General features: G+C 60.8%; 57 protein-coding genes, 1 tRNA gene and 1 pseudogene (2 of these 59 running past the window's edge). 42 read left to right on the top strand and 17 right to left on the bottom strand.

Features of this window, described 5'->3' with window-relative positions; all coding sequences use genetic code 11:
- The 3 genes in view from ACUJB0_RS15070 to tsaE are tightly spaced (at most 18 nt apart) and all read right to left on the bottom strand, a layout consistent with a single transcriptional unit that may run on beyond the window.
- On the bottom strand, nt 1-694 hold the 5' portion of the coding sequence (locus ACUJB0_RS15070) for a D-hexose-6-phosphate mutarotase (protein WP_444845932.1). Its footprint begins 149 nt before the window's first position; the window shows 694 of its 843 coding nt (coding positions 1-694); its start codon is at nt 692-694; its stop codon lies beyond the left edge, outside the window.
- Between the two features lie 18 nt (nt 695-712).
- Nucleotides 713-2,152 (bottom strand): N-acetylmuramoyl-L-alanine amidase, encoded by a 1,440-nt coding sequence (locus ACUJB0_RS15065; protein WP_444845931.1) that lies wholly within the window; start codon nt 2,150-2,152, stop codon nt 713-715.
- Complete coding sequence (gene tsaE / locus ACUJB0_RS15060; protein WP_117011982.1) at nt 2,116-2,601, bottom strand: tRNA (adenosine(37)-N6)-threonylcarbamoyltransferase complex ATPase subunit type 1 TsaE; 486 nt, start codon at nt 2,599-2,601, stop codon at nt 2,116-2,118. Before tsaE ends, ACUJB0_RS15065 begins: the two co-directional genes overlap by 37 nt.
- Before the next feature lie 57 nt (nt 2,602-2,658).
- Here tsaE and queG point away from each other — a divergent pair, with 57 nt between their 5' ends.
- Together queG and ACUJB0_RS15050 are read left to right on the top strand one after the other, a co-directional pair.
- Nucleotides 2,659-3,747 carry a tRNA epoxyqueuosine(34) reductase QueG gene (gene queG / locus ACUJB0_RS15055; protein ID WP_444845930.1) on the top strand — a complete coding sequence of 363 codons (1,089 nt, stop codon included), beginning with the start codon at nt 2,659-2,661 and terminating at the stop codon, nt 3,745-3,747.
- Nucleotides 3,748-3,789: 42 nt separating this feature from the next.
- Nucleotides 3,790-5,541, top strand: coding sequence for a DUF885 domain-containing protein (locus ACUJB0_RS15050; RefSeq protein ID WP_444845929.1), 1,752 nt, complete (start codon nt 3,790-3,792; stop codon nt 5,539-5,541).
- Between the two features lie 126 nt (nt 5,542-5,667).
- Here ACUJB0_RS15050 and ACUJB0_RS15045 read toward each other — a convergent pair whose 3' ends face one another.
- Nucleotides 5,668-6,255 carry a response regulator transcription factor gene (locus tag ACUJB0_RS15045; protein ID WP_444845928.1) on the bottom strand — a complete coding sequence of 196 codons (588 nt, stop codon included), beginning with the start codon at nt 6,253-6,255 and terminating at the stop codon, nt 5,668-5,670.
- 3 nt (nt 6,256-6,258) lie between these two features.
- Entirely contained in the window at nt 6,259-8,283 is a 2,025-nt protein-coding gene (locus ACUJB0_RS15040; RefSeq protein ID WP_444845927.1) for a two-component system sensor histidine kinase NtrB, read from the bottom strand.
- A gap of 129 nt (nt 8,284-8,412) precedes the next feature.
- Between ACUJB0_RS15040 and ACUJB0_RS15035 the strand changes: the two genes are divergently transcribed.
- Nucleotides 8,413-9,399: a TRAP transporter substrate-binding protein gene (locus tag ACUJB0_RS15035; RefSeq protein ID WP_444845926.1), complete on the top strand. Its 987-nt coding sequence runs from the start codon at nt 8,413-8,415 to the stop codon at nt 9,397-9,399.
- Nucleotides 9,400-9,447: 48 nt separating this feature from the next.
- On the opposite strand, the gene ACUJB0_RS15030 is transcribed toward ACUJB0_RS15035, so the two are convergent.
- Complete coding sequence (locus tag ACUJB0_RS15030) at nt 9,448-10,839, bottom strand: TRAP transporter large permease (RefSeq protein WP_371875032.1); 1,392 nt, start codon at nt 10,837-10,839, stop codon at nt 9,448-9,450.
- Nucleotides 10,836-11,489: a TRAP transporter small permease gene (locus tag ACUJB0_RS15025; protein ID WP_444845925.1), complete on the bottom strand. Its 654-nt coding sequence runs from the start codon at nt 11,487-11,489 to the stop codon at nt 10,836-10,838. Before ACUJB0_RS15025 ends, ACUJB0_RS15030 begins: the two co-directional genes overlap by 4 nt.
- Before the next feature lie 583 nt (nt 11,490-12,072).
- On the opposite strand from ACUJB0_RS15025, the gene ACUJB0_RS15020 reads away from it, so the two are divergent.
- The 3 genes from ACUJB0_RS15020 (at nt 12,073) to ACUJB0_RS15010 (ending at nt 13,726) form a co-directional block, all read left to right on the top strand.
- On the top strand, nt 12,073-12,594 hold the full coding sequence (locus ACUJB0_RS15020) for a methylated-DNA--[protein]-cysteine S-methyltransferase (RefSeq protein ID WP_444845924.1): 522 nt from the start codon (nt 12,073-12,075) through the stop codon (nt 12,592-12,594).
- The gene (gene xerD / locus ACUJB0_RS15015; protein WP_444845923.1) at nt 12,570-13,475 is read left to right on the top strand and encodes a site-specific tyrosine recombinase XerD; all 906 of its coding nucleotides are present in this window, start codon (nt 12,570-12,572) and stop codon (nt 13,473-13,475) included. Before ACUJB0_RS15020 ends, xerD begins: the two co-directional genes overlap by 25 nt.
- A gap of 71 nt (nt 13,476-13,546) precedes the next feature.
- Nucleotides 13,547-13,726 (top strand): hypothetical protein, encoded by a 180-nt coding sequence (locus ACUJB0_RS15010; protein WP_161082975.1) that lies wholly within the window; start codon nt 13,547-13,549, stop codon nt 13,724-13,726.
- A gap of 51 nt (nt 13,727-13,777) precedes the next feature.
- Here the strand turns inward: ACUJB0_RS15010 and ACUJB0_RS15005 are convergent, their stop codons facing one another.
- Both ACUJB0_RS15005 and ACUJB0_RS15000 read right to left on the bottom strand, forming a co-directional pair.
- A complete protein-coding gene (locus ACUJB0_RS15005) occupies nt 13,778-16,924 on the bottom strand; it encodes an efflux RND transporter permease subunit (protein ID WP_444845922.1) in 3,147 nt (1,048 codons plus the stop codon).
- A gap of 2 nt (nt 16,925-16,926) precedes the next feature.
- Nucleotides 16,927-18,153 carry an efflux RND transporter periplasmic adaptor subunit gene (locus ACUJB0_RS15000; protein ID WP_444845921.1) on the bottom strand — a complete coding sequence of 409 codons (1,227 nt, stop codon included), beginning with the start codon at nt 18,151-18,153 and terminating at the stop codon, nt 16,927-16,929.
- A 213-nt stretch (nt 18,154-18,366) separates the two neighbouring features.
- On the opposite strand from ACUJB0_RS15000, the gene ACUJB0_RS14995 reads away from it, so the two are divergent.
- Nucleotides 18,367-20,106 (top strand): putative bifunctional diguanylate cyclase/phosphodiesterase, encoded by a 1,740-nt coding sequence (locus ACUJB0_RS14995; protein ID WP_444845920.1) that lies wholly within the window; start codon nt 18,367-18,369, stop codon nt 20,104-20,106.
- A 27-nt stretch (nt 20,107-20,133) separates the two neighbouring features.
- Here the strand turns inward: ACUJB0_RS14995 and ACUJB0_RS14990 are convergent, their stop codons facing one another.
- On the bottom strand, nt 20,134-21,129 hold the full coding sequence (locus tag ACUJB0_RS14990) for an endonuclease/exonuclease/phosphatase family protein (protein WP_444845919.1): 996 nt from the start codon (nt 21,127-21,129) through the stop codon (nt 20,134-20,136).
- A gap of 48 nt (nt 21,130-21,177) precedes the next feature.
- Between ACUJB0_RS14990 and ybaK the strand changes: the two genes are divergently transcribed.
- From ybaK to ACUJB0_RS14960, 6 genes are all read left to right on the top strand, one after another.
- Nucleotides 21,178-21,669, top strand: a complete 492-nt coding sequence (gene ybaK / locus ACUJB0_RS14985) for a Cys-tRNA(Pro) deacylase (protein WP_444845918.1) — start codon at nt 21,178-21,180, stop codon at nt 21,667-21,669.
- Nucleotides 21,670-21,728: 59 nt separating this feature from the next.
- Nucleotides 21,729-22,358, top strand: coding sequence for a glycerol-3-phosphate 1-O-acyltransferase PlsY (gene plsY / locus ACUJB0_RS14980; protein ID WP_444845917.1), 630 nt, complete (start codon nt 21,729-21,731; stop codon nt 22,356-22,358).
- 78 nt (nt 22,359-22,436) lie between these two features.
- Complete coding sequence (locus ACUJB0_RS14975) at nt 22,437-23,087, top strand: DsbA family oxidoreductase (RefSeq protein WP_444845916.1); 651 nt, start codon at nt 22,437-22,439, stop codon at nt 23,085-23,087.
- 132 nt (nt 23,088-23,219) lie between these two features.
- Nucleotides 23,220-24,272 (top strand): GGDEF domain-containing protein, encoded by a 1,053-nt coding sequence (locus tag ACUJB0_RS14970; protein ID WP_444845915.1) that lies wholly within the window; start codon nt 23,220-23,222, stop codon nt 24,270-24,272.
- Nucleotides 24,273-24,296: 24 nt separating this feature from the next.
- Nucleotides 24,297-24,587 (top strand): DUF427 domain-containing protein, encoded by a 291-nt coding sequence (locus ACUJB0_RS14965; protein WP_161085732.1) that lies wholly within the window; start codon nt 24,297-24,299, stop codon nt 24,585-24,587.
- Between the two features lie 7 nt (nt 24,588-24,594).
- Nucleotides 24,595-25,845 carry a metal-dependent hydrolase gene (locus ACUJB0_RS14960; protein ID WP_444845914.1) on the top strand — a complete coding sequence of 417 codons (1,251 nt, stop codon included), beginning with the start codon at nt 24,595-24,597 and terminating at the stop codon, nt 25,843-25,845.
- Here the strand turns inward: ACUJB0_RS14960 and ACUJB0_RS14955 are convergent.
- Complete coding sequence (locus ACUJB0_RS14955; RefSeq protein WP_444845913.1) at nt 25,842-26,702, bottom strand: oxidoreductase; 861 nt, start codon at nt 26,700-26,702, stop codon at nt 25,842-25,844. The genes ACUJB0_RS14960 and ACUJB0_RS14955 overlap by 4 nt on opposite strands.
- A 107-nt stretch (nt 26,703-26,809) precedes the next feature.
- Between ACUJB0_RS14955 and ACUJB0_RS14950 the strand changes: the two genes are divergently transcribed.
- On the top strand, nt 26,810-27,736 hold the full coding sequence (locus ACUJB0_RS14950; RefSeq protein WP_161085729.1) for a LysR family transcriptional regulator: 927 nt from the start codon (nt 26,810-26,812) through the stop codon (nt 27,734-27,736).
- 149 nt (nt 27,737-27,885) lie between these two features.
- Nucleotides 27,886-28,065 carry a hypothetical protein gene (locus ACUJB0_RS14945; protein ID WP_117011958.1) on the top strand — a complete coding sequence of 60 codons (180 nt, stop codon included), beginning with the start codon at nt 27,886-27,888 and terminating at the stop codon, nt 28,063-28,065.
- Here ACUJB0_RS14945 and tsaD read toward each other — a convergent pair.
- On the bottom strand, nt 28,062-29,102 hold the full coding sequence (gene tsaD / locus ACUJB0_RS14940) for a tRNA (adenosine(37)-N6)-threonylcarbamoyltransferase complex transferase subunit TsaD (RefSeq protein ID WP_161085728.1): 1,041 nt from the start codon (nt 29,100-29,102) through the stop codon (nt 28,062-28,064). The genes ACUJB0_RS14945 and tsaD overlap by 4 nt on opposite strands.
- 186 nt (nt 29,103-29,288) lie before the next feature.
- On the opposite strand from tsaD, the gene ACUJB0_RS14935 reads away from it, so the two are divergent.
- Entirely contained in the window at nt 29,289-29,588 is a 300-nt protein-coding gene (locus ACUJB0_RS14935) for a Rieske (2Fe-2S) protein (protein ID WP_444845912.1), read from the top strand.
- A 1-nt stretch (nt 29,589) separates the two neighbouring features.
- Here the strand turns inward: ACUJB0_RS14935 and ACUJB0_RS14930 are convergent, their stop codons facing one another.
- On the bottom strand, nt 29,590-30,648 hold the full coding sequence (locus ACUJB0_RS14930; RefSeq protein WP_161085726.1) for a 3-deoxy-7-phosphoheptulonate synthase: 1,059 nt from the start codon (nt 30,646-30,648) through the stop codon (nt 29,590-29,592).
- A gap of 74 nt (nt 30,649-30,722) precedes the next feature.
- On the opposite strand from ACUJB0_RS14930, the gene ybiB reads away from it, so the two are divergent.
- From ybiB to ACUJB0_RS14825, 21 genes are all read left to right on the top strand, one after another.
- The gene (gene ybiB, locus ACUJB0_RS14925; RefSeq protein WP_444845911.1) at nt 30,723-31,715 is read left to right on the top strand and encodes a DNA-binding protein YbiB; all 993 of its coding nucleotides are present in this window, start codon (nt 30,723-30,725) and stop codon (nt 31,713-31,715) included.
- Between the two features lie 61 nt (nt 31,716-31,776).
- Nucleotides 31,777-32,985 (top strand): BaiN/RdsA family NAD(P)/FAD-dependent oxidoreductase, encoded by a 1,209-nt coding sequence (locus ACUJB0_RS14920; RefSeq protein WP_444845910.1) that lies wholly within the window; start codon nt 31,777-31,779, stop codon nt 32,983-32,985.
- A 194-nt stretch (nt 32,986-33,179) separates the two neighbouring features.
- On the top strand, nt 33,180-33,392 hold the full coding sequence (rpsU, locus tag ACUJB0_RS14915) for a 30S ribosomal protein S21 (protein WP_008451879.1): 213 nt from the start codon (nt 33,180-33,182) through the stop codon (nt 33,390-33,392).
- Between the two features lie 139 nt (nt 33,393-33,531).
- Complete coding sequence (locus ACUJB0_RS14910; RefSeq protein ID WP_161092076.1) at nt 33,532-33,981, top strand: GatB/YqeY domain-containing protein; 450 nt, start codon at nt 33,532-33,534, stop codon at nt 33,979-33,981.
- Between the two features lie 92 nt (nt 33,982-34,073).
- The gene (dnaG, locus tag ACUJB0_RS14905) at nt 34,074-35,870 is read left to right on the top strand and encodes a DNA primase (RefSeq protein WP_161085722.1); all 1,797 of its coding nucleotides are present in this window, start codon (nt 34,074-34,076) and stop codon (nt 35,868-35,870) included.
- Between the two features lie 443 nt (nt 35,871-36,313).
- Entirely contained in the window at nt 36,314-38,557 is a 2,244-nt protein-coding gene (gene rpoD / locus ACUJB0_RS14900) for an RNA polymerase sigma factor RpoD (protein WP_444845909.1), read from the top strand.
- Nucleotides 38,558-38,661: 104 nt separating this feature from the next.
- Nucleotides 38,662-38,740 (top strand) — tRNA-Ile (locus ACUJB0_RS14895).
- A gap of 382 nt (nt 38,741-39,122) precedes the next feature.
- Nucleotides 39,123-39,332: a hypothetical protein gene (locus tag ACUJB0_RS14890; protein WP_444845908.1), complete on the top strand. Its 210-nt coding sequence runs from the start codon at nt 39,123-39,125 to the stop codon at nt 39,330-39,332.
- Nucleotides 39,325-39,528 carry a hypothetical protein gene (locus ACUJB0_RS14885; protein ID WP_444845907.1) on the top strand — a complete coding sequence of 68 codons (204 nt, stop codon included), beginning with the start codon at nt 39,325-39,327 and terminating at the stop codon, nt 39,526-39,528. Before ACUJB0_RS14890 ends, ACUJB0_RS14885 begins: the two co-directional genes overlap by 8 nt.
- A gap of 56 nt (nt 39,529-39,584) precedes the next feature.
- On the top strand, nt 39,585-40,268 hold the full coding sequence (locus ACUJB0_RS14880; RefSeq protein WP_444845906.1) for a hypothetical protein: 684 nt from the start codon (nt 39,585-39,587) through the stop codon (nt 40,266-40,268).
- 2 nt (nt 40,269-40,270) lie between these two features.
- Nucleotides 40,271-40,609, top strand: coding sequence for a hypothetical protein (locus ACUJB0_RS14875; protein WP_444845905.1), 339 nt, complete (start codon nt 40,271-40,273; stop codon nt 40,607-40,609).
- On the top strand, nt 40,602-40,799 hold the full coding sequence (locus tag ACUJB0_RS14870) for a major capsid protein (RefSeq protein WP_444845904.1): 198 nt from the start codon (nt 40,602-40,604) through the stop codon (nt 40,797-40,799). The genes ACUJB0_RS14875 and ACUJB0_RS14870 overlap by 8 nt, the downstream gene beginning before the upstream one ends.
- Nucleotides 40,800-40,917: 118 nt before the next feature.
- Complete coding sequence (locus ACUJB0_RS14865; RefSeq protein ID WP_444845903.1) at nt 40,918-42,150, top strand: virulence factor TspB C-terminal domain-related protein; 1,233 nt, start codon at nt 40,918-40,920, stop codon at nt 42,148-42,150.
- Nucleotides 42,151-42,153: 3 nt separating this feature from the next.
- Nucleotides 42,154-42,474, top strand: coding sequence for a DUF2523 family protein (locus ACUJB0_RS14860; RefSeq protein ID WP_444845902.1), 321 nt, complete (start codon nt 42,154-42,156; stop codon nt 42,472-42,474).
- Nucleotides 42,471-43,589, top strand: coding sequence for a zonular occludens toxin domain-containing protein (locus ACUJB0_RS14855; protein ID WP_444845901.1), 1,119 nt, complete (start codon nt 42,471-42,473; stop codon nt 43,587-43,589). Before ACUJB0_RS14860 ends, ACUJB0_RS14855 begins: the two co-directional genes overlap by 4 nt.
- A 45-nt stretch (nt 43,590-43,634) precedes the next feature.
- Entirely contained in the window at nt 43,635-43,907 is a 273-nt protein-coding gene (locus ACUJB0_RS14850) for a RepB family protein (RefSeq protein ID WP_444845900.1), read from the top strand.
- A 302-nt stretch (nt 43,908-44,209) separates the two neighbouring features.
- Nucleotides 44,210-45,109, top strand: coding sequence for a rolling circle replication-associated protein (locus tag ACUJB0_RS14845; protein WP_444845899.1), 900 nt, complete (start codon nt 44,210-44,212; stop codon nt 45,107-45,109).
- 56 nt (nt 45,110-45,165) lie between these two features.
- On the top strand, nt 45,166-46,056 hold the full coding sequence (locus ACUJB0_RS14840; RefSeq protein ID WP_444845898.1) for a tyrosine-type recombinase/integrase: 891 nt from the start codon (nt 45,166-45,168) through the stop codon (nt 46,054-46,056).
- 112 nt (nt 46,057-46,168) lie between these two features.
- A complete protein-coding gene (locus tag ACUJB0_RS14835; protein ID WP_444845897.1) occupies nt 46,169-46,936 on the top strand; it encodes a hypothetical protein in 768 nt (255 codons plus the stop codon).
- A gap of 1 nt (nt 46,937) precedes the next feature.
- Entirely contained in the window at nt 46,938-47,510 is a 573-nt protein-coding gene (locus tag ACUJB0_RS14830) for a hypothetical protein (RefSeq protein WP_444845896.1), read from the top strand.
- Nucleotides 47,511-47,625: 115 nt separating this feature from the next.
- The gene (locus ACUJB0_RS14825) at nt 47,626-47,964 is read left to right on the top strand and encodes a hypothetical protein (RefSeq protein WP_444845895.1); all 339 of its coding nucleotides are present in this window, start codon (nt 47,626-47,628) and stop codon (nt 47,962-47,964) included.
- Between the two features lie 168 nt (nt 47,965-48,132).
- On the opposite strand, the gene ACUJB0_RS14820 is transcribed toward ACUJB0_RS14825, so the two are convergent.
- A complete protein-coding gene (locus ACUJB0_RS14820) occupies nt 48,133-48,324 on the bottom strand; it encodes a hypothetical protein (RefSeq protein ID WP_444845894.1) in 192 nt (63 codons plus the stop codon).
- 347 nt (nt 48,325-48,671) lie between these two features.
- Here ACUJB0_RS14820 and ACUJB0_RS14815 point away from each other — a divergent pair.
- From ACUJB0_RS14815 to ACUJB0_RS14805, 3 genes and pseudogenes are all read left to right on the top strand, one after another.
- Nucleotides 48,672-48,851, top strand: a pseudogene (locus tag ACUJB0_RS14815) (tyrosine-type recombinase/integrase); the annotation flags it as partial.
- A gap of 132 nt (nt 48,852-48,983) precedes the next feature.
- Nucleotides 48,984-50,024: a DUF2971 domain-containing protein gene (locus tag ACUJB0_RS14810; protein ID WP_444845893.1), complete on the top strand. Its 1,041-nt coding sequence runs from the start codon at nt 48,984-48,986 to the stop codon at nt 50,022-50,024.
- 85 nt (nt 50,025-50,109) lie between these two features.
- A complete protein-coding gene (locus tag ACUJB0_RS14805; RefSeq protein WP_444845892.1) occupies nt 50,110-50,976 on the top strand; it encodes a hypothetical protein in 867 nt (288 codons plus the stop codon).
- A gap of 200 nt (nt 50,977-51,176) precedes the next feature.
- Here ACUJB0_RS14805 and ACUJB0_RS14800 read toward each other — a convergent pair whose 3' ends face one another.
- Nucleotides 51,177-52,079, bottom strand: a complete 903-nt coding sequence (locus ACUJB0_RS14800; RefSeq protein WP_444845891.1) for a LysR family transcriptional regulator — start codon at nt 52,077-52,079, stop codon at nt 51,177-51,179.
- Nucleotides 52,080-52,177: 98 nt separating this feature from the next.
- Here ACUJB0_RS14800 and ACUJB0_RS14795 point away from each other — a divergent pair, with 98 nt between their 5' ends.
- Nucleotides 52,178-53,380, top strand: coding sequence for an L-dopachrome tautomerase-related protein (locus ACUJB0_RS14795; protein ID WP_444845890.1), 1,203 nt, complete (start codon nt 52,178-52,180; stop codon nt 53,378-53,380).
- 9 nt (nt 53,381-53,389) lie between these two features.
- Here the strand turns inward: ACUJB0_RS14795 and ACUJB0_RS14790 are convergent, their stop codons facing one another.
- Together ACUJB0_RS14790 and ACUJB0_RS14785 are read right to left on the bottom strand one after the other, a co-directional pair.
- Nucleotides 53,390-54,019: a hypothetical protein gene (locus ACUJB0_RS14790; RefSeq protein ID WP_444845889.1), complete on the bottom strand. Its 630-nt coding sequence runs from the start codon at nt 54,017-54,019 to the stop codon at nt 53,390-53,392.
- A 54-nt stretch (nt 54,020-54,073) separates the two neighbouring features.
- The gene (locus ACUJB0_RS14785) at nt 54,074-54,955 is read right to left on the bottom strand and encodes a bifunctional helix-turn-helix transcriptional regulator/GNAT family N-acetyltransferase (protein WP_444845888.1); all 882 of its coding nucleotides are present in this window, start codon (nt 54,953-54,955) and stop codon (nt 54,074-54,076) included.
- A 104-nt stretch (nt 54,956-55,059) separates the two neighbouring features.
- On the opposite strand from ACUJB0_RS14785, the gene ACUJB0_RS14780 reads away from it, so the two are divergent.
- On the top strand, nt 55,060-55,136 hold the beginning of the coding sequence (locus ACUJB0_RS14780) for a DUF5710 domain-containing protein (RefSeq protein WP_161092082.1). Its footprint extends 286 nt past the window's final position; 77 of the gene's 363 nt are visible here — the first part of the coding sequence; the start codon lies at nt 55,060-55,062; its stop codon lies beyond the right edge, outside the window.

Raw genomic sequence — 55,136 nt, 5'->3', positions numbered from 1 at the left:
TCCACACCACCCAGTTGTCGAAGCCTTGCTGCTCCAGGCGCAGCGTGGCGTTGGCCGTGTTCAGCGTCAGCGTCGGCGTGGACTGGTACAGGCGGTCGAGCTTCTCGGTGAAGTGCAGCGCCGGATGCTCCTGCTTCAGCGTCTCATTGTGATGGTCGGTGCAGCGCATGTGCTGCAATCCGCTGATGCTGGTCGCCGCCAGCTGGCCGACGTCGTAGTAGGTGTGCAGCGCAAGGCCGAACGGGAACTCCTGCGCGCCGCTGTTATGCACCGTGAATTGCGCGTCGATCGCGTCGCCGTGCAGCGTGAAGCGCAGCGTCAGCTCGAAGGCGTGCGGCCAGGCCTGCGCGTGTTCGGGCGACAGGTCGTTTTGATTGAGGCCGAATTCAAGGAAGGACTGGCCGCCGTCGCCGCCGCTACCGGTCAAGCGCCAGGTGCTGACGCGTGCGAAGCCGTGGCGCAGGCCGGGGCCGCGCACATTAAACTGCGGGAAGATCACCGGCACGCCGCCGCGTATGGCCTTGCTGCCGTCGAGCGGCGTCTGCGCGCTGACGAACAGGCGCTCCTTGCCGTCGCCCGTTTTCCATGACAGCAGGTGGGCGCCGAACAGCGACACCCTCGCCTGGCTGCCATCGGCCGCTGTGATCTGTACTGCCGGCAGTGCGCCGTACTCGGTATTCGTTACTACAGCCATGTCTCGTCCGTTTTAGTTTTAAGTCAGCCGGTTCTTTGCCAGCGGTGGGTTCTTCGCAAAATAATGCCGGATGCCCTTGACGATGGCATCGGCCAATTGGTTCTGGTAGCCGTCGTCGAGCAGCTTGGCTTCCTCTTCCGGGTTGGAGATGAAGGCGGTTTCGATCAGGATCGACGGGATGTCCGGCGCCTTCAGCACCGCGAAGCCGGCCTGCTCGACCGAGCCTTTGTGCAGGCGGTTGATGCCGCCGATCTCGCCCAGCACCGACTTGCCCAGCTTGAGCGAATCGTTGATCTGCGCGGTGGTCGACAGGTCCAGCAGCACGCTGGCCAGTTGCCGGTCGTGGTTCTTGACGTTGACGCCGCCGATGGTGTCGGCCAGGTTTTCCTTGTCTGCCAGCCAGCGCGCCGCCGAGGAGCTGGCGCCTTTTTCCGACAACACGAACACCGACGAACCGCGCGCGGTGGATTGCACGAAGGCGTCGGCGTGAATGGACACGAACAGGTCGGCCTGCACCTTGCGCGCCTTGTCGACGCGGGTGCCCAGCGGGACGAAGTAGTCGGCATCGCGCGTGAGCATCACGCGCATGTTGGGGAATTCCTCGATCTTGGTCTTCAGGCGCTTGGCGATGGCCAGCACGATGTCCTTCTCGCGGCTGCCGTTCTTGCCCGAGGCGCCCGGGTCTTCGCCGCCGTGGCCGGGGTCCAGCACCACGGTCAGCATGCGTATCAGCTTACCGTTCTTGTCGGTTTTTTCGCTGGCGCGGGTTTGCGCCTCGGCGGTTTTCAGCTCGCTGCGCAGTTCCGCGCGCGGATCGGGCTTGGAGGCATCCGGCGGCGTTTGCGGTGCGTTGGCCATGGCCTCGGCTTCGGCGGGCTTCAGCGGCGGCATGTCGCCCTTGGGCGCGCTGCCGGTTGCTGCGGCGCTGGACGACGGCGTTTTGCCGTCGCCCGACCAGTCGCCTTTTTCGATCATCGCGGCGATCGGGTCGACCGGCTTGACCGGATACAGGTCGAAGATCAGGCGGTGCTTGTAGTTGCCGGCCGGGGCCAGCGTGAACACCTGCGGCGTGATTTCTTCCTTCAGGTCGAACACCAGGCGCACCACGTTGGGCCGGTTCTGGCCCACGCGCACCTGCTTGATATACGGGTCGTTGGACTGGATCTTGGCGACCAGACTTTTGAGCGTCGGGTTCAGCTCCAGGCCTTCGATGTCGACCACCATGCGTTCCGGGTCCTTGACGATGAAGTGGGTGGCCTTGAGCGCGGCGTCGTTTTCCAGCGTGACGCGGGTGTAGTCCTCCGCCGGCCAGACCCGCACCGCCAGGATCTGCGCGGCGTAGGCGCGCACCGGCGCCAGCACGGACAGCAGCAGCGTGGCGCCGGCCTTGAGGACGGTGCGGCGCGTAACAGCCTTGCTGTTTACATGTTGGGGGCGAATTTGAGGCGTTGAAGGCATGAGTTACCCAGTGCGGTGGTCGCCTGCAATTCTACATCACGGCCGTTGCCGGCCACAGTCAGAAACAGGTTGATATCGGCGGCAGGCAGCACGCGGTCGGCCTTTTCGGGCCATTCGACGATGCAGATGTTGTCGCCATTGAAGTCTTCACGGAAGCCGGCGTCGAGGAATTCCTCAGGGCTGCCCATGCGGTACAGGTCGAAATGGATCACGCTGACGCTGCGGCCGTCGAGCTGGATCGCGTACGGTTCGGACAAGGTGTAGGTCGGGCTTTTGACCGTGCCCACATGGCCGGCCGCGTGCAGCAGGGCGCGGGTGAGGGCGGTCTTGCCGGCCCCCAGGTCGCCGTGCAGGTAGATCACCAGGCCGGGCGCCAGGGCGCGCGCCAGGGCCGTGCCCAGGGCGGCGGTGCCGGCTTCGTCATGGAGATGGGCTTGGAAGTGCTGCATCAATTAGAATGTCGTGTTGGTTGGATCGCCAGCCATTGTAACCGCCACCTGCCACCGATGTCCCTGCCTGTAACCAATTTAGCCGAACTTGCCCTCAGCATCAAGCGCTGGGGTGTGGAGCTGGGCTTCGCCGAAATCCGCATCACCGACATCGACCTCAGTCACGCCGAGGCGGGCCTGCAGGCGTGGCTGGACGCCGGCATGCATGGCGAAATGGACTACATGGCCACCCACGGCATGATGCGCGCCCGTCCGGCCGAGCTGGTGCCGGGCACGGTGCGGGTGATCAGCGCCCGCATGGACTATCTGCCGAGGGACACGGAAAACGATTGGCGCGAGCGGGAAGCGGCCCGTTTGGCCGATCCCGGCGCCGCCGTGATCTCGGTCTACGCGCGCGGCAGGGACTACCACAAGGTGCTGCGCGCGCGCCTGCAGCAGCTGGCCGACAAGGTGAAGGCGGAAATCGGCGAATTCGGCTACCGCGTGTTCACCGACTCGGCGCCGGTGATGGAGCTGCCGCTGGCCGAGAAGGCCGGGCTGGGATGGCGCGGCAAGCACACCTTGCTGCTGTCGCGCACCGCCGGGTCGATGTTCTTCATGGGCGAGTTTCTGGTCGATTTGCCGCTGCCGGTCGACGAGCCGACCGGCCGGCATTGCGGCCAATGCTCGGCGTGCATCGACGTTTGCCCCACCCAGGCCATCCTCGGGCCGGGCAAGCTGGATGCGCGGCGCTGCATATCCTACCTGACCATCGAACTGAAAAGCGCGATCCCGCTGGAGATGCGGCCGCTGATCGGCAACCGCGTCTACGGTTGCGACGACTGCCAGACCGCCTGCCCATGGAACAAGTTCGCGCAGCGCGCGGTGCTGCCGGACTTCGACGAGCGCCATGGCCTGGGCAGCGCCTCGATGGTCGAGTTGTTCGCGTGGACCGAGGAAGAATTCAACCGCAAGATGGAAGGCAGCCCGATACGCCGCATCGGCCATGAGCGCTGGCTGCGCAATATCGCGGTCGGCTTGGGCAACGCGGCGGCGGCCGGCGCCAAGGGCGATGCGGCCATCATGGCCGCGCTGATGGCGCGCCGCGAGCACCCGTCGGCGCTGGTGCGCGAGCATGTCGAATGGGCGATCGCCCGCCACGCCTGAACTGCGCTACACTCGGGCGTTTTGATTATCAGGCCCGGGTCCATGCTTACTTCAACCAGATTCATCTCGCTGCTTGCCGGCGCATCCTTCACGCTGGCCGCGCATGGCGCGAGCTTCGACGACTGGGCCGACAAGGTCGCCAACGCCAAGGTGCGCAACGATCCTGAGCAGGCCACGCTGAAGCAGTACTTCAGCGGCAAGGAACAGGACCAACTGGACCGCAAGCTGACGCCCAACTCCATCGTCTACCGCGCCGGCGAAGTGGCCGCGGCCAAGACCGCGCTGGCGCAGCTGGCGAAGATCGACAAGCAGGCGCTCACGCCGCAGCAGCGCGCCAGCGCCGCCAGCATCGCCTGGAATCTGCAGGGCGCGGTGGATGCGTGGCCGTATGCCGACTATAACTTCGTGTTCAACCAGTTCGGCGGGCTGCATGTGCAGTTGGTGAACTTCCTGACGCAGGCGCACCCGATCCGTAACCAGCGCGACGTGGAGAACTATCTGGTGCGCTTGAAGGCGGTGGCCGGCAAGATGGACACCGGCATACTGCAGGCGCGCGGTTTGGGCGCGCGCGGGATTTTGATGCCGACCTTCCTGACGCAGTCCTCGATCGGGCAGCTGGACCGCTTCCTCGATGGTGGGCCGGAGAACAATGTGTTCGTCGCCACGCTGAAGCAGCGCATGAGCGGCTTGAAGGATGTGACGCCGGAACAGCAGGCCAGGTTCGCTGCGGCGGCCGAGGATACCGTCAAGCGCTCGGTCATTCCCGCGTTCCAGCGCGCCCGCGCGATGCTGCAGGAGCAGCTGCCGCGCACCACCGAGGACGCTGGCCTGTGGCGCCTGCCCAATGGCGACAAGGCCTACGCGCTGCTGCTCAAGCAGATGACCTCCACCGACTACACGCCGGAGCAGATCCACAACATCGGCCTGCGTGAAGTGGCGCGCATCGAGAAGGAGATGGATGGCTTGCTGGCGTCGCTGGGCTACACCGAAGGCACGATCAAGCAGCGCATGGCGAAGCTGGAGAAGGACTCGCAGCCGAAGGAAGCCGATCCGCGCCCAGCGCTGCTGGCCCGCTATGACAGCGTGCTGCGCGACGCCGAGGCGCGCGCGAAGGAGCTGTTCGACGTCACGCCGAAGGCGCCGGTGGTGGTCAGGCGCGAGCCGCCGTTCACCGAAAAGACGGCTGCGGCGCACTACACCGGGCCGGCCAAGGATGGCACGCGGCCGGGCATCTTCTGGGCGCCGATGCCTGGGCCTGAGTTCCGCATCGTCGGCATGCGTACGCTGGTGTATCACGAAGGCGTGCCGGGGCACCACTTCCAGGTCGCGCTGCAGCAGGAGAACGACAAGCTGCCGCGCTACCGGCGCGACCGCGTGTTCGCTGTGGGTTCGGCGTATGGCGAGGGCTGGGCGCTGTATGCGGAGCAGCTGGCGGCCGAGAACAACTGGTACGAAGGCGACGTGGTCGGCCATCTGGGGCAGCTGGACGCGGAGCTGTTCCGCGCGCGACGGCTGGTGGTGGACACCGGCCTGCACGCGATGAAGTGGACGCGCCAGCAGGGCATCGACTACGGCATCCCGGCGGCGGAAGTGGAGCGCTATGTCGCCATGCCGGGCCAGGCATGCGCCTACAAGATCGGCATGATGCGCATCCTCGGCCTGCGCGCCAAGGCGCAGAAAGCGCTGGGCGACAAGTTCTCGATCAAAGCCTTCCACAACGTGGTGCTAGAAACCGGCAACGTCCCGCTGCCGGTGCTGGAGCAAGTCGTGGACGAGTGGATCGCCAAGCAATAAAACAATGGGGTCAAGTCTGACATTCGGACACGAGCTCTGCTGTAGCGCGCCTATACAGCAGAGCTCGTGTCCGAATGTCAGACTTGACCCCAATTTTATTTGCGAATGTCAGACTCGGCCCAGATTTTATTTGAGCAGACCGGCGAGCTCGACGGCGGTTTTGACTTGCATCTTGTCGAAGATGTGGGCGCGGTGGACTTCCACCGTGCGCATGCTGATGCCCAGCTGGTCCGCCACTACCTTGTTCATCTTGCCGGCCAGGATCAGGTCCAGCACTTCGCGCTCGCGCGCCGACAGCGTGGCCAGGCGGGCGTGCACCGCCGCCATCGCGCCGGCCTGGCGCGAGTTGGCCAGCGCTTCCTGCACACGGTCCATCAGCTGGTTGTCGTTGAAGGGCTTTTCGCAGAAGTCGAAGGCGCCCCGCTTGAGCGTGTCCACCGCCATCGGCACGTCGCCGTGCCCCGTCAGGAAGATCACCGGCATGCGCTGCGTCAGCCCGCGTGCGGACAGCTGGTCGAATACCGCCACGCCGTTCATGTCCGGCATGCGCACGTCGAGCAGCACGCAGTCGCCTTCGGCGTCGAACTGCCCGGCCTCGGTGTGGGCCAGGAATTGCGCCGCGCTGTCGTACGCGCGCGAGGGAATGCCGCGCGACGTGGCCAGCCAAGTCAGGGAGTCGCGTACGACCGCTTCATCATCTACGATATGCAGCATGCTTCAAGTCTCCTGTTCCGCGGCCGCCAGCATCGCCGGCAGCACGAACGTAAATATGGTGCCACCTTGCGGGTTGGCGCTGTAGGTCAGCGAGCCGCCGTGGAATTCTATCGCGGTGCGGCAGATGTTGAGCCCCATGCCCATGCCTTCCGCCTTGGTCGAGAAGAACGGCGAGAACAATCGCTGCGCCACGTCCTCCGGTATGCCGTGCCCCTGGTCGATCACCGCCACGCTGACCTGTGCGCTGGCCGCATCATACGCCGCCACCACGTTGAGCATGCGCCGCTGCGGCGGGATATGCGCCATCGCTTCGATGGCGTTGCGGGTGAGGTTGAGCAGCACCTGTTCGATCATCACGCGGTCGGCGCGCACCGGCGGCAGGTCGGCCGGTATGCTGGTGTTGAAGGAGACGTAGGCCTGGCGCGCCTGCAGCTCGATCAGCGCGCGTATCCCTTCCAGCAGCGAGCCAATGGCGACCTCCTGCCGCTGCGGCTCGCTCTTCTTGACGAATTCGTGCACGCTGCGGATGATCTGGCCGGCCCGCTGCGCCTGCGCGCTGGCCTGCTCCAGCGCCGGCTTGAGGACGTTGCAGTCGACCGCCGTGCCGCTGTCGGCGGCGCGCCCCAGCACATTGAGCGCGCCGGTGGTGTAGCTGGAGATGGCGGCCAGCGGCTGGTTGAGCTCATGCGCCAGCATGGACGAGATCTCGCCCATCGTCGCCAGGCGCGCGCTGGCCTGCAGCTTTTCGTGCTGCTGTCTATTCAGTTCCTCGATGCGCTTGCGGTCCGAGATGTCGAGGATGGAGCCCATCCAGCCGGTCTGCTTGCCATCCTTGTCCACCAGCGGCGCCTCGAAGACCAGCACCGGCACGCGCTCGCCGTTGGGCCGCTGGAAGAAGGTCTCGAATTGCGGTGTGACGTTGCCCGCCAAAACGGAGGCGAAGCGGGTCTGGTATTCGGTCATCGCCTCCGGCGCCCAGTAGGGCATGGGCGGCAGCATGCCGACCAGATCCTCGGCCGGATAGCCGACGATCTGGCAGAACGCCGGATTGACGTAGGTGATGCGGCCTTCGAGGTCGCGCGCGCGCAGGCCGGTGACCAGCGAGTTCTCCATCGCGGTGCGGAACGACATCTGCTGGCGCAGCGCGCCTTCGGCCTCCAGCCGCCGCGAGATGTGGCCCCACAAGGCCAGCAGGCTCCATAACAAGCCAAGCGACAGCACGATCACCGAGCCGACCAGCAAATTGGGCAGCAGTTGCGGTTCGCTCTTGACGCTGTCCGTCACCAGTGTGATGGTGGCGCCGGGCAGGTCCAGCGCGCGCTTGTGCGTGTAGACGCCGTGCCCCGGGCCGGCGGCGGCGCGGCGCGCCAGCACCTTGTCGTCGCGGTCGATCAGCGAGACCTGGTTGTCCTGCGCGAACCACCACGGCACCATTTCGTCGAGCAGCGCGCTGGTTTGATAGGTGGCCACCAGGTCGCCGAGGTATTCGTCGCCGCGGTACAGCGGCACGTGGTAGTCCATCAGCACGGCGGCGGGGGCGGCCGACAGGTTGGGCGTTTGCGCCTCCGGCTGGGTGTACATCGCGTGGCGGGTCTGGCGCGATAATTCCATGGTCGCCAGCGACGCCGTCGACAGCTCCACCGGCGTGGCCTGCGGATCGCTGCTGGCGGCCAGCTTGCCGTCCGGCCGCAGCCAGATCACGCGCAGCAGTTCGTGGCCGTTCTTCAGCAGGCGGGCCAGCCGTTCGTGCAGCTGCCCCGGCGGCAGCTTGCCGGCGCTGATCTCGGCGCCCAGCCCGCGCAGGCTTTCCTCGTCGCGCCCAAGCTGGAAGCGGATGGTTTGCTCGACCCACAGTGTGTCGGCGATCAATTGCTCCTGGCGCTCGTTGCTCTCCATTTGGCGCGCCTGCCACGGTAGCCAGATCAGGATCGCCAGGAAGAACAGCACCAGCATGATGGGCAGCAGCCAGCGCAGCGAGGAGCTGTAATGTGCGCGGCGCGGCGGGGCGGTGGCGGGTGTGCTGGTCATGGACAATCAGGGTAAAGCCTCGGGTAGGCGGCGCCATTGTGGTTTTCCACAGTAGCCACCCTTGCCACGATTAGTAAGAATCAGTCAAACTAGAACAATACCGCATTTTAAATCCCCACTGGAGACTACATGAAACTGAAATCCGTTTTACTGGCGATGAGCGTGGCGCTCAGCTTCAATGCCTACGCTCAGGCGCCGATCGTCATCAAATTCAGCCACGTGGTGGCGACCGACACGCCGAAGGGCCAGGCCGCGGAGCGCTTCAAGCAGCTGGCCGAGAAGGCCACCAATGGCCGTGTCAAGGTCGAGATCTATCCAAACAGCCAACTGTATAAAGACAAGGAAGAACTGGAAGCGCTGCAGCTGGGCGCCGTGCAGATGCTGGCGCCATCGCTGGCCAAATTCGGCCCGCTGGGCGTGAAGGAGTTCGAGGCGTTCGACCTGCCTTACATCTTCCCGTCCAAGACCGCGCTGTATAACGTCACCGAAGGCGAAATCGGCAAGGGCCTGATGAAGAAGCTGGAACCGAAGGGCATCACCGGCCTGGCGTTCTGGGACAACGGCTTCAAGGTCATGTCGGCCAATAAGCCGCTGCATACGCCGGCGGATTTCAAGGGCCTGAAGATGCGTATCCAGTCGTCCAAGGTGCTGGACGCGCAGATGCGCGCATTGGGCGCGAACCCGCAGGTGCTGGCGTTCTCCGAGGTATATCAGGCGCTGCAGACCGGCGTGGTCGATGGCACCGAGAATCCGCCGTCGAACATGTACACTCAGAAGATGCACGAGGTGCAGAAGTATGTGACCGTGTCCAACCACGGCTACCTGGGTTATGCGGTCATCGTCAACAAGAAGTTCTGGGATGGCCTGCCGGCGGACATCCGCACCGCGCTGGACAAGGCGATGAAGGAAGCCACCACGTTCGAGAAAGCCATCGCCCAGCGCGACAACGACCTGGCGCTGGAAGCGATCAAGAAGGCCGGCAAGACCACCATCTATACCCTGAGCGTGAAAGAGCAGGCCGACTGGCGCAAGGCGCTGCTGCCGGTGCAGAAGGATATGGAAGGCCGTATCGGCAAGGACCTGATCGCGGCGATCAACAAGGAAGCAGCTAAATAATTTAGCTCGTTTTAAACGATAAGGGAGGCCGGCGGCCTCCCTTTTTTATTACATCAATCCCATCGCCTTGGGCAGCCACAAGGACAAGCCCGGCCAGTAGGTCACGATCACCAGGAACACCAGCATCGTCAGCAGCCACGGCATCACGGCCACGGTCAGCTCGGAGATGCTCATCTTCGAGATGCCGCTGGCCACGTACAGGTTCAGGCCGACCGGCGGATGGCACAGGCCCACTTCCATGTTGGCGTCGATCATGATGCCGAAGTGGACGGCGTCGATGCCCAGGCGGATCGCGGCGGGATGCAGGATTGGCGCCATCACCAGGATGATCGACGAAGGTTCCATCACGTTACCGGCCAACAGCAGCAGGATGTTGGTGAAGAACAGGAAGCCGGCCTGGCCCAGGTCCTTGGCTAGGATCCAGTCCGCCATCGCCTGCGGGATGTTCTCGTGCGCCATCAGGAAGGAGAACAGCACGGCGTTGGTGATGATGTACAGCAGCATCGCGCTCAGGCTGGCCGATTTCTTCAGCACTTCCGGCGTCTTCTTCAGCGGCATGTCCTTGTAGACGAACACCGAGATGATGAACGCATACACCGCGCTCATCGCCGCCGCTTCGGTCGGCGTGAAGATGCCCTTGGTGATGCCGCCGATGATGATCACCACCAGCATCAAACCCCACACGCTGTCCTTGAACGCCTTGCCGCGCTCGCCCCAGGTGGCCTTGCGCATGCGCGGATAGCCGTTCTTCTTGGCCAGCACCCAGGTGGTGGTGCACAGCATCACGGTCAGCAGGATGCCGGGGAACAGGCCGGCCAGGAACAGCGCGCCGATCGAGGTGTTGGTGGAGATCGCGTAGATCACTTTCGGGATCGACGGCAGCATCAAAATGCCCAGCGAGCCTGCGGTGATGATGACGCCGGCGCCGAAGCGCTTCGGATAACCCTGCTTGACCATGGCCGGCAGGATGATCGAGCCGATCGCCACCACCGTCGCTACCGACGAGCCGCACACCAGCGCGAACATGGCGCAGGCGATGATGCCGGCCAGGGCCAGGCCGCCGTGCCAGTGGCCGATCAGGCTGGTGGCGAATTTGATCATGCGCTTGGCCACGCCGCCGTGGGTCAGGAAGTTACCGGCCAGGATGAACAGCGGAATGGCCATGATCTCGAACTTCTCGATACCGCTGAACAGCTTGAGCGCCACCGCCTCGACCGGTACGTGGGTCAGCAGGTACATGAACATCAGCACCGTCAGGCCGAGCGCGATGGAGACCGGGATGCCGGTCAACATCAGCGCCAGCAGCAGCGCGAACACGATGCCGACCTTGCCGCCGATGACGCACACCGACAGCAAAATGGCGGCGATGCCGATCAGCCACGCCGCGGCGCGCTTCTTCGACATGACCTTGACTGAATCGAGTGCCGTTGCGCCGCTCATTTCGCACCTCCTTGGACAGGGGCTGGGTGGGCGACGGCGAACATGTCGTCGTCCTCGTCATCGTCCAGGCCCTCGACGTGCGATTCGTCGTGGTGCGGCATCTCGCCGGTGCGCCAGTAGACCAGCGACACCTGGATGAAGCGGAAGCACATCAGGTAGGAGCCCATCGGCACCACCGAGTAGATGAACCAGGTCGGCCATTCCAGGTCGGGCGTGGTCGGGCCCTCGGTCAGCGCGCTGACGTCCATGCCCAGCTTGTTGAACAGCGCGTAGTGCATGCCGTTCTCCCACACGAAGGTCAGGCCCAGCGTGCCGATGATGCCGGTGAACAGCATGCCGCAGGCCAGCGCGACGTAGGTGGCGCGGCGGCGCCAGGCCTCCGGCAGGCGGCTCACCAGCACGTCGACGCCCACGTGCACGCCCATGCGCACGCCGTACGCGGCGCCGAACTTGGCCATCCATACGAACATGTAAATGGCCAGTTCCTGCGCCCATTCGAAGTGCAGCGACAATAGGTAGTCCTGCACGCCCGGAATGGGCAGGCCGGTGCCGTAACGGTGCAGGATGGACAGGAAGATGATTAGGGTGGCCCCTGCCATCAGGAAGGTGATGATCCACTCCTCCAGGTGATCCAGTAGTTTTGTGAACATGATTGTCTCTAGTTTTATTGATGCCAGGAAATCCGGCATTTTCGCTTAAATTATATTTTTGTCGCGCACGGAGCAATGAGGGGTACTACTAGGTTTTTTGCCAACGGCGATGCCTAATACCACAACTTTCCTGATGTGCGTCAAATTTGTTTCACGTTTAAAGCAAGGGGCGCGCGGGACCGAAAAAAAAGGAGAAAAAGCCAAATAGATACGATATGATTGCGTCGCTCTCAGGGATAACTGCATATCGATATGCGACCCGGTGGCAAGAGCCCAGAATTGTAGGTGGGGAGTGTGTAGAGAAACGGTACTGAATACCGGCGAAAGATCGAGGAGACACACGTTTTACAGAATGTCGTTGTTATAGTCGCTGCAGGCCGCCACAAGCGCGCTACGGGGACAGGCAAACGACCGGGAACGTGAAGCAGGATTTGAAAACGCACCGCAAGGTGCGTTTTTTTTCGCCTGTCGTCTTCGGCGCGGAATTACAATGCAACTGTGTGGTTTTTTTAATGTAGTTTGAATGCAACAAAATGGTGCATTTCGACAACTTCAGCCGGCTTTTTTTGGTGCATAAAGTGTGATGAAAATACAACAGCAGCATGAATTGTTTTCCGCCGTTTTGGACTTGCCGCTTGGAAAACTGGGCGTGCGGACGGCCAGTGGTCTGATCACTGAGCTCTGCTATCTGCCGCCCCACTTTGATGCAAAATCGCCACAGGACGCGGTGGCGGAGCTGGCGGCGACGCAGTTGGTCCGCTACTGCGAGGACGCCGATTTCGCCTTCGACCTGCCGCTCAAGCGCGCCGGCACCGAGTTCCAGCACAAGGTCTGGGACGCCATCCGTTCCATCCCACGCGGCAGCGTGCGCACCTACGGCGAGCTGGCCAAACACATCGGCTCGGCGCCGCGCGCGGTGGGCCAGGCCTGCGGCGCCAACTGGTTCCCGGTGGTGATTCCCTGCCACCGCGTGACGTCCTCGTCCGGCCTGGGCGGCTTCGCCAACAGCGACGACCCCAACGGCTACCTGCTGGGCATCAAGCGCTGGCTGCTGGCGCACGAAGGATCGAGCGAATACGCATGGCAACAGACAACACTGCTCTGATCGACGAGTTCTGCGACAGCCTGTGGCTGGAGGACGGCCTGTCGAAGAACACGCTGGAGGCCTACCGGCGCGACATGCGCCTGTTCGCCACCTGGCTGGAGAAGAAGCGGCCGCAGGTGGCCGGCTTGGCGGCGGTGGCCGCGCACGACATCGAGGCCTATATCGCCGCCCGCCACCAGGACAGCGGCAAGGCCACCTCGTCGAACCGGCGGCTGTCGGTGCTGCGGCGCTTCTACCAGATGCTGCTGCGCCAGCGCCGCATCGCCGACGATCCCACGCTCAAGCTGGTGTCGGCCAAGCAGCCTGCCCGCTTCGTCCACACCTTGAGCGAAATTCAAGTGGAGGCCCTGCTGGCCGCGCCCGACGTCGCCACGCCGCTGGGCCTGCGCGAGCGCACCATGCTGGAGCTGATGTACGCCAGCGGGCTGCGCGTGTCCGAGCTGGTCACGCTCAAGCTGCTGGAGCTGAGCCTGAACGACGGCGTGCTGCGCATCACCGGCAAGGGCGCCAAGACGCGGCTGGTGCCGTTCGGGCAGCAGGCGCGGGTCTGGATCGAGCGCTATGTCAAGGAAGCGCGCGGCATCATCCTCAACGGCCAGGTGGACGACGCGCTGTTCGTCACCGCGCGCGGCGGGCCGATGACGCGGCAGATGTTCTGGGTCTTGATTAAAAAACATGCCTTGAAGGCCGGCATCACCGCGCCGTTGTCGCCGCACACGCTGCGCCACGCCTTTGCCACCCACCTGCTGAACCATGGCGCCGACCTGCGCGTGGTGCAGCTGTTGCTGGGCCATTCGGACATTTCGACCACACAAATCTACACCCACGTCGCTCGCGAACGCCTGAAGCACCTGCATGCGCAACATCATCCCCGAGGCTGAAAAACTTGCGTTGGCCGTAACTGCGTCATAATGTGAGCAGGTAATCGAACCGTATAAAGAAGAGGTGGCACATGGCAAAGACAAATTTCGCGTATGAGAAGCGGCAGCGTGAGCTGGAAAAGAAGAAAAAAGCGGATGAAAAAGCCCGGCGCAAGGCCGAGCTGAAGAACAATCCCGGCCTGGCCCAGGAAGGCGAGCTGGACGAGGCCGACGGCGACGAGGCCGCCGACGGCGAAGCCGCCGCCGAGTAAGCACGAAAAAAAACCGGGCATGCAGCCCGGTTTTGCGTTTCTGAAGCCTGGTCAAGCCACTTCGTTGCGCGCCTTGATGTCGTGCATCGGCTCGATGGCGTCGTGCAGCGCGGCTTCCTCGTCGTGGGCGCGGCCCTTGAAGAAGCGCACGCAGCGTTTGCCCAGGCTGTCCAGGTAGGTGTAGGCCACCGGCACCACCACCAAGGTCAGCAGGGTGGAGGTGATCACGCCGCCGATCACCGCGCGGCCCATCGGCGCCTGCGTCTCGCCGCCGTCGCCCATGCCGATCGCCATCGGCAGCATGCCGAACACCATCGCCAGCGTGGTCATCACGATCGGCCGCAGCCGCACCTGGCCGGCCGACATGATGGCTTCGCGCTGGCCCATGCCGCCTTGCTGCGCGTGGTTGGTGAAGTCCACCAGCAAAATCGCGTTCTTGGTCACCAGGCCCATCAGCATGATGAAGCCGATCACCGAGAAGATGTTCAAGGTGCTGCCGGTGATCAAGAGCGCCACCAGCACGCCGATCAGCGACAGCGGCAGCGACATCATGATCGCCACCGGCTGCAGGAAGCTGCCGAACTGCGAGGCCAGCACCAGGTAGATGAAGATCACCGCGATGCCCAGCGCGATGATGGCCGAGGACATGCTCTCTTCCATGTCCTGCGCGTTGCCGCCGACGTCGAAGCGCACGCCTGCCGGCAGGTCGATTTCCTTCATGGCCTTCTTGACGTCGCTGTCGACGTCGCCGCCGGGACGGCCCTCGACCGACGCGTACACCGCCACCCGGCGCTGCAGCGCCTGGCGCTTGAGCACCTGCGGGCTGAACGAGGGCACGAAGTCCACCACCTGGCGCAGCGGCACCATCACCGGACGGCCGTCCGGACCCAGCTTGCTCGACGCCAGCGACAGGTCGGCCAGGTCGGCGATCTTCTGGCGGCCCGACTTGGGCAGCTGCACGTTGACGTCGTAGTTCTGGCCATCGTCGGCCAGGAAGTGGCTGGTGGTGTCGCCCGCCACGAACGGCCGCAGCGCGCTGCCGATCTGCTGCACCGACAGGCCCAGGTCGCTGGCCAGCTCGTTGTTGATCTTGACCGTGGTGGACGGGTTGGCGCCTTCCTGGCTGTACTCCAGGTCGGCCACGCCCTTAATCTTGCGCATCTTGTCCATCAGGTGGTGGGCCACCGTGTCGAGCTTGCCTTCGTCGGTGCCGAGGATGGCGATGAAGATCGGCTTCCAGCCCACCGACATGGTGATGCCGGCGATCTTGCTCAGGCGCGCGCGCACCACGCCCTCCAGCTCCTTCTGCGAGCGGCGCTTGAAGGTCTTGCGGTCCTGCAGCTTCATGTCGATCTGGGCGTTGTTGCGGCCTTCCTGCGTGCCCACCACCGAGATCACGCTGGCGATTTCAGGGAAGGCCTTGAGCGCCTCCTCGACCTGGTGCACCTTGTTGTCGGTGTACTCCAGGCTGGAGCCGACCGGGGTTTTCAGGTGCAGGTTGATCCAGCCGTTGTCCTGGTCGGGGAACATCTCGCCGCCGATCATCGGCACCAGCATCAGGCTGGCGACGAACAGCGCGCCGGCCGAGGCCAGCGTCAGCTTGCGCCAGCGCAGCGCCAGGCCCAGCACCTTGCCGTACACCACGTGCAGCTTCTCGACGCCGCCCTCCAGCCAGTGCATGAAGTTGCCCAGCCACGGCACGTACTTGAAGCGGTCCTTGACCGGGTCCGGCCACACCGACGACAGCATTGGATCCAGCGTGAAGCTGACGAACAGCGACACCAGCACGGCCACCGCGACGGTGATGCCGAACTGCAGGAAGAAGCGGCCGATGATGCCCTGCATGAAGGCCACCGGGATGAACACGGCGACGATGGCGAAGGTGGTAGCCATCACGGCCAGGCCGATTTCGTTGGTGCCGTCCTCGGCCGCGCGGCGGTGGTTCTTGCCCATGCCGAGGTGGCGCACGATGTTTTCGCGCACCACGATGGCGTCGTCGATCAGCAGGCCGATGCACAGGGACAGCGCCATCAGCGTCAGGAAGTTGAGCGTGAAGCCGAAGAACTTCATCGCGATGAAGCTGGCCATCACCGAGATCGGCAAGGTCAGGCCGGTGATGATGGTCGAGCGCCACGAGTGCAGGAAGAAGAACACGATGATCATCGTCAGCACCGCGCCTTCGATGATGGTTTCCTTCACGTTGTCGAGCTGGCTTTGCACCTTCAGCGATTCATCGTTCAGCACGGTCAGCGTGATGTCGGCCGGCAGCGTCTTCTGCAGGTCGGCCGCGACCTTCTGGATGCGCTTGCCCACCTCGACCACGTTGGCGTCCTGCACCTTGGTGATGTCGAGCGTGATGGCGCGCTGGCCGTTCAGGCGCGACACCGACAGCTCTTCCTGCGCGCCGTCGATCACGGTGGCGACCTGCTCCAGGAACACCGGGCCGTTGGCGCGGCGCGCCACGATGATCTTGTTGAAGTCGCGGGCGTCCTTCATCTTGCCCTCGACCCGCACCAGCTGCTCGTTGCCGGCGTAGCTGATGGAGCCGGCCGGCAGGTTGGTGTTGGTGGCCTGGATGGCGTTGATCACCTCGTCCACGCCGATGGCTTGCGCGTTGAGGTCGCTGGGGCGCAGGCTGATCAGGATCTGGCGCGAGGCCGTGCCGTTCAGGCGCACCTGGCCGACCCCGGCCACGCCCTGGAAGCGCTTGCCGATCAGCTGGTCGGCCATGGTCGACAGGTCGCGCAGCGTATGGTCGGTGGCGGTCAGGCCGATTTGCGCGATCGGGCGGCTGTTCTCGCCCTCGAAGCGGACGATGAACGGATCCTTGGCTTCCTTCGGGAAGCGCGGGCGCACCTGGGCCACCTTGTCGCGCAGGTCCTGCATGGCCTTGTCCATATTGGTGGACAGTTCGAAATCGATGTAGACGCCGGAGCGGCCTTCCCACGAGTTGGCGCGCAGCGTCTTGATGCCGCTGACGGTGTTGACCACGTCCTCGATCGGACGGGTGATGTCGTTCTCCACCGCCTCCGGCGAGGCGCCCGGATAGTTCACCTCGATCATCGCGCCGGGGATGTCGACGTTGGGCATGGACTCCAGGCCCAGCTCGCGGTAGGAGAACAGGCCCAGCACGACCAGCGCCACCATCACCATGGTGGCGAAGACCGGATTCTGGATACTGGTTTTAGTGATCCACATGATCAGCCCTTCTGCGCCAGCATGGCGGACTTGGCCGGCTGGGCCGGCGTGGCGAGGTTGGCCGGCAGCTTGACCTGGCTGCCCGCCTTGACGCTGTCGAGCTTGGAGACGATGACGTTGGCGCCTTGCTCCAGGCCGTCCACCACCTCGGCGTAGCCCTCGTCCTCGTTGCGCAGGCCCAGCTTGACCGGCTGCGCGATCACCTTGCCCTGTTCAATCTTGTACACCACCTGCTGGCCCTTCTCGGTGCGCAGCGCGGTCACCGGCACGATGGGCATGACGGCCGAACGGTCGGTGACGATGCTGCCCTTGGCGAACATGCCGGCGCGCAGCGCGCTGTCCTCGTTCCTGACCGAGATGTAGACCAGCATCGCGCGCGAGCCGGCCTCGGTGGCCGGGTTGATGCGCGCCACCTTGCCGTTGAAGGCGCGGCCCTGGAAGCCGTCGACCTTGAACTGCACATCCTGGCCCACCTTCACGCGCGGGATTTCGGAGGCCGGCACTTGCGCCTCCAGCGTCAGCTCGGACAGGTTGACGATGCTGTAGACCGGCATGTCCGGCGCCAGCTTCTCGCCGGCCTGCACGTGGCGCTTGCTGACCACGCCGCTGATGGGCGCCTTGATCACGCCGTCGTTGAGCGCGATGCGGGCGATCTCCACCATCGCGGCGGCCGACTTGACGTTGGCGCGCGCCAGGTCGACGCTGTTCTGCGTCGCGTCGTAGGCGGTCTGCGCGATGAATTTCTGCTTGAGCAGGGCCAGGCTGTTGGCCTCGTTCTTGGTGGCCAGCGACAGCTTGGCCTGCGCCTCGTCGAGCATGGCCTGCTGCTGTTGCAGGCGCGCGCGCAGGTCGGCCTGGTCGATGCGCGCCAGCACCTGGCCTGCCGACACCGCCATGCCTTCCTGCACCGTGGTGGCTTCCACCACGCCCGAGACCTTGGACTTGATGGTGGCCGAACTCAGGGGCGCCAGCGAGCCGGATAAGGGCAAGCTGACCGCCAATGATCGTGCTTCGACGGCGGCGATATCGCCGCTGGACAGTTCGAAGACTTCCTGTTTCTTTTTATCGTCCTTGGCCGCCTGCGCGCTGGGCGGCGCGTCCTTCTTGCCGTGCATGACGGTCCAGCCGCCGCCGGCCAGGCCGATGACGATCAGCACCGCCAGCGGTGTGCGCCAGCGTTTGCCGCGCACGGTGGATTGTGGGGAGACGGGCAAGGTTTCAAGTTTCATATCGTTCTTCTGTCAATAGGTCGCCACGGCGGATAGTGCCACTGTAGGAATTTTCAAGTCTGGCCGCCAGTCCGATGCGACAGGTGGCGCAAAAATGCGGATGAACTGCAAAAACGCGGGATCGAGCGCGTTTGACCAAACTCAATGGTCAATTCCGCGAAGCGGCAAGAATGAAAAACTGGCCTGAGAGGGCGATACGCCGAAGAGGGCCACATGGCTACACCAGACAACAACACCGACGCGGACTTGCTCGCGATGTACCGGCAGACCAGCGACGCGCTGCTGCTGTTGCAGGATGGCGTCATCACCGGCTGCAACCCGGCCGCGCTGGCGCTGTTCGATGGCGGCCAGCCGGACCGGTTGCTGGGACTGGGTCTGGTCGATTTGTCACCTTTGCAGCAGGCCGAGGGCGTGCTGTCGGCGCGGGCGCTGGCCGACCTGCTGGCCGATGCCGAGCGCGACGGCAACCGCCAGTTCGAATGGTGCTGCGTGGGCTGCGGCGGGCGTCAGTTCTGGGCCGAGGTGCTGCTGACCACCATCGGCCCGCGGCGGCTGTGCGCGGCGATCCGCGACGTTTCCGAGCGCAAGCAGGACCAGCTGGTGCTGCACCTGGCGCTGCTGACCGACATCGCCGACCGCCGCCGCTCCGAGGAGCACACCCGCCACCTGGCCGAGCACGACTTCCTGACCGACCTGCCGAACCGCGTGTTGCTGCTCGACCGCCTGAGCCTGGCGCTGGCGGCGGCGCGCCGCAAGCGCGGCCGGCTGGCCATCCTGTTCCTCGACCTCGACCGCTTCAAGAACATCAACGACGCGCTCGGCCACCACGTCGGCGACCAGCTGCTGCGCGAAGTGGCTTCGCGGCTGGTGCGCTGCGTGCGCAGTGTCGACACCGTCAGCCGCCAGGGCGGCGACGAGTTCGTCATCATGCTGTCCGAGATCGGCGCCATCGACCAGGTCGCGCACGTGGCCGAGACCGTGCTCAACGCCATCGGCCAGGAGTTCGTGCTGGAGCCGCACCGGCTGCACGTGAGCACCTCGATCGGCATCAGCATCTATCCGGACGACGGCGCCGACATCGACACCCTGGTCCGCAACGCCGACCTGGCCATGTACCACGCCAAGGAAAACGGGCGCAACGGCTTCCAGTTCTTCAGCCCGGCGATGAATGCGCAGATCGTCGAGCGGGTGGCGTTCGAGAACGACCTGCGGCGCGCGTTGCGCGAGCAGCAGTTCGTGCTGGAGTACGAGGCCCAGGTCGACATCGCCAGCGCCCAGCCGATGGCGGCCGAGGCGCTGCTGCGCTGGCGCCATCCTTCGCTGGGCCTGCTGCGGCCGGAGCGCTTCATCGCGGTGGCCGAGGAGAGCGGCCTGATGGTGCCGATCGGCCAGTGGGTGCTGGAGCAGGCCTGCCGCGAGGCGCGGCGCTGGCAGCAGGCCGGCCATCCGCTGACGGTGGCGGTCAACCTGTCGCCGACGCAGTTCCTGCAACGTAACCTGGCCGACCGCGTGGCGGCCGCGCTGGCCGCTTCCGGACTGGCGCCGGAGTGGCTGGAGCTGGAGCTGACCGAGGCGGTCATCATGAAGCACGTGGCCGCGGCGCCGGCCACGCTGCGGGCGCTGCGGGCGCTGGGCGTGCGGCTGGCGATCGACGATTTCGGCACCGGCTACACGCGCGTGGGCCACCTGCGCGAGTACCCGTTCGACAAGCTCAAGATCGACCGCACCTTCATCCGCGACATCGGCGGCGACGGCGCGCCGCCGCCGATGGCGGTGGTGGCCATGATCGCGATGGCGCGCAGCCTGGGCTTGACGGTGCTGGCGGAGGGGGTGGAGACCGAGGCGCAGCTAAGCTTCCTGACGCAGCATGGCTGCGACCAGTTCCAGGGCCATTACGTGGCGCAGCACGGCATGCTGGACGGCCTGGATGGCTTGCTGGACGGCGGCGGCTGAGCCTTTGCGGCGCGGGCGGGAAGGGCGTCAGAGCGCCTCGGGCGCGCGCTCGCCGTACAGGCGCAGCCGCACCAGCACCTGGCCGTGGTCGGACGCCTCCGGCAAGTCCTGCAGCAGGTGCTCGTTCAGGTAGGTCACGTCCAGCACCTCGCCCACCGCGTGGCGCGAATCCCGGTTGAATTCCTCCGACACCAGCACATGATCGATGGTCATGCAGTGGCCGTCGTGGATGTTGGTGTAGCCGGAGCGGCGTATCGCGTCGCGCTCCAGCTGGATCTGGTTGCAGTCGAACATGCGCCCGCTCAGCTCCTCGCCCGGCAGGCAGCCCGCGCCGGCGCCCATGACGATGGCGGTGGTGACGGCGTCGGCGGTGTCGTTGAAGTCGCCCAGCACCACGCGCGGCCGGCGCGCGCCGCGTTCGAGCTGGCTGATCAGCGCGCGCAGCGCCACCGCCTCGGTGCCGCGCCGGATCAGCGAGCGCAGGTTGGCCTGCGCGTACTGCATCGGGTCGGCGCAGTTGTCGCCGTTGGTGTAGTCGGGGCGCTTGGATTTGAGGTGGACCACGATGACGTCGACGATGCGGCTGTCCGGCAGCAGCACCTGAGCGTGCAGCGGCGCGCGGGCGAAGTGGTCGGCGTCGCGGCTGCCGGCCGGCAGCGCCACGCCGTCGGGGAAGGCGCGGTACTCGGCGGCCGGCGCCGCCAGCGGCAGGCGCGACACCAGCGCCACCTGCGGCACCACGCGCGCGGCGCCGGTCAGCGGGTCGGGCGCGGCCTCGAAGCCGGCCAGCGTGGCCTCGCGGTAGCGGGCGCTGTGGGCCAGCACGTCGCGCAGCGCCGCCAGCGAGAAAATCTCCTGCAGGCCGATCACGTCGGCGTCCAATTGGTCCAGCTGCTGCGCGGTCCACAGGACTTTCGCTTGGTACTGGTCCGGCGTGAGCGGCTCCAGATTGTCGTACAATTTCGCCCCAGGCTGGGAAAGATTGCAAACATTGAAAGTGGCAAAGCGAATTTCCTGCTGCATAATAAGAAACTCCCGATCGAACATTACTTCACAAGCAGCGTATCACGCATGGCTAAAAAAGAGCATATCTCCGAAACTCCCGCGACCCAAATGCTGCGCAAGCACAAGGTGGCCTTCAGCGAGCACCCCTACACCTACGAGGAGCACGGCGGCACCACGGTGTCGGCGCGCGAACTGGGCGTGGACGAACACCACGTGGTCAAGACGCTGGTCATGCAGGACGAGGCCGCCAAACCCTTGATTGTGCTGATGCACGGCGATTGCAAGGTCTCGACCAAGAACCTGGCGCGCGGCATCGGCTGCAAGTCCGTCGAACCGTGCAAGCCGGAGGTGGCCACGCGCCACAGCGGCTACCAGATCGGCGGCACCTCGCCGTTCGGCACCCGCAAGGTGCTGCCGGTGTACGTCGAGGATAGCATCCTTGCGCTGGAAACGATTTATATCAATGGCGGCCGCCGGGGTTATCTGGTTGGCATCGCGCCGCGGGTGCTGGTCGACCTGTTGCAGGCCAAGCCGGTGCACTGCGCGCTGGCCGATTAAGCCTCGGCAGTGTATATTCAGCGGCCCCTAACGGGCGTATGACAACTTTTGAGGAAATAATGAATACAGTTTGGATGACCGTCGCCGCCTATCTGATCGGCTCGATCTCGTTTGCCGTCGTCATGAGCAAGTTGTTCGGCATCGCCGATCCGCGCACCTACGGCTCGAAAAACCCCGGCGCCACCAACGTGTTGCGCAGTGGTAACAAGGGCGCGGCCATCATGACCCTGATCGGCGACGGCGCCAAGGGCTGGCTGGCGGTGTGGCTGGCGATGCGCTACCAGGACCAGTTGCAGATCGGCGACGCCACCATCGCGCTGGTGGCGATCGCGGTGTTCCTGGGCCACCTGTGGCCTGTGTTCTTCCGTTTCGTCGGCGGCAAGGGCGTGGCGACCGCGCTGGGCGTGCTGCTGGGCCTGAATCCATGGCTGGGCCTGGCCACGCTGGTGACCTGGCTGGCGGTGGCGTTCGCGTTCCGCTACTCGTCGCTGGCCGCGCTGGTGGCGGCGGTGTTCGCGCCGTTCTACTACGGCCTGCTGTTCGGCGTCGAGCCGCAGCTGTTTGCCGTGTTCGTGATGAGCGCGCTGTTGGCTTTCCGTCACAGCAAGAATATCTCCAACTTGCTCGCAGGCAAGGAAAGCCGTATCGGCAGCAAGAGCAAAGACGCCGTCAAAGGCAAGAAAAAGTAAGGCCATCCCCCGTCCCGGCGCTTGATTTAGCGTCGGGCGTCGCCATATGCTGAAGATTCCGTTTAGCAAAGGCACATCATGAGCACTCCCCTGAAAATCGATTTCGTCTCCGACGTTTCCTGCCCTTGGTGCGCCATCGGCCTCAAGTCGCTGGACCAGGCGCTGGCCAATATCGGCGACGAGGCGGCGGTGAGCCTGCACTTTCAGCCGTTCGAACTGAATCCCAAGATGGCACCCGAAGGCCAGGACATCGGCGAGCACCTGGCCGAAAAATACGGCTCGACCGCCGCCCAGCAGGAGCAGGCGCGCGAGATGATACGCGCGCGCGGCGCCGAAGTCGGCTTCGATTTCGCGATGGGCAAGCGCAGCCGCATCTACAACACCTTCGACGCCCACCGCCTGCTGCACTGGGCCGAGCTGGAGGGCAAGCAGAAGGAGCTGAAGGAAGCGCTGTTCGGCGCCTACTTCACCCAGGGCGAGGATCCGAGCTCGCACGAGGTGCTGCTGCGCGTGGCCGGCGAAGTGGGGCTGGATACCGATGCCGCCGCCGAGGTGCTGCGCACCAACCGCTACGCCGACGAGGTGCGCGAGCGCGAGCAGTTCTTCCAGCGCCACGGCATCAACTCGGTGCCGGCCGTGATCATCAACGAGCGCCACCTGATTTCGGGCGGCCAGCCGGCCGCCGTGTTTGAAAAGGCGCTGCGCGAGATCATGGCGCAGACGGCCTAAAAAAATCGACGCGGCGGGGGCAAGTGCTCCCGCCGCCCTTGTTTTGCGATAAACTGATCGGGTAGCACCATAGCTCGGTCCCGCGTCATGCCGGGTGCCCAAAAAAAGATCGACGTCGCTACAGGGAGGCCTATGCTGGCCGCAGAAAAAGTACACACACTGTCCATCGCCCGTCCGCAGGCCGACCAGTTCCGGCTGGCCGCACTACACCGTTACCACATCCTCGACACTCCCGCCTGCGAAGACTTCAGCTTCCTCACCGAGCTGGCCGCCAAGGTGTGCGAGGTGCCGTACGCCTTCATCTCGCTGGTGGACGCCGAGCGCGTCTGGATCAAGTCCTGCGCCGGCATGCAGTTGGGCGAGCTGCCGCGCGGCGAGAGCTACTGCTCGCTGGCGGTGCTGGGCGAAGCCGCCACCGAAATCCCCGACCTGACGCAGGACTTCCGCACCGCCCACATGACGCTGACGGTCAACGAACCGTTCATGCGCATGTACAGCAGCGTGGCGCTGACCTCGTCGGACGGCTTCGCCATCGGCACACTGTGCGTGATGGACACCAAGCCGGGCGGCCTGAGCGCCGAGCAGCATGCCACGCTGGTCAAGCTGGCGCGCCAGGTGATGGCGCTGATCGAACTGCGCGCCAACCAGAAGACGCTGGAGTCCGCCGTGCGCGAGCTGGAGCAGCTGGCCACCACCGACGAGCTGACCGGCCTGCACAACCGCCGTTCGCTGCTGCACCGCCTGAAGTTCGAGGCCGCGCGCGCCAAGCGTTTCCGCTCGCCGCTGTCGGCGGTGATGATAGACCTCGACCACTTCAAGCGCATCAACGACGAATACGGCCACGCGGTCGGCGACCAGGTGCTGGCCAGTGTCGGCCGCCTGCTGCGCGAGAGCGTGCGCGTGATCGACGTGCCGGGCCGCTACGGCGGCGAGGAGCTGTGCGTGATCCTGCCGAACACGCCGGTCGAAGGCGCCTGCAAACTCGCCGAGACGCTGCGCGCCAAGATCGAGGCGCAACTGCATTACGCCGGCCCGCGCCTGCTGCCGGTGACGGCCAGCCTGGGCGTGGGGTCGTTCGACCACATGGGCATCGCCGACGCGGAAAGCCTGCTGCGCCAGGCCGACGACTCGCTGTACCGCGCCAAGCACGCTGGCCGCAACCGCGTCGAATGCGGTCCCACCTGACAATCACACCGAAAGGAAGTCTCCATGCCCACTGCCACCTGGAACGGCGTCGTCATCGCGCAGGCGAAGGACGACGAGGTTGAAATCGTCGAGAACAACGTCTACTTCCCGCCGTCCAGCGTCAAGCGGGAATACCTGCAGCCCAGCGCGCACACCACGCGCTGCCCGTGGAAGGGCCTGGCCAGCTACTACAGCCTGAACGTCAACGGCAAGGTCAACGAGAACGCCGCCTGGTACTACCCGGAACCGTCCGAGAAGGCCGCGCAGATCAAGGACCACGTGGCGTTCTGGCGCGGTGTGGACGTGCAGCGCTAAGAGGTACATGGACAACATCACCCATAGCATCATCGGTTTTGGCGTTGGAGAACTGGTGCACCGTAGCCTGCCCGGCGAGGCGGATGCGCCGTCGCAGCGGGTGCGGCACCGGTTGTTGCTGGTGTCCTGCGCGCTGGCCAGCAATTTCCCCGATCTCGACCTGGTCCTGAACAAGTTCCTGCCCGCTCCGCTGGGCTATCTGCTCAATCATCGCGGACATACGCATACGGCCTTGCTGTTGCTGCCGCAGGCTTTGCTGCTTGCGGCGCTGCTGTGGTTATGCTGGCCGTCGGCGCGGGCGCTGTTGAAGGCCAGCCGGCCCGCGCGGCTCGGCCTGGCCTTAAGCGTGGGACTGGGCTTCGCGCTGCACCTGCTGATGGACTTCACCAATTCGTATGGCATCCATCCGTGGTATCCGTTCACCGGCCGCTGGTTTTACGGCGATATGGTGTTCATCGTCGAGCCCTTGTTCTGGGTGGCGATCGGTGTGCCGATGGCGTTGATCATGCGCTGGCGTTCGCTGCGCATGCTAGGCCTGGCCTGCCTGTTTGCCGCGCTGGTGGTGTTCGCTGTCAAAGGCTATCTGGGATGGACATCGTTCGCGGCGCTGCTGGCGATTGCATGCGCTTGCGGTGCGGTGCAGTGGCGCGCCGGTGCGCAAGGCCGCGCGGGGTTGGTGCTGGCGCTGGCCGTCAGCGCCGGCTTCATTACGGTGCAGGGCGTGGCTTCGCACTACGGGCGTGAGCAGATCAGCGCCGCGCTGCTGAAGGCCGATCCCGGCGTGCGTGTGATGGATGTGGCGATGACGGCGTTTCCGTCGCAGCCTTTGTGCTGGTCCTACGCCAGCGTGGAGGCCAATGAGAAACAGGGCTACTACCGTTTGCGGCGCGGCGTGGCCAGCCTGGCGCCAACGTGGCTGGCGCCGATGGCCTGTCCGGCCGGCCTGGTCGGATCGCCGGCGGCGGTGCAGGCCCTGTCGCCGGATGTGCAGCAATTCGGCTCGGTGATCGCCAGCCTGCCGGCGCTGCGCATGCTGAAGGCCGAGAACTGCCAGGTCGACGCCTGGCTGCGCTTCGCGCGCATGCCGGCGCTGATGCTGTCGACCGGCGAGCTGTCCGACTACCGCTTCGCCACCACGCCGCGCGGGAACTTCACCACGCTGCATGCCAAGCAGGCTGTGAAGTGTCCCGAGGGCGTGCCGGCGTGGGGCTATCCGCGCGAGGACTTGCTGTCGCTGCACCCGCCGGGCAAGCTTTAAGCCGCCTTTTGCAGCGTATCGAAATCGGTCGATACCGCCAGCTCAAGCCACTGCGCCATCTCGGCTTCGACCGACAGGTTCTTGGCGCGCACGCGTTCCACCGTGTCCGAACCCAGTTGCAGGCGCACCGGCGGCTGCGCGCTGTCGGCCAGTTGCAGCAGGGCGCCGGCCAGCTTGGCCGGATCGCCTGGCTGCTGGTGATTGACCCCGGCCGCGAATTCGCGCATCGCTCCGACAGTGGCGGCGTAGGCATCGATGCGGTCGTGGGTGGTGGCCAGCGACGAGGCGTCGAGGAAGTCGGTGCGGAAGAAGCCCGGCTCCACCACCGTCACATGGATGCCCAGCGGCGCCAGTTCCATCGCCAGCGCCTCGCTCAAGCCCTCGACCGCGAACTTGGTCGAGCTGTACAAGCCCCAGCCGGGAAACGCCGTATAGCCGCCCACCGACGAGATGTTGATCACGTGGCCGCTGCCTTGCTTGCGCAGCGACGGCAGCGCGGCGCGGGTGACGTTGAGCAGGCCGAAGACGTTGGTGTCGTACAGCGCGCGCACTTCCTCGGCGTTGGCTTCCTCCACCGCGCCCAGCAGGCCGTAGCCGGCGTTGTTGACCAGCACGTCGATGCGGCCGAAGCGCGCCAGCGCCTGCTGGACCGCGGTGACGGCTTGCGCCTCCAGCCTGACGTCCAGCCGCAGCGCCAGCAGGTTGGGATGCTCGCCCAGCGCGGCGGTCACGGTGCGCGGATCGCGGGCGGTGGCGACCACGAAGTCGCCGCGCGCCAGCGCCTGTTGCGCCGTCAGCACGCCGAAGCCGCGCGAGGCGCCGGTGATGAACCATACTTTTTGTGCAGTGCCAGTCATGATCGTTTCCTTTGGATGGGTGAGTTGATAGCGTGCAGTGTAGGCATGGACGACCTGCTACACTAGCCATGGCAAAGCTGTTTGATTATCATCTTTTGGTTGTAAATATGGATAAAGCCCGAGTCCTCAGTTTGTTCATCGCCGTGGTGCGCGCCAAGAGCTTCAGCCAGGCGGCGGTGGATGCCGGCCTGACGCCGCAAGCGGTCAGCAAGGCGGTGCGGCAGCTGGAGGTGCACCTGGGCGTGCGCCTGTTCCACCGCACCACACGCAGCCTGAGCCTGACGGAGGAGGGCGCCCGCCTGTTCGAGCTGGCCAACCCCGGCCTGCGCCTGTTGGACGAGGCGCTGGACCAGATCCAGAACAGCCGCCTCGAAGTCGACGGCCTGATCCGCATGGTGGCGCCGATGTCGATCGGCACCACCGTCATCATCCCGCTGCTGCCGGAGTTCCAGCGGCGCCATCCGGGCGCGCATTTCGACGTGCAGCTGGACGACCATTTCACCGATCTGGTGGAGAACAAGATCGACGTCGGCTTCCGCGCCGGCAGTCCGCCCGAGCGCAACCTGGTGTCGCGCAAGCTGGGCGAGATCCTGCTGCTGCCCTGCGCCACGCCCGGCTACCTGGCCGAGCATGGCACGCCGCAGACGGTGGACGAGCTGCGGGAGCATCGCTGCACCGGTTTCCGCCGTCCCAGCACCGGTCGTTTGATGCCGTGGGAGTTGCAGGTGGATGGCGCGACGGTCTATCAGGAAATGCCGGCGGTGGCCAGCTTTAATACCGTGGAAGGGGAGTTGACGGCGGTGCGCAGCGGCCTGGGCATCGGCCAGCTGCCGGTCTTCATGATCGAGGCCGAGCTGGCCAGCGGCGCGCTGGTGCCGCTGCTGCCGCACACGGCCACCTCCAACAGCGGCGTGTTCATGTACTACCAGCAGCGCACCCTGATGCCGCTGCGGGTGCGGCACTTCATCGACTTCATCGCGGAACGGGTGCCGCAGCTGCTGGCGGCGCAGGGGCGCGCGCTGAAACCCGCCTAGCAGGCCACTTGCCCAGCCGTATCGTGTCGTATGTTTGCCACAAAAAGGCCTAGAATCAAGTCGTATAGTCTACTTTTGACTTAGATGGTTGGCACGACAATTGCATTGCCCTCCAGAAAGGAACATGATCGACACACATGGAGGCTGTTATGAATACCGCAACTGAAAACAAATCAAACAACACAGTGGCCCACGAGTCGTCGTCGGACGAGCATCGCCTGCGTAGCGAGCGCATCGCCGCGCGCGGCGTGCACCTGGGCCAGGGCAAGCTCAAATACCTGCTGGCGCTGGCCGGCCTGGCCGTGCTGGCCTCGGTGGCGTTTGCCTAGACGACCTTGATGTCGTCCAGCGGCCAGCGCGGGCGCACGTTGAACGAGTAATCCTTTTTTGCCGCGTCCGGGTTGATCATCAAGCGCATGGCCCCGGCGAAGGCGATCATCGCGCCGTTGTCCGTGCAGAATTCCAGTTCGGGATAGTAGACCTTGAACTTCTTCTTGGCCGCCGCCGCGTTCAGCGACTCCCGCAGCTGCGAGTTGGCGCCCACGCCACCCGCGATCACCAACCGCTTCAGGCCGGTGTGCTTGAGTGCGGACACGCACTTCGCGGTCAGCACGTCGACGATGGCGTCGACGAAGCCGCGCGCGATGTCGGCCTTGTCCTGCTCGCAGATATTCGCGATGACTTTTTCCTCGTGGTTCTTCACCACCGTCAGCACCGCCGTCTTCAGGCCGGAGAAGCTGAAATTGAAATCCTTGGTATGCAGCATGGGGCGCGGCAGCTTGTAGGCGGTTGGATCGCCGAACTCGGCCAGGCGCGAAATCGCCGGCCCGCCCGGATAGCCCAGGCCCAGCAGCTTGGCCGACTTGTCGAAGGCTTCGCCGGCCGCGTCGTCCAGCGTTTCGCCCAGCAGCGTGTACTGGCCGACGCCGTCCACCCGCATCAGCTGGGTGTGGCCGCCCGAGACCAGCAGCGCGATGAAGGGGAACTCCGGCGGCTGCGACGCCAGCAGCGGCGACAGCAGATGGCCTTCCAGGTGGTGCACGCCCAGCACCGGCTTGTCCAGCGCCAGGCCGAGACTGCACGCCACCGACGAGCCCACCAGCAGCGCGCCCGCCAGGCCGGGGCCTTGCGTGTAGGCGATGGCGTCGATGTCGGCCAGCGTCTTGCCGGCGCCTTCCAGGGTCTGTGTCAGCAGCGGGATGGCGCGGCGGATGTGGTCGCGCGAGGCCAGCTCCGGCACCACGCCACCGTACTCCTCGTGCATCGCCACCTGCGAATACAGGGCGTGGGACAGCAGGCCGTGTTGCGTGTCGTACAGCGCAAGGCCGGTTTCGTCACAGGAGGATTCGACGCCGAGAACGATCATGGAGGGAGCACAAATGAAAAGAGGAATCCGCCATTGTAATGGAAAGTGCGTGCAAGCATGCACCACGGCGGGTCCGGGCCGCACTGGCGGAGTGCGGAATTTTGCCATTCGGTCAGGATTTGGCGCGGTTTTCGTGGCACCGCTTTTGCTTAGACAACCGGGGTGAGTTGACTAGGGAGGCGCGCGATGTCCGGACGATGGAAACTGATTTGCAAACTCAAGGATGTGCCCGTCACCGGCGCGCGCCTGGTGCCGCGCGGGCTGGCTTGGCAGGAGCTGCCGGGCGTGGCGCTGTTCCGTATCGGCGAGGAGGAGGTGCAGGCGGTGCTGGAGTCCGACGAGCCCGAGCCGCGCCGCTACTCGGTCAAGGTGGAGGACTGCAGGGTGTATCTGGACCTGGATGAGCTGAGCGCCCCGGCCAGCCAGGCCGAGGCGGCGCTGGCGGGGGCGTTCGGCGTGGCCACCAGGGTGATGGCCTTCGGCTAGCTTACGGACGTTGCTTCAGCTGCTTGTGCGCGTCGCGCAGCATCTGTTCGGTGGTTTCCCAGTCGATGCAGCCGTCGGTGACCGAGCAGCCATACTTCAGCTGGGTCAGGTCGGCCGGAATCTTCTGGTTGCCGCCGACGATGTTGGACTCGATCATCACGCCCACCAGCGACTGGTTGCCCTGCACGATCTGGTGGATGACGTCGGCCATCACCAGCGGTTGCAGCTCAGGCTTCTTGTAGCTATTGGCGTGCGAGCAGTCCACCACCAGGTTGGCCGGCAGCTTGGCCTTGGCCAGCGCCTGCTCGGCGATCGCGATCGACACCGAATCGTAGTTCGGACGGCCGTCGCCGCCGCGCAGCACCACGTGGCCGTAGCCGTTGCCGCGCGTGCGCACGATCGCCACGTTGCCCTGCGCGTTGATGCCCAGGAAGGAGTGCGGATGCGCCGACGACAGGATGGCGTTGATGGCGATGCTGATGTCGCCGTCGGTGCCGTTCTTGAAGCCGACCGGGGTCGACAGGCCGGACGACATCTCGCGGTGGGTCTGCGATTCGGTGGTGCGGGCGCCGATGGCGGTCCAGGCGATCAGGTCGCCCAGGTATTGCGGCGAGATCGGGTCGAGCGCCTCGGTGGCGGTCGGCAGGCCCAGCTCGCACACGTCCAGCAGGAACTGGCGCGCCTTCTCCATGCCGACGTTGACGCGGAAGGAATCGTCCATGTCCGGGTCGTTGATATAGCCCTTCCAGCCGGTGGTGGTGCGCGGCTTTTCGAAATACACGCGCATCACCAGCAGCATGGTGTCGGCCACTTCGGCTTGCAGGGCTTTCAGGCGGCGGGCATAGTCCAGGCCGGCCACCGGGTCGTGGATCGAGCAGGGGCCGACCACCACGAACAGGCGCTTGTCCTTGCGGTCGATGATGTTGCGCAGGGCCTCGCGGCCCTTCATCACGGTGTCCGACGCGCTGTCGGTCAGCGGCAGCTTGCTGTGCAAGGCTTCCGGCGACGGCATCGGCGCGAACGAGGTGACGTTGATGTTTTCGATATCTGGGGAGATCATGATTCTCTACGTATATTTATTTCGGGGGAGGGATAGTGTAGCCGAAATGCGGCGGACTGGTTTAAGCTGACGCCATGACCACACCAACCATCATCGAACCATTCCCGGCCGCACGTTTCATCAAAGAAATAGGCCGCGGCAAAAACGGCGCGCGCAGCATGACCCGCGACGACGCCCACGACCTGTATGCGGCCATGCTGGACGGCCGCGTTTCCGACCTGGAGCTGGGCGGCATCTTGCTGTCCATGCGCATCAAGGGCGAATCGGTGGAGGAGATCGCCGGCTTCCTCGACGCGGCCGAGGCCGCCTTCGAGCCGCTCAGCGCGCCGCCGGGCCAGTTCGCGCCGGTCTGCATCCCGACCTACAACGGCGCCCGCAAGATGGCCAACCTGACGCCGCTGTTGGCCATGCTGCTGGCGCGCGAGGGCGTGCCGGTGCTGGTGCACGGCGTGGCGCACGACGCCGGGCGGGTCGCCACGGCTGAGGTGTTCGAGGCGCTGGGCGTGCCGGCCGCGCGCCACCGGTCCGAGGCGGAGGAGGCCATGTCGCAGGGCCATCCGGCCTTCATCACCATCGACGTGCTGGCGCCCAAGCTGGCCCACCTGCTGTCGCTGCGGCGCCGGCTGGGCGTGCGCAACTCCACCCACACGCTGGTCAAGATCATGCAGCCGTTCGCCGGGCCGGCGCTGCGGCTGGTGTCGTACACGCACCCCGAGTATCTGGAAATGCTGGGCGAATACTTCACCACGGCGGCCCTGCCGGAGCGCGGCGACGCCTTCCTGATGCGCGGCACCGAGGGCGAGACCGTGGCCAACGCCAACAAGGCGCAGCAGATCGACTGGTTCCACGGCGGCCTGCGCACCACGCTGGTGCCCAAGCAGACCCTGGTTGGCGAACTGCCGCTGCTGCCGGAGGATAAGGGCGCGGCCACCACGGCGGCCTGGATCCGCTCGGTGCTGGACGGCGAGGTGCCGGTGCCGCCATCGATCGCCGAGCAGGTGCAGCAGTGCCTGCTGGTGTCGCGCACGCTGCAGTCGCGCCAGCGGGTGAGCGAGCCGATCGAGTAAGCCAGCAGATGAGCGGGCGGAGCCTTCAAGTACAATACGCCTTTGGACGATTGGATTTGATATGGCAAAGTTTGATGTAGCGGTAATCGGCGCGGGCGCGGCCGGCATGATGTGTGCGGCCACGGCGGCCCAGCGCGGCAAGCGCGTGGTGCTGATCGACCACGCCACCAAGCTGGCCGAGAAAATCCGCATCTCCGGCGGCGGCCGCTGCAACTTCACCAACATCAACGCCGGCCCGGCCAACTTTCTGTCCGAGAATCCGCACTTCTGCAAGAGCGCGCTGTCGCGCTACACCCCCGCCGACTTCGTCGCGCTGGTGAAGAAGCACCGCATCGGCTACCACGAGAAACATCGCGGCCAGCTGTTCTGCGACGACTCCGCCGAACAGATCATCGACATGCTCAAGGACGAATGCTCGGCCGGCGACGTGCACTGGCGCATGCCGTGCAAGGTCACCAGCCTGGCGCGGGCGGACGAGGGCGGCTTCGTCTTGCAAACCGATAGCGGCGACATCGAGGCCGACAGCGTGGTGATCGCCACCGGCGGCCTGTCGATCGCCAAGATCGGCGCCACCGACTTCGGCTACCGCATCGCCGAGCAGTTCGGCCTGCGCATGGTGGAGCCGCGCCCGGCGCTGGTGCCGCTGACCTTCGACCCGCAGCAGTGGGCGCCGTTCGTGGAAATGGCCGGCATCGCGCTGGAGGTGGATGTGGAAACCGGCTCCTTCAAGGGCCGCAACCCGACCGGCGGACGCTTCCGCGAAGATTTGCTGTTCACCCACCGCGGCCTGTCCGGCCCGGCGATCCTGCAGATTTCCTCGTACTGGACGCCCGGCACGCCCATCGTCATCAACCTGATTCCCGAGCTGGACCTGGCGGCCACGCTGATCGAAGGCAAGGGCACGATCAAGAAACAGCTGGGCAATGTGCTGTCGCAATGGCTGCCGGCGCGCCTGGCGGAAGGCTTGCTGCTGGCGCACGGCCTGGCGCCGGACGCGCGCCTGGCCGACCTGCCCGACGCGCAGCTGCGCAAGCTGGGCGCGGCCATCAACCAGTGGACCATCACGCCCAACGGTTCCGAAGGCTACAAAAAGGCCGAAGTCACGCGCGGCGGCGTCGACACCCGCGAGCTGTCGCAGCAGAGCATGATGGCCAATAAAGTGCCGGGCCTGTACTTCATCGGCGAGGCGGTGGACGTCACCGGGTGGCTGGGCGGCTACAACTTCCAGTGGGCCTGGGCTTCAGGTGTGGCGGCGGGGCAGGCGGTCTGATATACTGGCGATCCTTGGAAGTTAGTGGCGTCCCGCAATCGTTGAAGTTGTAGAAAGATTGCACCATACGCCGCGTTGTTTTTGCAGTGAAAGCCTTACGGTTGGCCGTTCAGATGGCCAGGCGTCTTCCATTTTCTCGCAAAAGCTGCTATAGTCTCTTTCTCCCTATAACCTCAAACGGTTTGAATTTTTACATGACCACTATTCGCCTTAAAGAAAACGAGCCGTTCGAAGTCGCAATGCGTCGCTTCAAACGCACCATCGAAAAAACCGGTCTGCTGACCGAATTGCGCGCACGCGAGTTCTACGAAAAGCCAACGGCTGAGCGTAAGCGCAAGCTGGCAGCTGCAGTGAAGCGTCACTACAAGCGCATCCGCAGCCAGCAACTGCCGAAAAAACTCTTCTAAGACTGCTCTTGCAGATTCAACCCGGCAGTATGGCGCTCACGCCTCGGGTTGTATCCTGTTGCATCTAGAGAATACCCGCCCCGGTTCGCCGCGGCGGGTTTTCGCATTTTTACTCCTACAATTTTCTGAAAGAAACGCCATGGGCTTGAGAGAACAAATCACCGAAGACATGAAAACCGCCATGCGCGCCAAGGAAGCCGGTCGCCTGGCGACCATCCGCCTGATCCTGGCGGAAATCAAGCGCAAGGAAGTGGACGAGCGCATCGAAGTCAACGACGACCAGACCGTGGCCATTGTGGAAAAAATGATCAAGCAGCGCAAGGATTCGATCACCCAGTTCGAAGCCGGCGGCCGCGCCGACCTGGCCGATATCGAAAAAGCCGAACTGGTGGTGCTGACCGCCTACATGCCAGCCGGCCTGTCCGACGAGGAAATTGCCGCCGAAGTGGCCGCCGCCGTGGCCGCCTCGGGCGCCGCCGGTCCGCAGGACATGGGCAAGGTCATGGCCATCGTCAAGCCCAAGCTGGCTGGCCGTGCCGACATGACTGTGGTGTCCGCGCTGGTCAAGAAGGCGCTGGCTCCGGCCTGAGGCCTGTTGTTCCCGCCGCCGTCGCTTGATCCGCGTCAAAACCGGATCGGCGCGGCGGTATAGTCTGATCCATAACAAGACCGTATAGCCCTGTGATCCCACAATCCTTTATTTCCGATTTGCTGAACCGGGTCGACATCGTCGACGTGGTCGGACGTTACGTGCAGCTGAAAAAAGGCGGCGCGAATTTCATGGGCCTGTGCCCGTTTCACAATGAAAAATCGCCCAGTTTCACGGTCAGCCCGACCAAGCAGTTTTACCACTGCTTCGGCTGCGGCGCCCACGGCACCTCGATCGGTTTCCTGATCGAATATTCCGGCATGGGCTTTGTCGATGCCGTCAAAGAGCTGGCTCAAAATGTCGGCATGGTGGTGCCCGAGCAGGACGACAAGATACCGCCGGCCCAGCGCGCGCAAATGGCCGCGCAGAGCCTGGCCCTGACCGAGGCGATGACGCGCGCCAGCGATTTCTACCGTGCACAATTGCGCGGCGCCACCGACGCCATCGCCTACCTGAAGAACCGCGGCCTGACCGGCGAAATCGCCGCCCGATTCGGCCTGGGCTACGCGCCGGCCGGCTGGGACAACCTGCGCTCCATCTTCCCCGACTACGAGGCGGTGGCGCTGGCCGAGGCCGGCCTGGTGATCGACAAGGTGGACGAGGACGGCGGCAACCGCAAACGCTACGACCGCTTCCGCGAGCGCGTGATGTTTCCGATTAAAAACACCAAAGGCCAGGTCATCGCCTTTGGCGGCCGGGTGCTGGACCACGGCGAACCGAAGTACTTGAATTCTCCCGAAACGCCTTTATTTTCAAAGGGATTCGAACTGTATGGCTTGTTCGAAGCGCGCCAGGCGATCCGCGATGCGGGCTATGTGCTGGTGACGGAGGGATATATGGACGTGGTGGCATTGGCGCAGATGGGTTTCCCGCAAGCCGTGGCAACGCTGGGCACCGCCTGCACCACCCATCATGTACAGAAATTGTTGCGTCAAACCGACACGGTGATCTTCAGTTTCGACGGCGACAAGGCCGGCCGCCGCGCCGCGCGGCGCGCGCTGGAAGCCTGTCTGCCGCACGTGACGGACAACAAGACCATCAAGTTCCTGTTCCTGCCCACCGAGCACGATCCGGACAGCTACGTCCGCGCCCACGGCAAGGAAGCGTTCGAGCAGGAGATTCACGAGGCCATGCCGCTGTCGCAGTTCCTGGTCAAGGAAGCGGTTGGCGAGCATGATTTGCAGAGTCCGGAAGGCCGCGCGCGCGCCCAGTTCGACGCCAAGCCGATGTTGCAATCGATGACGCCGACGGCGCTGCGCCTTCAGATCGTGCGCGGCCTGGCGCAGCTGACGCAGACCACGCCGTCCGAGATCGAGGTACTGTTCGAGCTGGCCAAGCCGGTGGCCGTGGCGCGCCAGGCGCCGCCCCGCACCGGACGGCCGGTGCCGGTCGGGCTGGAGTTGCAGATCGTACGGCTGCTGGTGGCGCATCCGCCGCTGGCGCTGGATATCGACGCCTCCGCGTTGGCGGCGTTCAATTACTTCGGCGCCGAGCCGGCTGAACGGCTGGCGCAGCTGGTGGCGTCGGCCCAGGCGCTGGGTCCGAACGGCAGTTTCGCCGCCTTCGCCCAGCACCTGAAGTCGCAGGGCGACGAGTACGACGGCATCATTGGCGAGATCGTCAAGGAGCCGGAATCGGATTACGACGCGGTGCGCCTGTTCCTGCGCGGCGCGATCCGCCAGGTGAAGAACGACGCGCTGAAGCAGGAATTGAGTCAGTTGTTCGCGGCAGGGTTGTCGTCCGACGAGATCGGCGTACGCTACCGGGAGCTGACCGCCCAGCAGGATCAATTGCTGCGCGAAGCCCAGGCGGAGTTGGCGAACCGTTAATGTTGCAGATCGTTTTGTATAGTAATGTTTCTGTCATGCTTGCAGGGGCCGAAGTGGGGTTCTGCCCTCTGGAAAATGAAAAGTGACGTGCTATAATAAAACGCTAAGTGTTGTATGTTTTGGCATCGTTTTTCAGTTCAGAGTGTGTTTGTTTTCAGTCAGTTAGGCTCTTGATCGACATGGGATGACGGGTGTCGGCGGCCGGGGCCAGCTTGGGTTGATCCAACCCGGTCATGGTTTCTCGCCCCCACGCGCGTGTCCGATGCAGTAGAATTTCCGCCAAGAGAGGTGGAATTCTGTTGAGGTCGATCGGCCCGACCAGGTGTAAGTAAGTCGTAGTATTGTCGGACTTGTGCAGTCGGCATGTTCGAAGACGTAGGCCCGTGAGGGCCGCAAGAAACTTTATCCTAAATAAGCAAGTCGTTGTGTAATCGAAAGCGCCTGTGCCAATCAAGAAACCTGAATCCAAAGCGGCTGCAAAGCCGAGCAAAGTGACCGCAAAATCCGCTAAAACGGCGGACAAATCGGAAACGCGTGTCGCCAGCAACCCGCCGGCGGTCAGCCAGACCACCGACGCGGCCACGCTTGCTGCCATCGATACTTCGGGCTACGTGCTGCCATCGGTCAAAGTGCCGGGCCGGCGCGGCCGCAAGCCGAAGGAATTTCAGCCTGAAAACGACGAAGTCGCCGCGCTGAACGCGGTCGAGCGCGCCGAACTGAAGGCGGTCGACAAGGCCAAGGCCAAGGACCGCAAGGCCAAGGAAAAGGCGCTGCTGAAGGACGCTTTCTCGTCGGACACGGAAGCCACCGAGGAAGAACTCGAACGCCGCCGCCAGAAACTCAAGACCCTGATCAAGTTCGGCAAGGAACGTGGCTTCCTCACGTACGCCGAGATCAACGACCACTTGCCGGAAAATATCGTCGATCCTGAAGCGATCGAAGGCATTATCGGCACCTTCAACGACATGGGCATCGCCGTCTACGAGCACGCGCCGGACGCCGAGACCCTGCTGCTGTCCGACAACGTCGCCACCGTCACCAGCGACGACGAAGCCGAAGCGGCCGCCGAAGCGGCGCTGTCGACGGTCGACTCCGATTTCGGCCGCACCACCGACCCGGTGCGCATGTACATGCGCGAGATGGGCTCGGTCGAACTGCTGACCCGCGAAGGCGAAATCGAGATCGCCAAGCGCATCGAAGACGGCCTCAAGGACATGATCCAAGCCATTTCCGCCTGCCCGGTGACGATCGCCGAGATCATCGCCGCCTCCGACCGCATCCGCGCCGATGAAATCAAGATCGACGAAATCGTTGACGGCCTGGTCGACGAGAACGAGGAAGTGGCCGCGCCGGTAGCGCCGCCAGCCCCAGCCGAAGAGGACGAGGAAGAAGAGGAAGAGGAAGAAGAGGAAGAAGAGGAAGAGGAAGAAGCGAGCGCCTCGGGCGCCGCCGGTTTCTCGGCCGAACAGCTGGAAGCGTTGAAAAACGCCGCGCTGGAAAAATTCGACGTCATCTCCCTGCAATTCGACAAGATGCGCCGCGCCTTCGAGAAGGAAGGCTACAACTCCAAGGCCTACGTCAAGGCGCAGGAAGCGATCTCGTTCGAGCTGCTGGGCATCCGCTTCACCGCCAAGGTGGTGGAGAAGCTGTGCGACACCCTGCGCGGTCAGGTCGATGAGGTGCGCCACATCGAGAAGCAGATCCTGGACGTGGCCGTGAACAAGTGCGGCATGCCGCGCGCCCACTTCATCAAAGTCTTCCCTGGCAACGAAACCAATCTGGAATGGGTTGATGGCGAAGTGGCCGCAGGGCACGCGTACAGCGCCATCCTGGGCCGCAACATCCCGACCATCAAGGAACTGCAGCAGCGGTTGATCGACCTGCAAGCGCGCGTGGTGCTGCCGCTGCCGGACCTGCGCAACATCAACCGCCAGATGGCGGCCGGTGAAATGAAGGCGCGCAAGGCCAAGCGCGAGATGACCGAGGCCAACTTGCGCCTGGTGATCTCGATCGCCAAGAAATACACCAACCGTGGCCTGCAATTCCTCGACCTGATCCAGGAAGGCAATATCGGCCTGATGAAGGCGGTGGACAAGTTCGAATACCGCCGCGGCTACAAGTTCTCGACGTATGCGACGTGGTGGATCCGCCAGGCCATCACCCGTTCGATCGCCGACCAGGCGCGCACCATCCGTATCCCGGTGCACATGATCGAAACCATCAACAAGATGAACCGGATTTCCCGCCAGATTCTGCAGGAAACCGGCGCCGAGCCGGACCCGGCGACGCTGGCCATCAAGATGGAGATGCCCGAGGACAAGATCCGCAAGATCATGAAGATCGCCAAGGAACCGATTTCGATGGAGACGCCGATCGGCGACGACGACGATTCGCACCTGGGCGACTTCATCGAGGACAACAACACCCTGGCGCCGTCGGATGCCGCGCTGCACGCCTCGATGCGCGGCGTGGTCAAGGATGTGCTGGACTCGCTGACCCCGCGCGAAGCCAAGGTGCTGCGGATGCGTTTCGGTATCGAAATGTCGACCGACCACACGCTGGAAGAGGTGGGCAAGCAGTTCGACGTGACGCGCGAGCGTATCCGCCAGATCGAAGCCAAGGCACTGCGCAAGCTGCGCCACCCATCGCGTTCGGACAAGCTGAAAAGCTTCTTGGAAGGCAACTAAGACTTGACTAGTGGCCGCGCTAGCCCTTATCCTCGCGAGTTCGTTTTAAAAACGACAGCGCGTAGGAGGGGCCGGCAAGGCTCCCAGCGCAAAGCAAGACTTCTGGGCCTCTAGCTCATGCTTGGTTAGAGCAGCGGACTCATAATCCGTTGGTGCCGTGTTCGACTCACGGGAGGCCCACCATCTTTCCGTAGCTGCTCCTGGGCAGCTATGATCCTCACAGCCTCATCGGCTGGTACGCCGGAATCTTCGATGATTTTTACGGTTGTATAGAAGTCAGGCATGCGCTCACCGTTGATGTAACGGTCGAGCGTTTTTGCTGCAACTCCCCATTCCTTCGAAAGTGGCAACACTTTGCGGCCCTTTAGGGCCTTTTCTATCAATTCTGCGTATTCCATAGTTTTTTCCAAATAGCAATTTGTCCGTTCGGACATTATCATCGCCTTCAAGTTGTCCGTTTGGACAAATACTTTTGTCCGATTGGACGAAGTAAACGATATCACAGCATGTACCCATTGGGTACAGGTTTACGTGACAAGTCACGCTAATTCAGAACGAGGAAATTATGTCCGTCACCGTCAGCGCCCATCAGAACTGCTCTATTCCCGGTGATCGCTACCGGCTGCAAGTGCGTCTGGTGAGGGAGGTCGATTGGGCGGATAGCCTGCAGTTTTCAGATTTCTATTCGGCTGAAGGTGCTGCCGATTTGGTCAGTGAGCTGAATCGTTTTTCGAAGCTCTGTGTTTATCGCGCTGTGCTGGTGTCGCATGTCTGAGTGGTCTTTGTCGCTGGTTTTAAACGCTGCTGAGGTTCGCGTGCTCAAGTCGGCGTTGCTGGTCGAGATAGCTTGTCTGGAAGGGCGTGTTCGCATTGATGCCGATCCGTCGATTTGGTATCCAGCGCTGAGCGCTGCACGTCGTGTGATGACCGTTTTGTCTGACAAAGCAAATAAGCATTTATTGGATTTATAACCGCGCCTGATGGCGTTTTGAAATGCCCTAGAGGGCTCATTCTGAAAGGTATAGCTATGCAAGCCAAGATCGAAATTATTCACGTTGTACAGGTTGCTGGCACTTCGCGTAAGACGGGTAACGATTACGACATTCGTAACGCGCAATGTGTGGTGCGTGATCCAGACCCGGAGACCGGCGAAGTGCAACCGCGCATTGGTGTTTTATCGTTGCCTGTTCGGTACAAGGATTTGCCTAAGGGCGTTTATCGCGTTGAGTTCGATGCTGCTGTTGCTACCAATGGCCGCATCGTTTCCGAGGTTGCTGATATTAAGCCGTGGGATGCCGCTGCAGCTGGTGCGCCTGTCCGAAAGGTGATGGTCGAGATTTTGGGCGTTTTGCCGCGCTCGGGTTTTTCCAAAAAGACGTTGAAGGATTATTCGATGCTATTTGCCGAGTGCATTGTGCATAAGGCTGATCGTGATACGGGTCTGGTCAGTCTTCTCGTCGGTGAGCTGCTTGTGCCTGAGCGTTTTAAGGACATCGTGCCGGGCATGTATGCCGTTGAGTTTGAAATCGCTATCAGTCAGGACAAGCGCATTGGTGGCCGTGTCGCGGATATGACGTTGCAGCAATCGGCTGCTCGCACTGCAGCCCCTGCCAGTCGTTCTCCTAGTGCTGCGCCGGCATCTGCTGCCGCTGTAACTGTGCCGCCGGCGTCTGTGGCTTCGGCTGGTGTGGCTGCGAAAGCGGGTAGTTAGTCATGCCTGTTTGCGCATTCGAAGCCGCTCTAACTGGGCCTGCTCCCAAGATTAACGGTGTTTCCGGCGGTCTTGTTCTTGCGAAGAGCGGAACGCAGAACAACTCGACTGCGTGTGATTTTGTCCTGCTGACGAGCGCAGAATATGACCAGATTTTTCATACGCTGTCTGCTGGGACTTCTCCTACTCCTACCTATCCGGCTTGGAATGAGCTGGGTAGTTTGAGTATCGCTGATGCGCAAGTTATCTCGGGCTACGTTGCCCTTTTGTGGGCCGGTGTCTGGGGTATCAAGCAAATCATTAAATCGTTGTCTATCTCTGAAAGGAATCAAGATGAATAAGTTTCTGAAACGTGGCTTGCTGGCTGTTGGTGGCGCTGTTGTCGCTGGTGCTGCGAGTGCCGCAACCGATACGACTGCGCTGACCGCTGCCATTACCGATGCTGGTACGGCTGCTGGTGTGGTGGGTACTGCGGTGCTGGTCGTTCTGGTGTCGATCCGGGCGCTGAAGTACATTCGTTCGGCGCTGTAATCAGCTGAGCGGCCTTTGTAGGGCGGGGCTTCGGCCCCTTTTTTTTTACGAATTGTGGAGGGCGTTATGGGCATTATTTTTCTGGTCGCGGTCTGCGGCGCTTGGTGGATTTTGTTCCATGATTAATCGCTTCTGTTATTTTTTTGTCGTCATAGTTCTTGTGATGGCTTCTGATTTTGCCCATGCCAAAAGGACTATTTTTTATTATGGCGATGGGCAACTCGTCGCATACGGTAACGTCTTTGAGCCGCAGTCTTGTGACGTGCTGAAGAACGGTTTACCGTCCTATATGTCTGATGGTGCATCTTGCTCCGGCATTAGTGAGGCTATGAAAGTGCCGGGTGGTGGGTCGTTTACTTTCAAGACCAAAGACTACGGGTCTAGCAATGTGAGGCTCACGATTACGGGCGAGTGTACACAAGGTACGGCCAGCGATACTGTTGAAGTTCTTGCTGGTTATGGCAATCCGACTACTCACCAGATTTCTCAGGTGCTTTCCGATCCGGCTCCGTGGTCGCAGCATGGTTGTATGGTCCGTATTAAGCAGGAAACGCAATGCTATGCGAAGTCCGGTGATTCTGAGGTTGCTGTCGGCGTGAAGCGTATTTATTGCAGTGCCACCACAGAGGAAACAGGGGAGGATGGCGGTGAGACCGGCCAGCCTACTCAAGACCCTACGCCATATAACGGCGGCGCCAATCCGGGCGGTGGAACTACCGATCCGGGTACTGGAACTAATCCGGGTGGAGGCACAACGAATCCCGGTGGTGGCACAACGAATCCCGGTGGCGGAACAACGAATCCGGGCGGTGGCACGACTAATCCCGGTGGCGGAACAACTGACCCCGGTACGGGTACAAATCCTGGCAGCGGATCTGGTGGAAGCGGTGATCTTTGTCAGCGCAATCCGTCTCTTAATATTTGCAAAAATTCTTCGGCGACTGTCTCTTGTGGTGCGGCTGTCTATTGTGATGGTGACGCTATCCAATGCGCCATGCTTCGCCAGGTCGCGGAGCAGAACTGTCGTGATATTCAGGATGCGCAGGCCGCGAATGAGTCGGGTATCGGGAAGCTCGGTAAGCAGGTTCTAGATGGGCAAGACCCGAAGAGCGATGATTTGCCGACGCCTGAAAATGGTACTGAGGTCAATGTGCCAAAGACCCTCGATCAGTCGGGTTGGCTCGGTGGCGGCCAGTGCTTTGCGGATAAGTCCTTCACTATTCAAGGCCGTGAGGTCGTGATTCCATTTTCTCGCGCTTGTAGCGCTCTTATCGTGCTCCGGTACGCAATCATGATCGTCGCTTTGATGGTGTCGTTTAAGTTGCTGTCCGGTGCTGTCATTCGGGAGTAGGCCATGCCGTTATTGACTGCTTTGCTTGGTGGGCTTTTGACTATCGCTGGTTCGATGGTAGGTCGTGTGTTGATCGCGTTGGGTATGTCTTATGTGACCTATAGCGGGTTTGATTTGAGCATCAACTGGTTGCTGGATCAGATCAAGGGGAATATGGCTGCGTTGCCCGCAGACGTGGTGTCGTTCTTGGCGTGGTGCTGGGTAGATAAAGCTATCGGGGTGATCTTCTCTGCATACTCTGCTGCGCTTGTTGTGAAGCTTGCTGGTGGAACCTCGTTGACCAAGCTCGTGACTAAAAAATCAGGTGGTGGAGGTGCAGCGTGATTGACCTCATAACTGGGTTGCCGGGTAATGCGAAAACCCTTTTCACTATTGGTCTCGTTCGAGATTTGGCATTGCGTGAAAATCGGCCGGTGTTCTACTCTGGCATTCCTGAGTTGAAGTTGGATTGGCAGGAAATTGATCCGACAAAGTGGATGGATGTTCCGCCGAAATCGATTGTCCTCATTGATGAGGCGCAGCGAATTTTTCGTAACCGGTCGCTTGGGTCTCAGCCGCCGAAGCATGTTACCGATTTAGAGACGCATCGTCATTTGGGTATCGATCTTTTTTTCATTACACAGCATCCATCGCTGATTGACCCTGCGATTAGGCGACTCGCCGGACGGCATCGTCACATGGTTCGCGTGTGGGGTATGGAAGTGTCTACGGTCCACAAGTGGGACTCAGTGAAAGACAACTGCGATAAGCCGTCGTCGCGTAACGATTCGGAAAAAACGAAGTGGGCATTTGATAAGAGCATATACAAGCTCTATAAGTCTGCTGACGAGCATACGATGAAACGTAGCATTCCGATGCGCGCCAAGTTGCTGTTGTTGACGCCTGTGATCTTGGTGGCTTGTGCCTTCTTGGTCTATAAGCTGACGATAGGTAAAAATCAAAAACCTCAATTGCCGCCTGCTGATGCTGTCGCTGCTCAATCTCCCGTTGCGACTCAGTCGAAATCTGTGGGTGTGCGTCCGGCGGAGTTTGATCCCAAAGAAGATATGAGGCACTACGTGCAGATGAATACTCCGCGTATTGAGGGCCTTGTACAGACTGCTCCCAAATATGACGAACTCACGAAGCCCACTCGCGTGCCTGTCCCGGCGGCATGTATTCAGGTGTCGGACAAGTGCCGCTGTTTTTCTCAGCAGGGAACGGCGCTCGATGTGAAGTACAGCATGTGCATTGAGTTCGCCCGCAATGGCTTCTTTCAAGAGTTTGATGCGGATAGAGATCGTCGATCGACAGAACGTACTGCGGAGTCTGTGCGCGTTTTGGAAGGCCGGGGAGGGCAGCAGGTGGCCGATGGTTCTCCGAAATCGGAGGCTGCGCAGGTAGCGGTGTTTGGCAATCCGCCGTCTGACCCTCCGCGCAAGTCGCCTGTCGGCATGTGATCTGCATAGGAATTACTGTGACTTGTCACGCTAATTGAGGTGGGCATGAAGCAAGTAGAGGATAACCGTACGTTGGACATGATCGGGGATTTGCCGCGGCGTCGTGGTCGACCTGCTGGTGATGTTGCTCCGTTGTCTGCCGCCGAACGCAAGCAGCTTCAACGACAGAGGCTCAGGGACGGCGGGAAAGAGGTGTTGACGGTTGTGGTGTCTCGTGAGGTGTTCGACGCTATGCACACGTTTCTTCAGTTTAAGGGAGAGACCCAAGATAGCTTAGTTGATCGGTTGTTGCGTGATCGGCTGTTGAGGAAGCGGTAGGGATAAATGGCGGGCCGATTTGCAAGGCAAATTGGTTCGCAAACAAGCGGGAGCGCGTAGGTCGTATGTTGACGGCGTTCTTGTCGCTGAGCTTGCAAGCTCGTGCCGCCCGATGCGTTGCGCAGCTAGCGAGGGCGGCGCGAAGCGCCGCCTAAACTTGTATTGAGAACACTTAAGAACACAGACATATAAAACACAGTCGGTGTCATAGGGAAATGAAGGATTTTTAAAGCACAAAAAAAGGCCCCGATCAGCAGCAACTGAGCGAGGCCCTTGATAAACCTGCTATCACAGGAATACCAATGAACGAATTAGATATCGAAAACGCTTCCCAGTCAATTGTTGTTGGTCATGTTGGCGCTGATCCTGATTACACGAAACCTGTTTGGTGGAATGACGATGGCACAAAGGGTACGTTTCAGGACAACTATACGGCCCGTAGGCGCGTCTTTCCTGATGGTCAATGCGTCGTTACCGTCACGAAGGATAAAAGTTTTGTGGGACCTGCGATGACTCGTGTGCGTGCCAAGCGTGGCGAGTCTGAAAACCGTGAGGCCAGCGAAGAATTGGCGGGGCGTCGTGCCAAGCAAAAAGTTCGTGACTGCTGCAAGGCTATTTCTGCTGATCGGATGGTGACACTCACGTATAGGGAAAATATGATGGATCGTGAGACTGCGCTGAAGCATTTCAAGGCGTTTTGCCGCAAGCTTGGCAAGCACAAGCAATTCCATTACGTCGCCGTTATCGAAGAGCAACAGCGTGGCGCATTGCATTTTCATATCGCGGTGACTGGGCGACAAATGTATGCGCTGCTGCGGTCAATCTGGCAAAGCGTGCTGGGCCGTGGTGCCGATGGCCAGCAAATGGGTCAGGTCAATGTGCGCGATCCTCATTCATTCGGTTTTGGAGTCAAGGGTGCTCATCGGCTCGCCGCATATATCGCCAAATACTGCGGCAAGGAAATGGCTTGCCGTGAACTGAATCAAAAGCGTTATTTCCGCTCAAGGGGGCTTGTGGTGCCTGATGTCCAGTCATGGCGTCTTCCGGGGTGCACATGCATGCTGGCTGCTGTCCATGAGGCTTTTAGGCTGATTGAGGGGCATTGCGTGGAAAACCTAGACACTTGGTGTAACAACGCGCTTGGGATTGTTTATCTGGCTACTGCGCCCGGCTTGGTTGATCCGGAGTATTGCCCATTTTAAAAACTTGTCACTATTGATGTATTATTTCCCGTGAGGAAATGTTGCGAGGCATCTAGATGGGCATTAACGATTCGATGCAGTTAGCTTTGTCCGTGGACACAGGTATCGCGAAAACTTGGGACGATGCAGTGGCGCGCTGGGTTCTTGAAAAGTCGGATAAGGCATCAATTCAGTCTGATCGATGTATTCTTCGTTGGCTTGCTCCACTGTTGGCCGGTGTGCCTCTGACCGACATAGATCGTAGCGTGGTCGATGCCATCACTCTGAGAAAGGTGAAATCCGGCGTTGCAAACGGCACAGTGAATCGAATGTTAGCGCTATTGCGAGCTATTCTTCGTCGGGCCGCTTATGACTGGGAGTGGATGGGGGAGGTTCCTCGGGTGCGTTTGTTAAAAGAGCCTACGCGCCGTGTGCGCTATCTTACGCCGCTACAGGCTCAGCGATTGTTGGAGCAGCTGCCGTCTCACCTTGCCGAAATGGCGGCTTTTTCTCTCGCTACCGGGCTTCGGAAATCAAATGTTACGGGGTTGGAGTGGTCGCAAATTGATTTGTCGCGCTGTATGGCATGGGTACATCCTGATCAGTCAAAGACTCGTCGCGCTATAGCAGTGCCTCTCAATCAAGATGCTATGCGTGTGTTGTCTGTACAGGCTGGTCGACACCCTACTCATGTTTTCGCTTTCAAGGGGGAAACCATTGCCAAGGTCAGCACGGCTGCATGGAAAAAGGCTCTAAAGCGTGCTGGTATCGATGATTTCCGCTGGCATGATTTACGGCATACGTGGGCAAGTTGGCATGTACAGAACGGAACTCCGTTGAACGTTCTTCAGGAGTTGGGCGGATGGGAAAGCCCGCAGATGGTTCGGAGATATGCTCATTTTTCAGCGCAACACTTGGCGGCTTACGTGACCAAGTTGCCTTCGCTGATTCTTCCAGAGTATATTTAATGCATTGACAACGTCAACTAATGCTGTCACTGGGGTTGTGGAAGTTCTAGGTTGTACATATCTACTCTGCTATCATGAAGTATGACACAGTAGGAAAATTGACTAATCAACTATGAACATTGCTGAAAAGCCTTACATCGGTAGCGCGGTCTACATCTTGAACTTCCGTAATCCAGCGCTCAAAGTTCGATTTGAGCAAGCGCAAGCTGAGGCTGCATTTGCTGGGTTCGTCAATGGACAATCGCAGCAAACTAACGTGCCGGATAGCGCCGATCCGAATCAAGCCCGGTTGATCTTTCAGTCGGAGAAAAAATCTATTGCTATATCGCAAGCTGCCTGCCAGCTTCAGTTGGGTTTTCATGGGTCTGGGCTTTCCTTTTCTGCACAACTGGCGGCGTTGCGAAAAAATGTTTTAGAGTTTTGTCGCAGATGTTATGTTTTCCGTGATTTTTCGGAATATGCACTGAACGGACTTGTTGTTGAGGTGAATTTCCCTCGGCAAATGATGGATATTAAGTCGGAACTGCAGATTTTACACGAACGTTTTATTAAGACCGAGAAGCTCGGGGAAGTTGGCTCCTTTCAAATTAATTTGGGTTATAAAGTTGAAGACCTTTTCTTGAATTTTTCCGTTAGTCCGTATGAGACAAGGAAATTTGAGGTGAGTTTCAAAATGACTTCTCCCATCCCTGATGTGAATTTGAATTCTCTTCCAGTGATTGAGAATGGATTAACAGTTAAAATCGATGTAAATAATATGCCTATTGCCGAAAAGAAGGGCTCTGAGGAAATGCCTTCGCAGTTATTGAGTGCTTTCGATGATTTCGTGGATAAGAAATTCTCTTCCATAATTGGAATGGAATTGCCTAAAGGGGAATGAAATGGATGATTTGGTATCGGTGAAGACGACTACTCTCACGCCGCTCATTTTTTCTGGGAAGCCTTATGCTGGTGCTGCAACTATTGTTCCTCATAGTTTGACTATTCCACCGTTCAGAAGTGATACTGTTCATCGTGTCGTGATTGATACTGCGACTAAATATGTATCAATTAATTCTTATCAAACTACGGAATTGGTTTCTGCATTCGGATCTGCTGCTTTTCAGTCGCACTGTGACGTTGAGGCGCTTAAGGTGGTTGCAAACTGGCAAAGAAAATATATAAATTACCAGTCTGTGTATAGTGCTTATTTGATTGGAGCTCTTGACGACAAAGAGTTTGAAGAGGAGGCTAATGCGTATGTCTCTGAGGCAAGGAGTGTTTCACCTGAAAGTTTGGTTGATATTGTCGGAAGATTGAATCGGCTTTTAGACTTTAAGCTTAGCGATAGTGAAATGGCAGAGTATTTAGAGGTGGATACTGAGTCTGTAGAAAAAGCATTGAATCTCCAGAAAACGTTGCCTCCTCAGACGCAGTTTTCTTTTAATTGGTCAAATCTTATATCGGGTACTTAATTAAAAGATGGCATTTTCTTCTAGCACCGGTAGTTCCGTTGAAGGCGAAAAGCTTCGTCTCCAGACCAGAAAATGGGGAACTCCGCCGCCATTGAGGTGTCCTAAGACAAAGAGAATGCAATTTCGATTTCGTCTTGGAATGCGGGGTGAAGCAAAAATTGAGGAAGCTTATAGCGATCCTGCTTCAATTGTTCATTTTATTACATCGTTCGTACAACATGGTGATCGTATAGAGGGGGCAACCGTGGCTGGGTGGGCTTGGAAACCTTTAGGTAAGCCCCATGTCACCATTTGCTCCGGTACTCATAACGGTACAGTAGTGCAGATCTCTGGAGGTTGTTTAGCTCAGATTGAGTCGCCACCGCGTGAGCATTTAAATAGCGCTGAAATTGATGCGCGTAATCCTGCAATAACACCGATTTTGCGGGAAACTGTTTCTGTGAAAATTGATTGAGATTTTGGCTGAGTGTATATGTTTTTTGCCGGATTGTGCTTTTCGTCTCCATTTGGTGTGAAACATCCATCGGTCGTAGAGCATGTGTCTCATAATCCGTTGGTGCCGTGTTCGACTCACGGGAGGCCCACCAAATTCGCTATAAAAAACAAAGGGTTAGCTATTGCGCTAACCCTTGTTTATTTCTTCCGATAAGGCTTTGTCCAGTTTTTGCCCAATTTGTTTGGCCTTCACTGTTCGTTTGCTCGCGGAATTGCCCCACTCCGATTGACCCGCCTTCCACTGCCTGGCAAACTCCGCCACGCGGTCATATGACCCTTCATAACCCAGCTCTTTAAGATCCTCATGGATCTGTTTCAAGTTGCGTCGCTGCTTACGTGGCTTGCCTGCCTCGGGCCTTGAGCCAGCCTGATAATTGAATCGAGTATTTGTCTAAACCACTGGTAGAACGCCGCTCCGCATAGGAGGGTGCAGTCGTTTCTGATCGTTGATAGGGGTGGACGGTATTGCGTGAAATTCCCGGTCGCCTCGCGATTTCTCGTAAAGGGATCTGGTCACGAAAGTGCCAGCGTCAGATGGTGCCTAACAAAGCCACGTTGATCACTCCGATCTCCTGTTGATGCGACAGGTCGAATTGTCCTACTAACGTGGGCCAAGTTCCGTTGCATTCTGGAGAAGTGGGGTCAATTTTTAGTGCAAATTAACAAGAAAGCTTAAAGCTTGCGGGAATTGATGATTTTCGTTGGCACGATTTACGTCATACTTGGGCAAGTTGGCATGTCCAGAACGGTACGCTTCTGAATGTGCTACAAGAATTAGGCGGTTGGGAAAGTCGACAAATGGTGATACGGTACGCGCACTTTTCTGCTAGCCATTTGGCTGCTTAACGCATCGCTTGCCCGCATTAGTAACTGCTAGAAAGGATTGTTGAACGTATTGCATTTTGATTTCTTTGAAATACCTTTAGTTTTGTTTTTATATATGTGGATGCTAAAGAGCGATTAATTAGGTGGCAACTTATGTTATTTAAATTTTTTCCTCCAGAACGTGCCGGAATATTTTCCAATGGCATGATACGCTTTAGTCAGGTGGCGGCGTTGAATGATCCATTCGAATCGACGGCTATAATTAAACCTGCTTTTTCGATTGAAGATTTTATAGATAAAAATAATAGTGAATTGGATGAATTGGTGGCAGCAAGATTGGGTGATTTGACTGAGCAAGATTTGTTGTTGGCTGAGAATGAAAAAAAATCGATGTCGAAGTGGGTACGCCGAAGAATGTCGGCTGAACGCCTATCAATCGACGTGATGCGTAAAATAAATCGTTCTATTGGGATTCTTTCACTGACCGCCGAGAAAAATAATCTTTTAATGTGGGCACACTACGCGAACTCCCATACGGGTTTTGTTATTGGCTTTGACGATGAACATGAGTTTTTTCATCTGCCATATCTGAATGGAGAGGAATCTTCTCCTATACAGGTCTCCTATGATAATAAGCGTATGCCATATGTGAATGACGGTTTAGTTAAGTCATTTAATAACCTAATCGGTCAAAAGTCTAAAGTTTGGGAATGCGAAAAAGAGTTTAGAATTACACGAAATTTAGAAGATGGTCCTGCGGAATTTGCAGATGCTAAAGGTTTAGGTGTTCATCTTTTTAATATTCCAAAAAGCGCGTTTAAAGAAGTTATTTTTGGTGCGAACTCTTCGCTTGCAATGCGGTTTGGAATAATAAAGATGATCCGAGCTAATAAGCTTCCCGTTAAAGTTTTTGTGGCCGGTTTTAATGTGGAATCTTTTGATATGGTATTTCAAGAGATCAGCCTAAACGAATACGCACAAAAATTTGATGGAAATTCCCCATCTTATACATTTTCTGGGCAGAACTATTTTTTGCCTGTTGAGCGTAATTTGTTTCTGACGGCGCTATATGAGGAAATGCCTTTGTATGGAACTATCATGCCTAGCGCGGCGTCCATACTTCGGCATTGTGTTGCTAATTTCGCGTTAGATTGCCAACTATTCGTTGCTCAGTGGAGACTGATAGATTCTTGAGTTGCATTTTTCAGTTGGGCATCTTGCTGCTTATGTGTCAAAATTACTTTTGTCAATCCTTTAAAAATAATTAATTGGGGTCGTAATGGTTTCAGCTGAAGGGGCTAAAGCTTCTGTCGAGACATTTGGAGAGATGTTAAAGCTTAGACTTGCATCTCCATTTATATTGGCATATATATTTTCGTGGATTGGATATAACTATCAAGTTATCGTAATTTTGCTTTCAGATGATCCTTTTAGGATGAAATTAAATTACGTAAATAAATTTATTGAATTCCATCCGTATGCGCCAATTTTGTGGGCGGTCTTTGCGGTTCCAGCGCTATCTTTTTTGCAATTAGCTCATCAGATTGTTAAGGCAGCATTTTTTTGGTTGGAGCGAGAAGTTTTGCACTGGTTTGATGCCAGAAAGGCCATGAATCGAAGTGAGCAAGTAGCGGAATTCAGTTCGCGCGATATGAAAATAGATGCATTAAAAGGGCAGATTGATGAATTGTATTCTAATGCCACTTCTCAGAGAGTTTCTAATGAGGGCATTGTGAGGAGTTTGCACGAAAGAATTCGGATGAATATGCTGCATACGCTCGCTTCGGACACTGGAATGACGACTCAAGAGGTAATGAATGGATTTTCTGGTATCCCGGTCGACAATACCGATGCACTAGATCAGAGATACAGAATTTTCCGAAAAAGCAATTATTATTCTAAGTTGGTAGATTTTTTTAAATTCTTGGAAAATATGCCTATTGAAAATGGGAATGCAATTTTTGACCCGGAATCTCTTGCTGGTGCGATGCAATTGGTGAATGCGGATTTGGGTTATTTTATAGATTTTTTATTTTCGTTGAGGTTTGTTGATTCGCCGTTTTCTTCTGGAAAAATTTATAAGGTTCCGGTGAATAGTGAGGAATTTCATAGGGCTAGGCTTGTAGCTTCTAGATGTTCTAATTAACGAAGTTTTTATATCTTATTTTTTAAATTTCAGCGTTTGGTCTTATCTGCTAGTGGTGGTTCCGATGTATGTTTGTGCGGCTGGTTAGCATTGATTTGTGTATTCTGTGCAGCATATGTCTCATAATCCGTTGGTGCCGTGTTCGGCTCACGGGAGGTCCACCAAAAAATCAAAGAGTTGGATGCATCCAGGTCTTTTTCTTATCTGGCATCGCCGGCAAGGGCGTTGATCAGCGCGCGTACCGCCGCCGAGTGGTGCCGGTGCGGCGCATACACCAGCGAGAACGGCCGCGTCCGGCCGCTCAGTTCGGGCAGCAGTTCGACCAGCCGTCCGCTGGCCAGGCGCTCGCGCGCGATGAAGTCGTAGGTCTGGCAGATGCCGATTCCCTGCTCGGCCATCGACACCGTGCCAAGCACATCGTCCGATACTTCCAGCACCGACCTGGGCTGCCATTCAAGATCCTCTCCGTCGATGCGAAACGACCAGGCGCCCAGCTTGCCCGTGCGCGGCAGCACGAAAGGCAGGCAGACATGCTGCGCTAACTCCTCAAGATTTTGCGGAACACCCGCCCGCTTCAGATAATCCGGAGCTGCGACCAGCCGCAGCCTGGCATCTTCCAGCTTGCGCGCGACCAGCCCGCTGTCTGGCAGATGGCCTAGGCGGATCGCCATGTCGAATCCCTCCGCGACCAGGTCGACGTTGCGATTGGTGATGTTGAGCTCGAGCCGGACCTCGGGGTTTTGCGCCAGGAAGGGCTTGAGCAAGGCCGGCAGGCGAAAGTGGCCGAACGTCGTCGGCGCGCTGATGCGCACCCGTCCGCTCAAGGCCGCACTTTGCGACTGCGCTTCCTGCTCCGCCTCGCGCAGCAGGCCGAAGGCGCCGCGCGCCTGTTCCAGGTAGCGCTGTCCGGCATCCGTCAGCCCGATACGGCGCGTCGTCCGCCGCATCAGTTGCTGGCCGAGCCGTGCTTCCAGCCGCCCAATTGCGCGGCTGAGGACGGATGCGGTGGTCGATAACGCGGCCGCCGCCGACGTGAACGAGCCGTGCTCCATCACCGCCAGGAACACTTCGACGTCTCCCAGGTAATCAAAATTTCGGCTCATTTGGTCCTCTTGAGAACTAATCATTTTCAACTTGGCTAGTTTATCTCCTGTTGAGAGGCAAATATAGTGCTCACACCAACCATTTCACGGACGACACCATGACTACCTACCGCATACTCAAACGCACCGTCAGCGCCATGCTGATGACCGCCGCCTTGGCGCAAACCGCCTGGAGCGCGGACGGCGCGCAGCTCGAACGCTGGCGCAGCTACAGCGGCGTGACGTGGGGCGCGGACGCCGCCGCGCAGCAGCCGTTCCACAATTCGGTGAACGCCCCCATCGCCGGCATCCATTTCGACGCCGGCGGACGCGCGTTCGTCAGCACGCCGCGGCTGATTGCCGCCGACTCGCCCGCCACGCTGAGCATCCTCGACACGGCGTCCGACGGCGGCCCGGCTCGTCTGACGGCCTTCCCGTCGGAGGAGGGCAACTCGGTCGCGGCATCGCCCGAGACCAGCCTGCGCAACGTCCTGGGTTTTCACATCGACCGCCGCAACGGCTGGCTGTGGGCGCTCGACATGGGCTTTGTTGCCGGCGAGGCGGAGGCGCCGGCTGGCGGTCAAAAGATCGTGATCTACGAGTTAGGCAGCGGACGCGTTGTAAAACGCATCGCGCTCGACGGCGTGGCCGACCGCAAGGGCAGCTTCCTCAACGACATCGCTGTCGACGAGGCACGCAAGATCGCCTATATCTCCGACAGCGGCCTACGCAGCGCGCCCGGCAATCTGGCGGGGATTATCGTGGCCGACTTCGCCACCGGCGCCAGCCGCCGCGTGCTGCACCGCTATCCGTCGGTGTTGCCGGAGCCGGGCGTGAAGGTGATGTCGCATGGCCAGACGGTGTGGCCCGGCAATCCGCTAACGCTGGGCATCAATGGCATCGCCCTGTCGCCGGATGCGCGCACCTTGTACTGGACCGTCACCACAGGCACGCACGCGTTTTCGATTGACACCAATGTGCTGCGCGCCGCAGCCGCGAGCGCGCAGAAGGTGGCGGCGGCCGTGAAGACGATAGGCGATGTGGGCGGCAACACCGATGGCATCGTCACCGATGACGCAGGCAATCTCTACATCACCGATGTCACCCGCAACGGCATTGTGCGCTTCGATCCGGCCAAGCAGACAATGGCTGTGCTGGCAACCGACGACGGGATCTCCTGGCCCGATACCCCGGCCATCACGCCCGACGGCTATCTTGTGGTCACTGCGAGCCAGCTCAACAATCATTTCGCCGGCGCGGTGAAGGCCGGCAACGAGCGGTATGAGTTGTGGCGCATGCGGCTGGCGCGCAGCAAACGTTGAGCGGCCTGCTCAGGCCTTGTCTGCGGATTCCACCGATCGCACGTCCAGCATCGCGATCACCAGGTCCGCCTCGGTCAGCAGCGCCTTGACCGGGAAGCCATCCTCCAGCGCCACCACGGCGCCGCCGGCGATCTTTTCGTTGCCGGCGGGGGAGTTCGGCATGAAGGCGAATTGCGGGAACTTGCTTTGACCGTGCTGCGCGATGTCGCGCAGGGTGCGCGGGGCGGCGCGCAGCAGGCCGTTGCGCACGTGGCGCTGGCGCTCTTCGTTGCGCTCTTTCAACAGCGTCGTTAGGCGTTCGACTTCCTTGTGCAGACGGTCGGACTCGGCTTGCAGGTTGCGCAGGTCTTCGTCGCTGAGCGCGTCTTCCCATTGCGTCAGCTTCAGCAGGCCGCGTTTGTGCAGCGCTTGCCGTTGCAGGTCGAGGTCGACCGTGGACACGCGCGTTTGATGCGCTTCCAGAGCCTGCTGTTCCTGAACGTCGCCATTGGCGCGGTGCCATTTGTCCCCGAAGTCGAACACGAGGCCGTCGAAGTAGAAATACATCGGCAGGCCTTGTTCGAGCACTTGACGGGTGGTCTGGTTCCAACGGCTGGCCAGTTCGGCCAGCGTCAGGGTGATAGGTTCGATGATAGGCATTGTTGTCGCGAGTGGAATCCAATCCGGGATTTTCTCACAGACGACACCGCGCCATCACTTTATCCGCTTGCGCATGAAGATGGTCGCTTGCGGGTTGTCGTTGTAGCGTGCGCAGCGCTCGTAGCCGAGCTGCTCGTACAGCCGGATCGCTGCGTGCAGGTCGTCCTTGGTGTCGAGGTAGACGGCGTCGTAGCCGGCCTGCGCTGCATGGCTCTCCAGTGCGTGCATCAGCGCCTCGGCCAGGCCGCGCCGGCGGAAGCGGTCGGCCACGTACAGGCGCTTGCACTCGGTCGCGCCGGCCACTTCCTGCAGCGGACGCATGGCCACGCAGGCGGCTGCTTCGCCGTCAACGTAGGCGATCCACATCGCCGAGCTGGCATCGTTGAGGAAGGCGCGGATGGCGTCGTCGTCGTCGCGCAGCACGACGTTGATGACGTCGAAGTATTCATGCAGCAGGTGGCGGGCGTCGTCGAGCTGGTCTGCGGTGGCGCGGATCACGCGCGTGGCCGGCGTCGACAGGATGTGCTGCACCTTGCGCATCGCGTCCAGCAATTCCGCGCGCTGGGTTTCGCCCAACTGTCCCAGCATGCGCACCGTTTCGGCCGAGGCGCGATGGTTGATGTCGGCAATGACCGCCTGGCCGGCGTCGGTCAGGCTCAGCAGGGTGGCGCGCTTGTCCTGCGGCGAGCGCTCGCCGTGGACCAGGCCGCGTTCGCCGAGGGAGCGCAGCAGGCGGCTCATGTAGCCGGCGTCCAGGTCCAGCTTGGTGCGCAGATGGTTGGCGGTGCAACCGGGATTCAGCGACAGTTCGTACATGATGCGGCCTTCGCTGAGCGAATAATCGGTGTCCAGATAGCGCCCGCGCAGCAGGCCCAGATGTACGGTGTAGTAGCGGTTGAATTGACGCACAACGTCGGCCTGCTGTTGCATATCCATTAAATCCTCCAGATGCTTGCTTTTGGCAACTATATTCTTGAAGGGCGGTGCAGTCAACCGGGCGTGCATGTAAAATGACTGCTTCCATTAGCGGAGTAGCGACAATGATGTTTTTAAAAGTTCCGTTTGCGGAAAAAGACGAAGCCAAGGCGCTGGGCGCGCGCTGGAATGGCGAGCGCAA

The organism is Duganella caerulea (assembly GCF_040362985.1).
GTDB classification, from domain to species: domain Bacteria; phylum Pseudomonadota; class Gammaproteobacteria; order Burkholderiales; family Burkholderiaceae_D; genus Rugamonas; species Rugamonas vulcania.
This window is presented reverse-complemented; position numbering and strand designations above follow the sequence as displayed.

Coding starts and splice junctions, on each gene's coding strand:
- ACUJB0_RS15065 (WP_444845931.1), bottom strand. CDS start 2,152: ATGCCTTCAACGCCTCAAATTCGCCCCCAACATGTAAACAGCAAGGCT.
- tsaE (WP_117011982.1), bottom strand. CDS start 2,601: ATGCAGCACTTCCAAGCCCATCTCCATGACGAAGCCGGCACCGCCGCC.
- queG (WP_444845930.1), top strand. CDS start 2,659: ATGTCCCTGCCTGTAACCAATTTAGCCGAACTTGCCCTCAGCATCAAG.
- ACUJB0_RS15050 (WP_444845929.1), top strand. CDS start 3,790: ATGCTTACTTCAACCAGATTCATCTCGCTGCTTGCCGGCGCATCCTTC.
- ACUJB0_RS15045 (WP_444845928.1), bottom strand. CDS start 6,255: ATGCTGCATATCGTAGATGATGAAGCGGTCGTACGCGACTCCCTGACT.
- ACUJB0_RS15040 (WP_444845927.1), bottom strand. CDS start 8,283: ATGACCAGCACACCCGCCACCGCCCCGCCGCGCCGCGCACATTACAGC.
- ACUJB0_RS15035 (WP_444845926.1), top strand. CDS start 8,413: ATGAAACTGAAATCCGTTTTACTGGCGATGAGCGTGGCGCTCAGCTTC.
- ACUJB0_RS15030 (WP_371875032.1), bottom strand. CDS start 10,839: ATGAGCGGCGCAACGGCACTCGATTCAGTCAAGGTCATGTCGAAGAAG.
- ACUJB0_RS15025 (WP_444845925.1), bottom strand. CDS start 11,489: ATGTTCACAAAACTACTGGATCACCTGGAGGAGTGGATCATCACCTTC.
- ACUJB0_RS15020 (WP_444845924.1), top strand. CDS start 12,073: ATGAAAATACAACAGCAGCATGAATTGTTTTCCGCCGTTTTGGACTTG.
- xerD (WP_444845923.1), top strand. CDS start 12,570: ATGGCAACAGACAACACTGCTCTGATCGACGAGTTCTGCGACAGCCTG.
- ACUJB0_RS15010 (WP_161082975.1), top strand. CDS start 13,547: ATGGCAAAGACAAATTTCGCGTATGAGAAGCGGCAGCGTGAGCTGGAA.
- ACUJB0_RS15005 (WP_444845922.1), bottom strand. CDS start 16,924: ATGTGGATCACTAAAACCAGTATCCAGAATCCGGTCTTCGCCACCATG.
- ACUJB0_RS15000 (WP_444845921.1), bottom strand. CDS start 18,153: ATGAAACTTGAAACCTTGCCCGTCTCCCCACAATCCACCGTGCGCGGC.
- ACUJB0_RS14995 (WP_444845920.1), top strand. CDS start 18,367: ATGGCTACACCAGACAACAACACCGACGCGGACTTGCTCGCGATGTAC.
- ACUJB0_RS14990 (WP_444845919.1), bottom strand. CDS start 21,129: ATGCAGCAGGAAATTCGCTTTGCCACTTTCAATGTTTGCAATCTTTCC.
- ybaK (WP_444845918.1), top strand. CDS start 21,178: ATGGCTAAAAAAGAGCATATCTCCGAAACTCCCGCGACCCAAATGCTG.
- plsY (WP_444845917.1), top strand. CDS start 21,729: ATGAATACAGTTTGGATGACCGTCGCCGCCTATCTGATCGGCTCGATC.
- ACUJB0_RS14975 (WP_444845916.1), top strand. CDS start 22,437: ATGAGCACTCCCCTGAAAATCGATTTCGTCTCCGACGTTTCCTGCCCT.
- ACUJB0_RS14970 (WP_444845915.1), top strand. CDS start 23,220: ATGCTGGCCGCAGAAAAAGTACACACACTGTCCATCGCCCGTCCGCAG.
- ACUJB0_RS14965 (WP_161085732.1), top strand. CDS start 24,297: ATGCCCACTGCCACCTGGAACGGCGTCGTCATCGCGCAGGCGAAGGAC.
- ACUJB0_RS14960 (WP_444845914.1), top strand. CDS start 24,595: ATGGACAACATCACCCATAGCATCATCGGTTTTGGCGTTGGAGAACTG.
- ACUJB0_RS14955 (WP_444845913.1), bottom strand. CDS start 26,702: ATGACTGGCACTGCACAAAAAGTATGGTTCATCACCGGCGCCTCGCGC.
- ACUJB0_RS14950 (WP_161085729.1), top strand. CDS start 26,810: ATGGATAAAGCCCGAGTCCTCAGTTTGTTCATCGCCGTGGTGCGCGCC.
- ACUJB0_RS14945 (WP_117011958.1), top strand. CDS start 27,886: ATGAATACCGCAACTGAAAACAAATCAAACAACACAGTGGCCCACGAG.
- tsaD (WP_161085728.1), bottom strand. CDS start 29,102: ATGATCGTTCTCGGCGTCGAATCCTCCTGTGACGAAACCGGCCTTGCG.
- ACUJB0_RS14935 (WP_444845912.1), top strand. CDS start 29,289: ATGTCCGGACGATGGAAACTGATTTGCAAACTCAAGGATGTGCCCGTC.
- ACUJB0_RS14930 (WP_161085726.1), bottom strand. CDS start 30,648: ATGATCTCCCCAGATATCGAAAACATCAACGTCACCTCGTTCGCGCCG.
- ybiB (WP_444845911.1), top strand. CDS start 30,723: ATGACCACACCAACCATCATCGAACCATTCCCGGCCGCACGTTTCATC.
- ACUJB0_RS14920 (WP_444845910.1), top strand. CDS start 31,777: ATGGCAAAGTTTGATGTAGCGGTAATCGGCGCGGGCGCGGCCGGCATG.
- rpsU (WP_008451879.1), top strand. CDS start 33,180: ATGACCACTATTCGCCTTAAAGAAAACGAGCCGTTCGAAGTCGCAATG.
- ACUJB0_RS14910 (WP_161092076.1), top strand. CDS start 33,532: ATGGGCTTGAGAGAACAAATCACCGAAGACATGAAAACCGCCATGCGC.
- ACUJB0_RS14890 (WP_444845908.1), top strand. CDS start 39,123: ATGTCCGTCACCGTCAGCGCCCATCAGAACTGCTCTATTCCCGGTGAT.
- ACUJB0_RS14885 (WP_444845907.1), top strand. CDS start 39,325: ATGTCTGAGTGGTCTTTGTCGCTGGTTTTAAACGCTGCTGAGGTTCGC.
- ACUJB0_RS14880 (WP_444845906.1), top strand. CDS start 39,585: ATGCAAGCCAAGATCGAAATTATTCACGTTGTACAGGTTGCTGGCACT.
- ACUJB0_RS14875 (WP_444845905.1), top strand. CDS start 40,271: ATGCCTGTTTGCGCATTCGAAGCCGCTCTAACTGGGCCTGCTCCCAAG.
- ACUJB0_RS14870 (WP_444845904.1), top strand. CDS start 40,602: ATGAATAAGTTTCTGAAACGTGGCTTGCTGGCTGTTGGTGGCGCTGTT.
- ACUJB0_RS14865 (WP_444845903.1), top strand. CDS start 40,918: ATGATTAATCGCTTCTGTTATTTTTTTGTCGTCATAGTTCTTGTGATG.
- ACUJB0_RS14860 (WP_444845902.1), top strand. CDS start 42,154: ATGCCGTTATTGACTGCTTTGCTTGGTGGGCTTTTGACTATCGCTGGT.
- ACUJB0_RS14850 (WP_444845900.1), top strand. CDS start 43,635: ATGAAGCAAGTAGAGGATAACCGTACGTTGGACATGATCGGGGATTTG.
- ACUJB0_RS14845 (WP_444845899.1), top strand. CDS start 44,210: ATGAACGAATTAGATATCGAAAACGCTTCCCAGTCAATTGTTGTTGGT.
- ACUJB0_RS14840 (WP_444845898.1), top strand. CDS start 45,166: ATGGGCATTAACGATTCGATGCAGTTAGCTTTGTCCGTGGACACAGGT.
- ACUJB0_RS14835 (WP_444845897.1), top strand. CDS start 46,169: ATGAACATTGCTGAAAAGCCTTACATCGGTAGCGCGGTCTACATCTTG.
- ACUJB0_RS14830 (WP_444845896.1), top strand. CDS start 46,938: ATGGATGATTTGGTATCGGTGAAGACGACTACTCTCACGCCGCTCATT.
- ACUJB0_RS14825 (WP_444845895.1), top strand. CDS start 47,626: ATGCAATTTCGATTTCGTCTTGGAATGCGGGGTGAAGCAAAAATTGAG.
- ACUJB0_RS14810 (WP_444845893.1), top strand. CDS start 48,984: ATGTTATTTAAATTTTTTCCTCCAGAACGTGCCGGAATATTTTCCAAT.
- ACUJB0_RS14805 (WP_444845892.1), top strand. CDS start 50,110: ATGGTTTCAGCTGAAGGGGCTAAAGCTTCTGTCGAGACATTTGGAGAG.
- ACUJB0_RS14800 (WP_444845891.1), bottom strand. CDS start 52,079: ATGAGCCGAAATTTTGATTACCTGGGAGACGTCGAAGTGTTCCTGGCG.
- ACUJB0_RS14795 (WP_444845890.1), top strand. CDS start 52,178: ATGACTACCTACCGCATACTCAAACGCACCGTCAGCGCCATGCTGATG.
- ACUJB0_RS14790 (WP_444845889.1), bottom strand. CDS start 54,019: ATGCCTATCATCGAACCTATCACCCTGACGCTGGCCGAACTGGCCAGC.
- ACUJB0_RS14785 (WP_444845888.1), bottom strand. CDS start 54,955: ATGGATATGCAACAGCAGGCCGACGTTGTGCGTCAATTCAACCGCTAC.